The organism is Massilia sp. IC2-477 (assembly GCF_020707265.1).
Lineage (GTDB): Bacteria > Pseudomonadota > Gammaproteobacteria > Burkholderiales > Burkholderiaceae_D > Telluria.
In genome coordinates this window covers 341,145-398,815 of sequence record NZ_JAJFEQ010000004.1, presented here as the reverse complement: position 1 = coordinate 398,815, position 57,671 = coordinate 341,145, and the positions used below count along the sequence as shown (strand labels likewise).

Annotated in this window: 46 protein-coding genes (1 of these 46 only partly in view); 32 read left to right on the top strand and 14 right to left on the bottom strand. The window is 65.2% G+C overall.

The features are described 5' to 3' along the window. The first annotated feature begins 1 nt into the window (after position 1). Positions 2–883 (top strand): 4-hydroxy-tetrahydrodipicolinate synthase, encoded by an 882-nt coding sequence (dapA, locus tag LK542_RS10610; RefSeq protein WP_227811877.1) that lies wholly within the window; start codon positions 2–4, stop codon positions 881–883. A 40-nt stretch (positions 884–923) separates the two neighbouring features. Further along, entirely contained in the window at positions 924–2,072 is a 1,149-nt protein-coding gene (gene bamC, locus LK542_RS10605) for an outer membrane protein assembly factor BamC (protein ID WP_227799182.1), read from the top strand. 279 nt (positions 2,073–2,351) lie between these two features. Here bamC and LK542_RS10600 read toward each other — a convergent pair whose 3' ends face one another. The 3 genes from LK542_RS10600 to LK542_RS10590 form a co-directional block, all read right to left on the bottom strand. Continuing rightward, positions 2,352–2,630, bottom strand: coding sequence for a hypothetical protein (locus LK542_RS10600; RefSeq protein ID WP_227799181.1), 279 nt, complete (start codon positions 2,628–2,630; stop codon positions 2,352–2,354). Positions 2,631–2,899: 269 nt separating this feature from the next. Further along, positions 2,900–3,379 (bottom strand): hypothetical protein, encoded by a 480-nt coding sequence (locus LK542_RS10595; protein WP_227811876.1) that lies wholly within the window; start codon positions 3,377–3,379, stop codon positions 2,900–2,902. A 12-nt stretch (positions 3,380–3,391) separates the two neighbouring features. Next, positions 3,392–4,513 (bottom strand): cupin domain-containing protein, encoded by a 1,122-nt coding sequence (locus tag LK542_RS10590; RefSeq protein ID WP_227811875.1) that lies wholly within the window; start codon positions 4,511–4,513, stop codon positions 3,392–3,394. Between the two features lie 78 nt (positions 4,514–4,591). Between LK542_RS10590 and LK542_RS10585 the strand changes: the two genes are divergently transcribed. Next, positions 4,592–5,125 carry a peptidylprolyl isomerase gene (locus tag LK542_RS10585; protein ID WP_227799178.1) on the top strand — a complete coding sequence of 178 codons (534 nt, stop codon included), beginning with the start codon at positions 4,592–4,594 and terminating at the stop codon, positions 5,123–5,125. A gap of 194 nt (positions 5,126–5,319) precedes the next feature. On the opposite strand, the gene LK542_RS10580 is transcribed toward LK542_RS10585, so the two are convergent. From LK542_RS10580 to cphA (LK542_RS10550), 7 genes are all read right to left on the bottom strand, one after another. Next, a complete protein-coding gene (locus tag LK542_RS10580; protein ID WP_227811874.1) occupies positions 5,320–6,291 on the bottom strand; it encodes a hypothetical protein in 972 nt (323 codons plus the stop codon). Next, positions 6,291–8,957 (bottom strand): DNA mismatch repair protein MutS, encoded by a 2,667-nt coding sequence (gene mutS, locus LK542_RS10575; RefSeq protein ID WP_227811873.1) that lies wholly within the window; start codon positions 8,955–8,957, stop codon positions 6,291–6,293. Before mutS ends, LK542_RS10580 begins: the two co-directional genes overlap by 1 nt. A 151-nt stretch (positions 8,958–9,108) precedes the next feature. Beyond that, positions 9,109–9,348: a hypothetical protein gene (locus tag LK542_RS10570; RefSeq protein WP_227799175.1), complete on the bottom strand. Its 240-nt coding sequence runs from the start codon at positions 9,346–9,348 to the stop codon at positions 9,109–9,111. A 427-nt stretch (positions 9,349–9,775) separates the two neighbouring features. Beyond that, on the bottom strand, positions 9,776–10,861 hold the full coding sequence (locus tag LK542_RS10565) for an acyltransferase (protein ID WP_227811872.1): 1,086 nt from the start codon (positions 10,859–10,861) through the stop codon (positions 9,776–9,778). 130 nt (positions 10,862–10,991) lie between these two features. Continuing rightward, the gene (locus LK542_RS10560; protein WP_227811871.1) at positions 10,992–11,813 is read right to left on the bottom strand and encodes a MaoC/PaaZ C-terminal domain-containing protein; all 822 of its coding nucleotides are present in this window, start codon (positions 11,811–11,813) and stop codon (positions 10,992–10,994) included. 41 nt (positions 11,814–11,854) lie between these two features. Continuing rightward, positions 11,855–14,425 (bottom strand): cyanophycin synthetase, encoded by a 2,571-nt coding sequence (cphA, locus tag LK542_RS10555; protein ID WP_227811870.1) that lies wholly within the window; start codon positions 14,423–14,425, stop codon positions 11,855–11,857. 69 nt (positions 14,426–14,494) lie between these two features. Further along, on the bottom strand, positions 14,495–16,669 hold the full coding sequence (gene cphA, locus LK542_RS10550; protein ID WP_227811869.1) for a cyanophycin synthetase: 2,175 nt from the start codon (positions 16,667–16,669) through the stop codon (positions 14,495–14,497). 311 nt (positions 16,670–16,980) lie between these two features. Here cphA (LK542_RS10550) and LK542_RS10545 point away from each other — a divergent pair, with 311 nt between their 5' ends. The 6 genes from LK542_RS10545 to LK542_RS10520 all read left to right on the top strand — a co-directional run bounded on the left by LK542_RS10545 (position 16,981) and on the right by LK542_RS10520 (position 22,878). Further along, positions 16,981–19,260 (top strand): ABC transporter ATP-binding protein, encoded by a 2,280-nt coding sequence (locus tag LK542_RS10545; protein WP_227811868.1) that lies wholly within the window; start codon positions 16,981–16,983, stop codon positions 19,258–19,260. Then, positions 19,260–19,727, top strand: coding sequence for a DUF1854 domain-containing protein (locus LK542_RS10540; protein WP_227811867.1), 468 nt, complete (start codon positions 19,260–19,262; stop codon positions 19,725–19,727). Before LK542_RS10545 ends, LK542_RS10540 begins: the two co-directional genes overlap by 1 nt. 59 nt (positions 19,728–19,786) lie before the next feature. Beyond that, positions 19,787–20,854: an SDR family oxidoreductase gene (locus LK542_RS10535; protein ID WP_227811866.1), complete on the top strand. Its 1,068-nt coding sequence runs from the start codon at positions 19,787–19,789 to the stop codon at positions 20,852–20,854. A 70-nt stretch (positions 20,855–20,924) separates the two neighbouring features. Continuing rightward, complete coding sequence (locus LK542_RS10530; RefSeq protein WP_227811865.1) at positions 20,925–21,812, top strand: alpha/beta fold hydrolase; 888 nt, start codon at positions 20,925–20,927, stop codon at positions 21,810–21,812. After that, a complete protein-coding gene (locus LK542_RS10525; protein WP_227811864.1) occupies positions 21,799–22,245 on the top strand; it encodes a MarR family winged helix-turn-helix transcriptional regulator in 447 nt (148 codons plus the stop codon). Before LK542_RS10530 ends, LK542_RS10525 begins: the two co-directional genes overlap by 14 nt. A gap of 96 nt (positions 22,246–22,341) precedes the next feature. Beyond that, complete coding sequence (locus LK542_RS10520) at positions 22,342–22,878, top strand: pyridoxamine 5'-phosphate oxidase family protein (protein WP_227811863.1); 537 nt, start codon at positions 22,342–22,344, stop codon at positions 22,876–22,878. Here LK542_RS10520 and LK542_RS10515 read toward each other — a convergent pair whose 3' ends face one another. Further along, on the bottom strand, positions 22,879–24,567 hold the full coding sequence (locus tag LK542_RS10515) for a serine hydrolase (RefSeq protein WP_227811862.1): 1,689 nt from the start codon (positions 24,565–24,567) through the stop codon (positions 22,879–22,881). Between the two features lie 180 nt (positions 24,568–24,747). On the opposite strand from LK542_RS10515, the gene LK542_RS10510 reads away from it, so the two are divergent. The 16 genes from LK542_RS10510 (at position 24,748) to LK542_RS10435 (ending at position 47,805) form a co-directional block, all read left to right on the top strand. After that, positions 24,748–26,004 carry a glycosyltransferase gene (locus LK542_RS10510; protein WP_267877540.1) on the top strand — a complete coding sequence of 419 codons (1,257 nt, stop codon included), beginning with the start codon at positions 24,748–24,750 and terminating at the stop codon, positions 26,002–26,004. Between the two features lie 54 nt (positions 26,005–26,058). Then, positions 26,059–28,626 carry an excinuclease ABC subunit UvrA gene (uvrA, locus tag LK542_RS10505; RefSeq protein WP_227811861.1) on the top strand — a complete coding sequence of 856 codons (2,568 nt, stop codon included), beginning with the start codon at positions 26,059–26,061 and terminating at the stop codon, positions 28,624–28,626. Positions 28,627–28,747: 121 nt separating this feature from the next. After that, entirely contained in the window at positions 28,748–32,230 is a 3,483-nt protein-coding gene (locus LK542_RS10500; RefSeq protein ID WP_227811860.1) for a response regulator, read from the top strand. Positions 32,231–32,238: 8 nt separating this feature from the next. Next, positions 32,239–33,081, top strand: coding sequence for a protein-glutamate O-methyltransferase CheR (locus LK542_RS10495; protein WP_227811859.1), 843 nt, complete (start codon positions 32,239–32,241; stop codon positions 33,079–33,081). Continuing rightward, complete coding sequence (locus tag LK542_RS10490; RefSeq protein WP_227811858.1) at positions 33,078–33,695, top strand: chemotaxis protein CheB; 618 nt, start codon at positions 33,078–33,080, stop codon at positions 33,693–33,695. Before LK542_RS10495 ends, LK542_RS10490 begins: the two co-directional genes overlap by 4 nt. Continuing rightward, on the top strand, positions 33,692–34,906 hold the full coding sequence (locus LK542_RS10485) for a hybrid sensor histidine kinase/response regulator (protein WP_227811857.1): 1,215 nt from the start codon (positions 33,692–33,694) through the stop codon (positions 34,904–34,906). Before LK542_RS10490 ends, LK542_RS10485 begins: the two co-directional genes overlap by 4 nt. Positions 34,907–35,255: 349 nt before the next feature. Then, a complete protein-coding gene (gene ahpC / locus LK542_RS10480; RefSeq protein WP_227799157.1) occupies positions 35,256–35,819 on the top strand; it encodes an alkyl hydroperoxide reductase subunit C in 564 nt (187 codons plus the stop codon). Between the two features lie 121 nt (positions 35,820–35,940). Next, positions 35,941–37,521: an alkyl hydroperoxide reductase subunit F gene (gene ahpF / locus LK542_RS10475; RefSeq protein ID WP_227811856.1), complete on the top strand. Its 1,581-nt coding sequence runs from the start codon at positions 35,941–35,943 to the stop codon at positions 37,519–37,521. Positions 37,522–37,623: 102 nt separating this feature from the next. Continuing rightward, positions 37,624–38,202, top strand: coding sequence for an XRE family transcriptional regulator (locus LK542_RS10470; RefSeq protein ID WP_227811855.1), 579 nt, complete (start codon positions 37,624–37,626; stop codon positions 38,200–38,202). Beyond that, on the top strand, positions 38,199–38,726 hold the full coding sequence (locus LK542_RS10465) for a GNAT family N-acetyltransferase (protein WP_227811854.1): 528 nt from the start codon (positions 38,199–38,201) through the stop codon (positions 38,724–38,726). The genes LK542_RS10470 and LK542_RS10465 overlap by 4 nt, the downstream gene beginning before the upstream one ends. A 367-nt stretch (positions 38,727–39,093) precedes the next feature. After that, complete coding sequence (locus LK542_RS10460; RefSeq protein ID WP_227811853.1) at positions 39,094–40,806, top strand: ATP-dependent DNA helicase RecQ; 1,713 nt, start codon at positions 39,094–39,096, stop codon at positions 40,804–40,806. A 31-nt stretch (positions 40,807–40,837) separates the two neighbouring features. Next, a complete protein-coding gene (locus tag LK542_RS10455) occupies positions 40,838–41,902 on the top strand; it encodes a ligase-associated DNA damage response exonuclease (RefSeq protein ID WP_227811852.1) in 1,065 nt (354 codons plus the stop codon). Beyond that, positions 41,895–43,529 (top strand): ATP-dependent DNA ligase, encoded by a 1,635-nt coding sequence (locus tag LK542_RS10450; RefSeq protein WP_227811851.1) that lies wholly within the window; start codon positions 41,895–41,897, stop codon positions 43,527–43,529. Before LK542_RS10455 ends, LK542_RS10450 begins: the two co-directional genes overlap by 8 nt. Beyond that, positions 43,526–45,988, top strand: coding sequence for a ligase-associated DNA damage response DEXH box helicase (locus LK542_RS10445; RefSeq protein WP_227811850.1), 2,463 nt, complete (start codon positions 43,526–43,528; stop codon positions 45,986–45,988). Before LK542_RS10450 ends, LK542_RS10445 begins: the two co-directional genes overlap by 4 nt. Further along, positions 45,985–46,647, top strand: coding sequence for a ligase-associated DNA damage response endonuclease PdeM (gene pdeM / locus LK542_RS10440; protein ID WP_227811849.1), 663 nt, complete (start codon positions 45,985–45,987; stop codon positions 46,645–46,647). Before LK542_RS10445 ends, pdeM begins: the two co-directional genes overlap by 4 nt. Before the next feature lie 75 nt (positions 46,648–46,722). Further along, the gene (locus LK542_RS10435; protein WP_227799148.1) at positions 46,723–47,805 is read left to right on the top strand and encodes a glycine zipper 2TM domain-containing protein; all 1,083 of its coding nucleotides are present in this window, start codon (positions 46,723–46,725) and stop codon (positions 47,803–47,805) included. Positions 47,806–47,987: 182 nt separating this feature from the next. Here LK542_RS10435 and LK542_RS10430 read toward each other — a convergent pair whose 3' ends face one another. The 3 genes from LK542_RS10430 to LK542_RS10420 all read right to left on the bottom strand — a co-directional run bounded on the left by LK542_RS10430 (position 47,988) and on the right by LK542_RS10420 (position 50,414). Then, a complete protein-coding gene (locus tag LK542_RS10430; protein WP_027866725.1) occupies positions 47,988–48,782 on the bottom strand; it encodes a Crp/Fnr family transcriptional regulator in 795 nt (264 codons plus the stop codon). A 428-nt stretch (positions 48,783–49,210) separates the two neighbouring features. Then, a complete protein-coding gene (locus tag LK542_RS10425) occupies positions 49,211–49,855 on the bottom strand; it encodes a response regulator transcription factor (protein ID WP_227799147.1) in 645 nt (214 codons plus the stop codon). A 91-nt stretch (positions 49,856–49,946) separates the two neighbouring features. Continuing rightward, positions 49,947–50,414, bottom strand: a complete 468-nt coding sequence (locus LK542_RS10420) for a universal stress protein (protein WP_227811848.1) — start codon at positions 50,412–50,414, stop codon at positions 49,947–49,949. A gap of 390 nt (positions 50,415–50,804) precedes the next feature. Between LK542_RS10420 and LK542_RS10415 the strand changes: the two genes are divergently transcribed. From LK542_RS10415 to asd, 7 genes are all read left to right on the top strand, one after another. After that, positions 50,805–51,653 carry a protein phosphatase CheZ gene (locus tag LK542_RS10415; protein WP_227811847.1) on the top strand — a complete coding sequence of 283 codons (849 nt, stop codon included), beginning with the start codon at positions 50,805–50,807 and terminating at the stop codon, positions 51,651–51,653. Then, the gene (locus LK542_RS10410; protein ID WP_227811846.1) at positions 51,653–53,542 is read left to right on the top strand and encodes a chemotaxis protein CheA; all 1,890 of its coding nucleotides are present in this window, start codon (positions 51,653–51,655) and stop codon (positions 53,540–53,542) included. The genes LK542_RS10415 and LK542_RS10410 overlap by 1 nt, the downstream gene beginning before the upstream one ends. Positions 53,543–53,885: 343 nt before the next feature. Next, positions 53,886–55,286: a 3-isopropylmalate dehydratase large subunit gene (leuC, locus tag LK542_RS10405; RefSeq protein ID WP_227811845.1), complete on the top strand. Its 1,401-nt coding sequence runs from the start codon at positions 53,886–53,888 to the stop codon at positions 55,284–55,286. A gap of 42 nt (positions 55,287–55,328) precedes the next feature. Next, a complete protein-coding gene (locus tag LK542_RS10400; RefSeq protein ID WP_227799142.1) occupies positions 55,329–55,451 on the top strand; it encodes an entericidin A/B family lipoprotein in 123 nt (40 codons plus the stop codon). A 20-nt stretch (positions 55,452–55,471) separates the two neighbouring features. Next, complete coding sequence (leuD, locus tag LK542_RS10395) at positions 55,472–56,119, top strand: 3-isopropylmalate dehydratase small subunit (protein ID WP_227799141.1); 648 nt, start codon at positions 55,472–55,474, stop codon at positions 56,117–56,119. Between the two features lie 10 nt (positions 56,120–56,129). Beyond that, positions 56,130–57,200 (top strand): 3-isopropylmalate dehydrogenase, encoded by a 1,071-nt coding sequence (gene leuB, locus LK542_RS10390; protein ID WP_227811844.1) that lies wholly within the window; start codon positions 56,130–56,132, stop codon positions 57,198–57,200. A 45-nt stretch (positions 57,201–57,245) separates the two neighbouring features. Next, positions 57,246–57,671 carry the 5' end (the start) of an aspartate-semialdehyde dehydrogenase gene (gene asd / locus LK542_RS10385; protein ID WP_227811843.1) on the top strand. 705 nt of this gene lie beyond the right edge of the window, so 426 of the gene's 1,131 nt are visible here — the first part of the coding sequence; its start codon is at positions 57,246–57,248; the stop codon falls past the right edge of the window.

The following is a 57,671-nucleotide window of genomic DNA, read 5'->3' as shown; positions in this document are numbered from 1 at the left end:
TATGATTAAGGGCAGCATCGTAGCAATCGTCACCCCGATGTTCGAGGACGGCAGTCTTGACCGCGATTCCTTGCGCAAGCTGATCGACTGGCACATCGCGGAAGGCACCGACGGCATCGTGATCGTCGGCACCACCGGCGAATCGGCCACTGTCTCCCCCGAGGAGCACGCCGAACTGATCAAGATCGCGGTGGAACACGCTCGCGGCCGCATCCCGGTGATCGCCGGCGCCGGCGGCAACTCGACCCTTGAAGCCATCGCCCTGACCACCCACGCCAAGCAGGTCGGCGCCGACGCCACGCTGCAGGTGGTCCCGTACTACAACCGCCCGACTCAGGAAGGCATGTACCGCCACTTCAAGGCGATCGCGGAAGCGGTCGACCTGCCGGTCATCCTGTACAACGTCCCGGGCCGTACCGTTGCCGACATGAGCAACGAGACCGTCGCGCGCCTGGCGCCGATCGACAACATCGTCGGCATCAAGGACGCCACCGGCAACATCGGCCGCGGCATCGAGCTGCTGCGCATGGTGGATAAATCCTTCGCGGTGTACTCGGGCGACGATCCGACCGCGATGGCCCTGATGTTCTGCGGCGCCGCCGGTAACATCTCGGTGACCGCCAACGTGGCCCCGCGCGCGATGCACGAACTGTGCGTGGCCGCGATGGCCGGCGAGGTGGCGCGCGCGGTCGAGATCAACAACCGCGTGCTCGACCTGCACGCCAAGCTGTTCGTCGAACCGAACCCGGTTCCGGTCAAGTGGGCCCTGGGCGAAATGGGCAAGATCCCGTTCGGCCTGCGCCTGCCGCTGGCGCCGCTCTCTTCTTCGTACCACGATACCGTGCGTGGCGCACTGGCCCAGGCGGGCCTTCTCACTGCCTGAACCCGCGGGTTCCGGTTTCCAGTACCTGATATCGAAAGCCATGACTAACCGCACTAACACGACTCCTGCCGCCGCGCGCGTGCTGACGCTTACCGCCATCGCGCTGAGCCTCTCGGCCTGCACCACCATCTTCGAATCGGACAAAGTCGACTACCGGGGCGCCAAGCGGGCTGCCAACCTCGAAGTCCCGCCGGACCTGACCGCGCTGCAGCGCGACAACCGCTACGCCGTCCCGGACGGCAAGGGCGTGGCCACCGCGTCGGGCTTCCAGCAGCAGCGCGCCGGCCAGCCCGGCGTGGCGCCGGTGGCGGGTTCGACGGAAGCCATCGGCCCGGTCTCGACCGAGGCGGTGAGCGTGCAGCGCAACGGCGACCAGCGCTGGCTGGTGGTCAAGCAGACCCCGGAACAACTGTGGCCGCAGCTGCGCCAGTTCTGGGAAAACCAGGGCTTCGCCATCGAGACTGAGTCGGTCACGACCGGCACCATGGAAACCAACTGGGTCGAGAACCGCTCGAAGATCCCGCAGGACTTCATCCGCAACGCCCTGGGCAAGGTGTTCGACCGCGCCTACTCGACCGGCGAGCGCGACAAGTTCCGCACCCGCCTCGAGCGCCTGCCGGACGGCTCGACCGAGGTCTACATCAGCCACCGCGGCGCCGAAGAAGTGCTGCAGGGTGCACAGAAGGAAACCACGATCTGGACCGTGCGTCCGAACGACCCGGGCCTGGAGTCGCAGTTCCTGGGCCGCCTGGTGGCGCAGCTGACCGGCGTGAAGGAAACCAAACAGGCCGAGACCATGGTTGCGAATGCGCCGGTGGCGCCGCAACAGGCCACGCTGGTGGGCAATGCCGTGGAACTGAACGAAGGCTTCGACCGCGCCTGGCGCCGCGTCGGCCTGGCGCTGGACCGCGTCGGCTTCACCGTCGAAGACCGCGACCGCGTGCAGGGCGTGTACTTCGTCCGCTATGTCGATCCGGATGCGGCCAACAAGGAAGGCTTCCTCAAGAAGCTGTTCACCTTCGGCAGCGCCGAGGACAAGGCCAAGGAAGCCCAGCGCTACCGCGTGCTCGTCAAGGCGGAGCAGGGCGCGTCGACCAGCCAGGTGACCGTGCAGACCAATGACGGGAAGTCGGAGACCGGCGAGACCGGGGCGAAGATCCTGAAGCTGCTGTCGGATGAGTTGAAGTAATACGCGGGCGTTTCGGCGCTTGATGAGAAACCGGCCTGATGGCCGGTTTTTTTATGCGCTGCTGGTTTGGATGGGAATTGGGCGAAGTGATGCCAGTGGCATCACTTCGGCCTTCGCCGGAAGGACGGTTCGAGCAGTGGTGGTGCAAATACAAACCATATTCTTAGCACGTCATCCCGGCGAAGGCCGGGATCCAAGTTCGTATCGCCGCCAAGAACATAAAACTTAAGGACGAAAAAAAACCGGCCCGCAGGCCGGTTCTGAATCAGATCGCGCTGATTACTTGGTTGCAGCAGCGTCAGCAGCTTGCGAAGCAGCGGTCGAAGCAGCAGCAGCAGCGTCAGCAGCGGTCGAAGCAGCAGCCGAAGCGGCAGCAGCAGCGTCAGCCGGAGCAGCGACGGTTGCGTCGGTAGCGGCCGGGGTGGTGGTTGCAGCAGCGTCGGTGGTTGCAGCCGGTGCTTCGACAGCAGCCGGAGCAGCAGGAGCAGCTTCTTCTTTCTTGCTGCAAGCAGCCAGAGCAACAGCCATCAGGGAAACGATCAGCAGGGATTTTTTCATGATTTTCCTTAATATTTCAAAAGTAAATACTGCTTGTTTGAATAATAATTACCGGTAATTATTGCTCAGAGGAATTCTCGTGCTTTCAAAGAAAGCAATACTGCCAGATAGGCAACGGAACCTTCCTGACCTGATATTATAGCCAAATTTACTGAATCGCAATAGCAAACTCATGCTCTGGCGAAAGTAATTTGCGATCGTATAAGCTTCATATTGTTACAAGATGCAACCACTAGTACGGCTCGCAAGGCTCGGCCTGCTTATAACGTTCACAAGCCGGTTCTGGTTGACTGAAGAGCAGCTTTTGACTCTTCCCAAATTGCGTCGAAGCGGTGGCGCGGGAGGTCGACGGCGCCAGGCGAGCCAAATGCCGCTTCCCCGCGCATGTGCTCACTGTGGAAACGCCGCAGGACGTGGACCTCGTCGACGATGCAGAACGAATCCGTCAGCTGTTTCAGGGTCTTGGGCGTGGCGCGGCATTCAATCAGGTGGCTGTAGTCGCGCAGCAGGCGGATAAAGCGCGGGTAGTGGCGTTCGATGTAGGCGCTCGTATGCATCGCCAGGCGCAGCACGCCGCCGCGCTTCAGGAAATCGCGTAGCGCTGCATCGACCTCGATCGAGCCCAACGGGAAGACCGCGAAGTCGGGATCGAACAGGTCGAGGCGGGTGCGGGCGGCGGCCAGGCAGGCGCGGAACTGCGCTTCGAATTCCGCCCGGGTATCGAAACGCGTCGTGTTCTGTTCCTGCATGGTCTTTTCCCGTCAGCCCAGTTCGACCCAGCCGTCCTGGTACCAGGTGTACAGCGCTTCCAGCACATCGTCGGTGGCGCTCGCCAGGAGGGCGCCGTCCAGGCGTCGTTCGTTGGCCAGCACGTCCAGAACCGCCTTGTCGGCGCGGCCCACGGCGAAGGATTCGCCATTGATGAAGACATTCTTGCCGCGGTAGAGCATCAGGGTCTTGCTCGACAGCTTCAGGCCCTTTTTGCCGGCCGTCTCCATGAAGCGGCCCACGGTCAGCGGCTTGGCCGGGCCGGTGAAGAACACGTTGTGCTTCGGCTCGGACAGGTATTCGCCCAGGAAGATGCTGACGTCTTCTTCGTCCCAGCGCACCTTGTTGAGCTCTTCCGTGATGGTGCTGAGCATCTCGCGCGGGATCTCGGCCGGGTTCTTCGGCAGCTGCAGTTCGGGGTCGGCGTAGCGGCCGGGCAGGTCGATCGAATCGGCCATGAACTGCAAGAAGGCTTCGCCCAGCTCCTGGTAGGACGGCGAGCGGAAACCGATCGAATAGGTCATGCATTCGCCTTCGGCGACGCCGTCGTGGGCGTAGTGCGGCGGCAGGTAGAGCATGTCGCCCGGCTCAAGCACGAATTCTTCTTCCGGCTCGAAGTTGGCGAGGATCTTGAGCGGCAGGCCTTCGACCAGGCTCAGGTCCTGCTGGGCGCTGATCTTCCAGCGGCGCTTGCCCTGGGCCTGCAGCAGGAACACGTCGTACGAGTCGAAGTGGGGGCCGACACCGCCGCCGTCGCCGGCCACGCTTACCATCAGGTCGTCGAGGCGTGCGTCGGGCACAAAGCGGAACTGGCGCAGCAGCTCGTCGGCGCGCTCGTCGTACAGGTTGACGCCCTGGACCAGCATGGTCCATTCGCGCTCGCTGCGCGCCGGCAATTCGGTAAGCGGACCGTGCTGCATGTCCCACTGGCCGTCGCGCAGGGTGACCAGGCGCGATTCGACGTAGTTCTGCTTGGCGAGCTCGGCCAGCTTCGAGAATGTGAGCAGGGGCTTGAAGCCGGGAATGGCCTGGCGGATCAGCAGTGGTTTCTTATGCCAGTAATCGCGCAGGAATTGGGCGGGAGTAATGTTCCCGAGAAGCTGTAATTTTTTCATGCGCCATTATAACCAGCGAGACAAGTGTTATAGACGGGCGGGGGGTATAATCCGCAGCTTACTACGAAAGGATGTGCGATGAAGATTGCCAAGAATACGGTCGTGTCGGTCAACTATAAACTGTCGGACGCCCAGAACAACCTCATCGAAGAGGGCTCCCAGCCGATGGTCTACCTGCACGGCGGCTACGAAAACACCCTGCCGAAGATCGAAGAAGAACTCGACGGCAAGGAAGCCGGCTACTCGTCGACCATCCAGGTCGAGCCGGAAGATGCCTTCGGCGACTACGATCCGGAACTGGTCAAGGTCGAAGACCGCAAACGCCTGCCGGAGCCGCTCGAAGTCGGCATGCAGTTCGAAGGCGTGGCTGAAGGCGTGGACGACGAACCGACCATCTTCACCGTCACCGACATCGCGGACGACAAGGTCGTCCTGGACGGCAACCACCCGCTGGCCGGCATGGCGCTGCGTTTCGACCTGTCGGTGATCGACGTGCGCGAAGCCACCGCTGAAGAAATCGCCCACGGCCACGTGCATGGCGCGCATGGCCACCACCATGGCGAGATGGATGACAGCGAAGAGGGTGATCACTTCCGTAGTCAGCCGCTGTAATTTGTCGTTCGCGCCTGCGGCGCTCTGATGCGCTGCGGGCTGCGGACCAAACTTGGGTTCCGGCCTTCGCCGGAACGACGTGCTTGGGCTAACGCTAGAAGCGCGCTAGCGTATATTCGCCCGTTACCCTATAGACCGTCATCCCGGCGAAGGCCGGGATCAAATTTGCATGATCAGCCACTCACGTAACGCGCTCAGCGCATTACGTCCCCAAGGCTGAACACATTCTCCCCCTTGCCCGCCACCCGCAGCTCCACCGCGTGCGCCCCGACGGACAAGTGACCCAGATTCCCGCGCCACTCGATCCCCGGTCGCGTATCCTTCGGCAGCCCGGCGCTGTCCACCACCAGCACCCGCCCCCTGAACTTGGCCGCCTGCATCTGCACCTGGCGCCGCGTGTCGGCGAACCCGTCGTGCCCGGTCGGCGTACGCTGCAGCAGGGCGCGCAGGCCGTTGGCGGGCTGCAGCAGCGGCTGCATATTCCCTTCGGCGAACAGCACCACTGCGTCCACCTTGTCCTGCTTCGCGATCGCGAACAGGCGGTTCAGCCAGAAACGGTTGGCCACTGCCCGGTCTTCGTATTCGCTGTTGCGTCCCGCCGCCGGCAGGTAGTGGTTGTTCGCGGCCGGCAGGTTAATGGTGGCGTACATGACCTTGCCCACCTGCCAGTGCGCATTCTCGGCATAGCTGCGAAAACGCGGGCTGCTCGACAGGCGTGTGACGGGCAGCTTGTCCTTGCCGAGCGACTCCGGTTCGCCGTAGAACAGCTCACGCAACCGGTTCAGGCGTTCGATGGCATTGGTGCGGCCGGCCGAGTTGCGGCAGCCGGTCCAGTCGCTGCCGCTGAGGGACAGGATGACGGGGCGTGCCGCCTTGTCGAACAGGTCGCGCCGTTTCTGGTAGACGCGGTCGCCGCAGGCTTCCTGTTCGCCCTTGATGCCGGTGACGACGAGGAAGGCGAGGTCCTCGTCCTTCGCCTCAGCGAGCACTTCCTTCAGCGCCGCTTCGCCGCCCTCGAGCGCGCGGTGGCCCACGACGGCGAAATGGTGTGCGTCCGGATCCTTGACGACTTCCGCCGCCTTCTTCCTGTCGCGCGCGGCGCCCGGCGCCGCAAGCACGGCTGCCGCGAGCAGGCTGGCGACGAGGAAGGGGCGGCGCGCCGGCATCAGGCCGCGAGCCTCTTCAGCTCGTAGAGGCGTTCGAGCGCCTCGCGCGGCGTCAAGGCGTCGGGATCGATTGCCGCCAGGGCTTTCGACAGTTCATTGTCGCGACCATCGCCTGCCGCCGCATCGACGCCGGCCGGCGCTTCCTCAGGCTCGTCGCAGGGCGCGGCGAACAGGTCCAGTTGCGGCGTCGTGTCGAGCGCCTGCGATTCGAGGCGCGCCAGGTGCTTGCGCGCGGCGCGGATCACGGCGGGCGGCACGCCAGCCAGCTGCGCCACCTGCAGGCCGTAGCTCTGCGAGGCCGGGCCATCCTGCACCGCGTGCAGGAACACGATGCTGTCCTTGTGCTCGACCGCGGACAGGTGCACGTTGACCGCGCTCGCGTGGGTCTCGGGCAGCTGGGTCAGCTCGAAATAGTGGGTCGCGAACAGCGTGAAGCTGCGGCTGGTCTCGATCAGGTGGCGCGCGATGGCCCAGGCCAGCGCCAGGCCGTCGAAGGTCGAGGTGCCGCGGCCCACTTCGTCCATCAGCACCAGCGACTTCTCGGTGGCGCCGTTCAGGATCGCCGCCGACTCGGTCATCTCGACCATGAAAGTCGAGCGGCCGTTGGCCAGGTCGTCGCTGGCGCCGATACGGGTAAAGATGCGGTCGATCGGGCCAATGGTTGCACGCGTCGCTGGCACGTAGCTGCCGACGTAGGCGAGCAGGGTGATCAAGGCCACCTGGCGCATGAAGGTCGATTTACCGCCCATGTTCGGGCCGGTGATGAGCAGCATGCGGCGCTCGTCCGCCAGGGCGCAGTCGTTGGCGATGAAGCGCTCGATCTGGTTTTCCACCACCGGGTGGCGGCCTTCGACGATGTGCAGGCAGGGCTCGTCCACCAGTTGCGGCGCGCACCAGTTGTTGCGCACCGCGTGCGAGGTGAGCGCGACCAGGGTGTCGAGCTGCGCCAGGCCGCCGGCGACTTCCTGCAGCCTGACGATGAAGGGCGCAAGGTCGGCGAGCAGAACGTCGTACAGCATCTTCTCGCGCGCCAGCGCGCGGTCCTGGGCCGAAAGGGCCTTGTCTTCGAAAGCCTTCAGTTCCGGCGTGATGTAGCGCTCGCAGTTCTTGAGGGTCTGGCGGCGCTGGTAGTCGAGCGGCACCTTGTCGGCCTGGCCGTTGGTGACCTCGATGTAGAAACCGTGCACGCGGTTGTACTCGACGCGCAGGTTAGCAATGCCCGTGCGGGCGCGCTCGCGCGTTTCAAGGTCGACCAGGAACTGGCCGGCGTTCTCGGACAGCGCGCGCAGTTCATCGAGCTCGGCGTCGAAGCCACGCGCAAACACGCCGCCGTCGCGTACCATTACGCTCGGTTCTTCCGCGATCGCGCGCGACAGCAGGTCGAGGCAGTCATCGGGTGGCGCGAGCAGGTCGTGGATCTCGCGCAGCAGGCAGGTGTCGCCCGGGATGAAGCAGCGCGCCACCGCCTCGCGCAGGGCCGGCAAGGTCTTGAGGCCGTCGCGCAGGCAGGACAGGTCGCGCGGTCGTGCCGTCAGCAGGGCGATGCGGGTGGTGATGCGTTCGATGTCGGGCACGTTAGCCAGCGTGCTGGACAAGCCGTGGATCGCGTCGGCCTGCGCCAGCGCTTCGATCGCCTCGTGGCGCGAGCGGGCCACGCGCTGGTTGCGGCGCGCATGGTGCAGCCAGTGGCGCAGAAGGCGCGAACCCATCGCGGTGCGGCAGCCGTCGAGCAGCGAGAACAGCGTCGGTGATTCCTGGCCGCGGATGGTTTCGGTCAGCTCCAGGTTGCGGCGCGTGGCGGCGTCCAGGCCGATGTATTCGTTTTCCGTTTCGCAGGCCAGGCTTTTCACGTGTCCCAGGGACCGGCCCTGGGTCGACTGCGCATAGCGCAGCAATGCACCGGCCGCGCCAAAAGCCGCGCCCATGCCGTCCGCGCCGAAGCCGGTGAGGGTGGCCACGCCCAGCTGCTCGAGCAGGGCGCCGTGGCCCTTGAGCACGTCGAAGTGCCATTCCGGCACGCGGTTGGTGTGCGCCACCGGCTCGGATTCGAACAGGTCGGCGCAGTCTGCGCGCAGGATCTCGGCCGGCGCGATGCGTTCGAGTTCATGCGCCAGGCGCGATTCGACCGTGCGCTGCTCGCCTGCGAATTCCATCAGGCGCAGCACGCCGCTGGCGAGCGACAGCCAGGCCAGGCCGACGGTGACGGTCTTGCGCTGGGAGAGCATGCACATCGCCAGCAGCGGGCGCTCGGCCTTTTCCGGCAGCAGGTCGCTGTCAGTCAGGGTGCCGGGCGTGACCACGCGCACCACCTTGCGCTCGACCGGGCCCTTGCTCAACGCCGGGTCGCCGATCTGCTCGCAGATCGCACAGGATTCGCCGATCTTGACCAGCTTGGCCAGGTAGCCGTCGAGCGAGTGGAAGGGGACGCCGCACATCGGGATCGGCTGGCCGTTCGCCGTGCCGCGCGCGGTCAGCGTGATGCCCAGCAGGCGCGCCGCCTTCTGGGCGTCGTCGTGGAACAGCTCGTAGAAATCGCCCATGCGGTAGAACACCAGCATGGTGGGGTAATCGGCCTTGATGCGCAGGTACTGCTGCATCATGGGTGTGACTTTTTCCGTCGCGCCGGTCTTGATGGCGGCAGCGTTGATTTCGTTGGGAGCGTTCATGTCTAAGTGATTCGGTACGGCAAGGCGGGTGCTGAGCCAGGGCTCGTCATTTTACCGCGTTCGGGTGGGCGGACGCTGTAAAACGGACAATCTTGGCGGACCGGCGTTGCGTTGCTGCCGAAACACTACACGGATGCGAGGACGATTGCGATCAGAAGCCCAGGTCCAGGCCGAGATGCCTGGCAAGGAAGAAGGTAAGCAGTCCCAGGGCCAGGAGCGCCAGCATGAAGAGGGCGGTCAGCTTGCCGGTTGCGACCAGCACCGCGCGCTTGTCCATCTTCTTGTCCGTGTTCTTCTGCCCTTGATCGTAATGCCATTTGACGGCGAAGAACATGCCGATGGAGAGGGCGACAACCTTGAATGTGCCGAAGACGATGGGGAACCAATCCATGATGCTGAGTACTTCCAGGTGAGTTGCGAATGCGGGTGGGAGAGGGGAAAACGTCGGCAACTGCCATGCATGCATGCATGATGTTGCTGCACACTCCAAGCATTCTACTGAAAAGGACTCGCCTCCCGTTAGGACAAAATGTCCATGTTAAAAACACTGCACAAGAGTTGGAGCTAATTGTTGACCAAAGCTCTAGGGTGGCAACGCACACCATCTTGCGCTCGACTACCTTCGAACAGCGGAGGACATCGATCTTGACCAGATTGGCGAAATCCCCGTCGCGAGATCAAAAGACGCATCGATTATCGTCATTAGCTTCGGTTGAGGGTGCCATGGCCTCTAAAAGCATATTCGGCAGGGGCAGCGCGTACGCTGCATCAACATAAGGCGGTCCAAAAGCAAACAGATAACATTGCATGTGTGTCTGTCAAATGGCAGCTGATCGAGTCCTCACACCCGCTAACAGACGTAAGACTACGTTTTTTGCTGGGAGCTCAAAGTAAGAATGTAATATGATGCTAATTGCAATGCTCGCGACTACGTACGTAACAGCTGAAATCTCTGCATAGCTTGACGAGCCTTCGCCGAAAAGGCTACTGCGTACATACTCTCCAGTCAAAATCACCAGATAGTGAACCATATAAAGCGCAAAGCTAGCTTCGCCTAGGAGCAGAAATCGCTTGTTTTCAAGCCATTTCCAAGGGCTGCTAACTTGCAACGAAAACGCGACGACAATGAGGCACATTGGGATCACGTAATAGAGATCGTATCGCACAGCTTGAGAGAACATGTAGCTACTTATAATAGTGAGAACTAGAAAAATGACGCTTCCAGTCTGAAGTTCGCGTACCCGCGCTTTCAAATATGCTTGATAACATTGGCTCAACCTGTAGGCCACGATGCCTAGAACGAAATCTGCCAAGCGCAATGGAGGGAAAACGTATTGGATGAAGTGGGTCGAAGTTTGCGGCCAAATAAGTAGTCCAAACTTCAAAGCGGCAATCCCTATCCCAAAGATCAGCAAATACCGCGTTCGAAGCGTGATCAATAGTGGGAATAGAATATAGAAGAACATCTCAACAGAGATGCTCCATGATGGTGAGTTGACAGAAAAATACCACTGCAAATCCGGCACGAAGCTGTGGATCAAGGTAAGGTTTGCTGTTGAGACCGCAATAAAGTGCGAGATCCAAATGGAATCACTGACTTGCAGTATTATGCATATACCAACGACAAAAGTCAGTACGTGCAAGGGCACGATGCGGGCTATTCTTGCGCGTAGGAACTGCCATTTCGTAATTGCTTTAGCCTTGAACCGACAATCGTAGGAATGTGCCAGGATGAACCCCGACAGTACAAAGAAGAATGTGACACCAATGTATCCTTCCTTAAAAATATTGCTTTGAATCCAACTAACCGTGCCGTTGCCGCTTTTTTCAAGAAAAGTGAGATGACTTAGCACGACCATGATGGCAGCAACGAAGCGGAGAGACGTGAGTGCTGGAAGATGCATGCTGACTTACGAGGTTATTGTAGTTATAAAAGATTGACCAATTCTAACGCGAATGGAGCCGGTCGATATATTTTCTATTAAAACAACCTTCCTACTTTTGGGTAGCTACATCAATGTCACTATGACATGCTCAGTATGCTCTCGTGTACAGTAACAGACTACCTGTAATAACGAGATTTCCGCTCGCTCGTACCACGAATGTGTTCTCCCCGATCCGGATACACTGCACTGTGCTGCCTAATGTGATCGGCCTGCGAAAGCTGCAAGCAAGTCGGACCACACTGCGGTCTTCCGTTCTCTCAAATGAAGCGCAACAAGCGCCCAGTGTGTGCATGCCGTGAATGATTGGCGCGCGCATGCCCATCAGCCGCGCGCTCCATCCCGCAAGGTGGATCGGATTCCAGTCGCCCGACAGCCGCGCGTAACGGCGGCCGGCCGCGGTATCGAGCGTCCACTGGGCGATCAACGTGCCGGGAGAAGTGACTTCGGGCTCGGCGGGTTTCGTGCCGCCACGCGAACCGCGCCGGATCAGGTAAGTGCTGGCGCAGCTGAAGACCGGCACCCCGTCCGCAGTGCCCGTGGTCTCCAGCACGCAGCGCAGCGCGCCGCTGGAAGAGGGTGGGAGCACGCGCAGCACGGTGCGGATCAAGAGCGGCTGCCCCGGCACGGCTGTGCCAATCTCTTCCAGCGCATTGTCCATGTGGACCAGCCCGACAATCCGAAATGGAAACGCCGGTTCCAGCATGGTCGCCAGGTGCGCACGCTGGGCCAGCAGGTACCACCAGGTCAGCGGCACCTGCTCGCCGCTGAACCCGAAGGCGGAACGGTAGCGTGCAATGTCGTCCAGCGGCAGGCTGTCGAGGCGATATTCGGTGACGAGTTCCGGCAGCGCGGAGGGAAGAGGGCGCCGCGGACGCTTGAACAGCGCCCGCAACAAGGTGAAGACACCCATGGCCGGCAACTCCGGCACATGGGCAAGTGAGGACGTGGGCATCAGCCCTCGGCGACGCGTTGCTTGATGTGGGCCAGCGCTTCGTCGACCTGGTCGATCAGGATCAGGCACAGGTCGCCCGGCTGCAGGCGCGCCAGGGCACTGTCGATGGCGACGAACTCGCCGTTGATCTCGTCCACGAAGCTGGTGCGGGTGGCGCCAAGCAGGCCCTTACGCAGGAGCGCCACGACTTCGCCGTCGGCGCGGCCGCGCTGGCACTGGTCCTGGTACAGCAGCACGTCGTCGAAGGCCTTGCCGAGGATTTCGGTCTGCTGGGTGATGTCCTGGTCGCGGCGGTCGCCGGCGCCGCTGATCACCACCGAGCGGCGCTTGGCCGGCATGCCTTCCACGGCATTGACCAGCGCGGCGATCGCATCCGGGTTGTGGCCGTAGTCGGCGATCACGGTGGCGCCGCGGTAGTCGAACACGTTGAAGCGGCCCGGCGCGTTGTCGCTCTCGCCCACGAAGGTTTTCAGGCCCAGGCGGATCTTGTCCCAGTCGATGCCGACGGCCCAGGCCGCGGCCACCGAGGCCATCACGTTCTCGACCTGGAAGCCAACGGCGCCACCACGGGTGATCGGCACCTCCGCCAGCGGGACGCGGTGTTCCTGCTTGCCGTGGGCGGCAACCAGGTGGCCGTCCTCGACGAAGACGACACGGCGGCCCTGGGCGCGGTGCATCGTCATGATCGGGTTGCCGCCGTCGAGCGCGAAGAAGGTGACGTCGCCGCGGGTGACTTCGGCCATCGCGGCCACGGTTGGGTCGGCGGCGTTCAGCACGGCCATGCCGCCATCGGCCACGTTCTGGACGATCACGCGCTTCAGGACCGCGAGGTCTTCCAGCGTGGTGATGTAGTTCAGGCCGAGGTGGTCGCCGGCGCCGATGTTGGTCACCACCGCGACCTGGCAGCGATCAAAAGCCAGGCCTTCGCGCAGCAGGCCGCCGCGGGCGGTCTCGAACACGGCGGCGTCGACGTCCGGGTGCAGCAGCACGTTGCGCGCGCTACGCGGGCCCGAGCAGTCGCCGCTGTCGATGCGGCGGCCTTCGATATAGACGCCGTCGGTGTTGGTCATGCCGGTGCGCAGGCCCGATGCGGTGAGCAGGTGGGCGATCAGGCGCACGGTGGTGGTCTTGCCGTTGGTGCCGGTCACGGCCACCACCGGGATGCGGCCGTCGTCGCCCGGTGCGAACAGGGTGTCCATGATGGCTTCGCCGATCGGACGGCTCTTGCCGAACGAGGGCGACAGGTGCATGCGCAGGCCCGGCGCGGCGTTGACTTCGACGATGCCGCCGTGCTGGTCTTCGATGGGTTTCAGCACGCTGTCGCACACCAGGTCGACGCCGCAGATGTCCAGGCCGACCATGTGGGCGGCGGCGATGCAGCGCTCGGCGACGTCCGGATGGACGTCGTCGGTGACGTCGGTGGCGGTGCCGCCGGTGGAGAGATTCGCGTTATTGCGCAGTACCACGCGCTGGCCCTTGTCGGGCACCGAGTCGGCATTCATGCCGCGCGCGGCCAGGGTGGCCAGGGCGATGTCGTCGAAACGGATCTTGGTGAGCGAAGTCGAATGTCCTTCGCCGCGGCGCGGGTCCTTGTTGACTTCCTCGACCAGGGCGCGCACGGTGCGCACGCCGTCGCCGACCACGAAGGGCGGATCGCGGCGCGCGGCGGCCACCAGCCTGTCGCCGATGACGAGCATGCGGTAGTCGTGGCCCGGCAGGTAGCGCTCAACCAGGATGTCGTCGCGGAATTCGGAGGCGGTGTGAAAGCCCGCGACCAGCTGTTCCTTGGTGGTGACGTTGACCGTCACGCCCTTGCCCTGGTTGCCGTCCTTCGGCTTGATCACGACCGGCAGGCCGACTTCCATCGCGGCGGCCCAGGCGTCTTCCGGATCGCTCACGCTGCGGCCCATCGGCACCGGCACGCCGGCGGCGTCCAGCAGCTTCTTGGTCAGTTCCTTGTCTTGGGCGATGGTCTCGGCGATCGCGCCGGTGGCGTCGATCTCGGCGGCCTGGATGCGGCGCTGGCGGCTGCCCCAGCCGAACTGCACCAGGCTGCCCTCGGTCAGACGGCGGAAGGGGATGTTGCGGGCGACCGCCGCGTCGACGATGGCGCCGGTGGACGGGCCGAGGCGCACGTCTTCGTCGACGTCGCGCAGGCGCGCCAGGGCGCCTTCCAGGTCGAAGGGGGTGTCCTTGCGGGCCGCATCGACCAGCTGCTCGGCCAGTTCGAGGGCCAGGCGGCCGACGTCTTCCTCGCTGTATTCGACCACCACCTGGTAGATGCCGCGTTCGACCGTCGCGGTGGTGCGGCTGAAGGTCACCGGGCAGCCGGCTTCGGCCTGCAGGGCCAGGGCCACGCTCTCGAGCACCTGGGCCAGCGACACGGTGTCGTCATGGCCGTAGGGCTGCAATTCGCCGACCTGGGGGAAGCGGGCGCGCAGGCGGGTCTCGAAACCGGCCAGTTCGCGGATCGATTCTTCTTCAGGCGTGCAGGAGACAATCGCCTCCACCGAAGTGTGATGGCTCCACAGGTTGGGGCCACGCAGGGCCCGTACGCGAGATACTTCCATAAACCTTCAATCCTTTCGGGGCGCGGCAGGGGCTGCGCCAAGGCCCGGCGTTTGCCGGGCCGTTCTTTTTTAGTGATTCGTTTTCTTCGGGGTGGCGTCAAACGCGCGCAGGCCGCCGCAGATCAGGTCCGAAGGCACGCCCAGCGCCCAGGCCGCGGCCACCGCCGCCAGCACGCTCTCCGGGTACTTCACGGTCGCCGGCGGAATCTTTGCCAGGTCGAGCAGCGAGGTTTCTTCAAAACCTTCGGCCAGCATGATGCGCTTGTCGCGCACGAACACGATGCGTTCGCCGGCCGCGCGGTGCTGCGCCATCACCGGATGCTGTTCGTCGAGCGCATAGAAAATCACACGGCCGTCCGACAGTTCCGCCAGCGCCGCCACCTGTTCATTGGCCGCATTCAGCACCGCCGCACCTTCCGGCAGGATCACGTCGACCTGGCTGCGGATCACGTTGCGCAGCGCGTCCTGGTCGTGGATGTGGTACTCGGCCAGGCGATCGAGGCCTTCCATGTCGGTGACGATGCCGACCGTGCAGCGGTCGTAGGGCAGGCCCTCGGCCAGGATGGTGCGCGCGTTCGACTCGAACACGGCGGTCTGCACGGTGCGGTTGATCAGGAGGCGCTGGCCGGCTTCGAAGCCGGTGGAGTCGCGGTTGCTCACTTCGCGCGCGTCGAGGTACAGGCCTTCGCCGTTGGCCACGCCGACGTGCTTGCCGGTGATGTGGACCAGGCAGCCGACCAGGCGTGCGATCAGGCTGGTGCCGAGGGTGCCGGTGACGCCCACCACCGGGATGCGGCCGGTCTCGCCCTCGGCGAACAGGTGGTCGACGATGGCCTTGCCGACGTTGCGCGGCGTACCGCTGGCGGGCTTGATGTGGGCCAGCAGGCCCGGGCTCGAGTTGACTTCGATGATCGCGCCGCGCTGTTCTTCCAGCGGGCGGGTGATGTCTTCGCACACCAGGTCGATGCCGGCGATGTCGAGGCCGACGACGCGCGCGGCCAGGGCCGCCGCATGCGCGACTTCCGGGTGGATCAGGTCGGTGACGTCGTCCGCGACGTTGCCGTTCAGCTGGATCAGCACTTTCTGGCCCGCCTGCGGTACCGATTCCGGCGCCAGGCCCTGGCGTTTCAGGTCCAGCATGATCTCGCTGTCGAAGGGATTCACGCGGCCGAGCGGGTGCTCCTCGCTCTCGCCGCGGCGCGGATCGGTGTTGATCTGGCTGTCGCACAGGGCGATCACGGTCGACTTGCCGTCGCCCGTCACCCACAGCGACTCGCCGCGCGCGGCGGCCACCACCTGGCGGCCGACCACCAGCAGGCGGTGCTCGTTACCCGGGATGAAGCGCTCGACCAGCACGGCGCTGCTGTCGCCGGCTTCGGCGGCGATCGCGTAGGCGGCGATGACGTCGGCCTCGCTCATCAGGTTCAGGGTCACGCCGCGGCCATGGTTGGCGTCGACCGGCTTGACCACCACCGGCAGGCCGATGTCCTGCGCTTCTTCCCAGGCCGCTTCGGCGCTGCGTACCAGGGCGCCTTCCGGCACCGGCACGCCGCAGGACGCGAGCAGGGTCTTGGTCAGGTCCTTGTCGCTGGCGATGCCTTCGCCGATGGCGCTGGTGCGGTCGGTCTCGGCGGTCCAGATGCGGCGCTGGGCAGCACCGTGACCGAGTTGCACCAGATTGCCTTCGGTGAGGCGGATCGAGGGGATGCGGCGATCGGTGGCGGCATCGACGATGTGCGCGGTGGACGGGCCCAGGCACCAGCGGTCGACCAGGTCGGTCAGCTCTTGCACCGTGGCGGCCATGTCGAAGGGGGTGTCGTTAATGGCGGCCATCACCAGGCGGTGGCCGGCGTCCAGCGCGGCACGGCCGACGACCGGGTCGCGGGTGCGGAATGCCATCTTGTAAACGCCGCGCTGGCTGGTGGAGCGGGTCTTGCCGAAGCCGGTCTTCATGCCGGCCATGTTCTGCAGTTCGAGCACGACATGCTCGAGGATGTGGCCGGCCCAGGTGCCGTCGCGCAGGCGCTCCAGGAAGCCGCCTTCGTAGCCGACGCCGCAATGGTGGGCGGCCAGCCCCGGCAGCCAGGCGGTCAGGCGCTCGGTGAAACCGGGCAGGGTGTTCGAGGGGAAGTCTTCGAGCTCCCCGATGTCGAGCCAGGCCTCGATCACCGGGCGGTAGGTCCAGATGTTCGGGCCGCGCAGGTGGGTCACGCGGAGGAACTTGATGTCGTTCTTCTTGTTCATGAAAAAATGTCTTTGCCAGCCGCGGGCTTCCTGCGCGCCGCCGGCGTTACCTTTGGTTGCCTGCCTGTCGCTACGGTACCCAAAGCCGGTGTTCCGTAGCGCACATCATGTATACTTGCCGGCCCGAAGCTTACCGTGCCGAAACGTTTTCTGCCAATTAGGTTATTCCTGTCATCCAAAGGATACTCAGAAACGTTATGCCTGTTTGTGGAGCGTTTCACGCAAACGGGCATCCCGGCAGTCCCATGCGCCGCCGCGCTGTCTTGCCGCTTACTCCCACCAGAACCCATGCCTGATGTCGGGCGCAATACATGACAACTCAACAACTTGCAATTCCGCCGTCCCTGGCGGTGGCCGCCAGCGCTTTGCCGGAACACTGGCAAAATGACGTTGCGAAACAGCTTGCACCAGGGGAAAACGTTTTGACGAGCGTCGAGGTTGACCTCGACGCGAAATTACATTTCAAGCGGGGCCTGGTGGTGGTCACCAACCGCCGCCTGCTGGCGCGCGCCCCGGGCGAGGATGCCTGGCGCGACTGGTCCTACCGCAGCGGCCTGCAGCTGCGCCACCACGACCACGCCGGCGTCGGCCACCTCGAACTGGTCGATCCGGAACGCCTGCTGGCGGCCTGGCGCTTTACCCTTGGCCAGAACCTGGGCGCGATCCGGGTGGTCGATCATTTCAACGAACAGGCGAAAAGCCACGCCAGCGGCGTGCCCGTGGTGCCGCCCGACCAGCACACTTGTCCGACCTGCAAGGCGCCGCTCGAGGCCGACGATGCCGAGTGCGCGGTCTGCGCCAAGGTGCTGCACACCCCGCCCTCGACCTGGACCCTGTTCCGCCTGTGGCGCTTCGCCAAACCCTACAAGGGCCAGCTGCTGCTCGGCTTCCTCCTGATGCTCGGTTCGACCGGGGCGCACATGATTCCGCCCTACCTGACCAAGCCGCTGATGGACAACGTCCTGATCCCGTACCAGAACGGCCAGACCATCGACACCTCGCTCGTCTATTTATATATGGGCGGGCTGTTCGGGGCGGCAATGCTGGCCTGGGCCCTGGGCTGGGGCAAGACCTACGTGCTGGCGCTGGCCTCCGAGCGCATCAGCGCCGACCTGCGCTCGACCACTTATGAGCACCTGCTGCGCCTCTCGCTCGAATACTTCGGCGGCAAGCGTACCGGCGACCTGATGTCGCGTATCGGCAGCGGCTCGGACCGGATCAGTGTCTTCCTGTCGCTGCACCTGCTCGACTTCCTGTCGGACGTCCTCCTGATCATCATGACGGGTGTGATCCTGTTCAGCATGAACCCGTGGCTGGCGCTGGTCACGCTGGTTCCGCTGCCCTTCATCGCCTGGATGATCCACGTGGTGCGCGACAAACTGCGCACCGGCTTCGAGAAGATCGATCGGGTCTGGGGCGAGGTCACCAACGTGCTGGCCGATACCATCCCCGGCATCCGCGTGGTCAAGGCCTTTGCCCAGGAAAAGCGCGAAGCGCTGCGCTTCCGCGAGGCGAACAGGCACAACCTGGCCGTCAACGACAAATTGAACAAGGTCTGGTCGCTGTTCTCGCCGACCGTGTCGCTGCTGACCGAGATCGGCTTGCTGGTGATCTGGTGCTTCGGCATCTGGCAGGTCTCGCAAGGCGAGATCACGGTGGGTACCCTGTCGGCCTTCATCGCCTACAGCGGCCGCTTCTACGTCAAGCTCGACTCCATGAGCCGCATCGTCTCGGTCACGCAAAAGTCGGCCTCGGCCGCCAAGCGCATCTTCGACATCCTCGACCACGTGTCGAGCGTGCCGGACCCGGTGAACCCGGTCAAGGTGGACAAGGTGGCAGGCAATATCGAGCTGCGCGAAGTCGGTTTCCGTTACGGCAACCGCGCCGTCAACCGCGGCATCTCGCTCAAGATTCGCGCTGGCGAGATGGTCGGCCTGGTCGGCCATTCGGGCTCGGGCAAGAGCACACTGGTCAACCTGATCTGCCGCTTCTACGACGTGGCCGAAGGCGCGATCCTGCTGGACGGCACCGACATCCGCTCGTTCGCCGTCAGCGACTACCGCCGCCATATCGGCCTGGTGCTGCAGGAGCCTTTCCTGTTCTTCGGCACGATTGCCGAGAACATCGCCTACGGCAAGCCGCACGCGACCCGCGAAGAGATCATCGCGGCGGCGCGCGCGGCCCACGCCCACGAGTTCATCCTGCGCCTGCCGCAGGGCTACGATTCGATGGTGGGCGAGCGCGGCCAGGGCCTGTCCGGCGGCGAGCGCCAGCGCATCTCGATTGCACGCGCGCTCCTGATCGATCCGCCGATTCTGATCCTGGACGAAGCGACGTCCTCGGTGGACTCGGAAACCGAAAAAGAGATTCAGAAGGCGCTCGACAACCTGGTGCAGGGGCGTACCACGATCGCCATCGCACACCGCCTGTCCACGCTGCACCGGGCCGACCGCCTGGTGGTGCTGGACCGCGGCGTGGTGGTGGAAGAGGGCAGTCACGACGCGCTGATGGCGCGCGAAGGCGCCTACCACCGCCTCTACGAAGCGCAGGCGCGCAACGTGGACCAGGACCCCGACGACAAGGACGATTGATGAGTACCACCTTTCAACTGCGCCGCGACCCGTTCGGCAAGCTGGTATTGACCACCGCGGAAGGCGAAGAACACGTCGGCGTGATCCCGGTGCGCGCCTTCCCGATCCAGGCGCCGACGCGCGGCATCTCGCTGGTGCGCGAAGGCGGCAAGGAAGTGGCCTGGATCGACGACCTGGCCGAGCTGCCGGAAGCGGTCCGCACCCTGGTGCAGGAAGAGATCGAAGGGCGCGAGTTCATTCCCGAGATCCTGCACATCAAGGATGTGTCGAGCTTTGCCACGCCCTGCACCTGGTTCGTGACGACCGACCGCGGCGACACCGAGTTCGTGCTCAAGGTGGACGAGGACATCCGCCGCGTTGGCGAAGCCTCGCTGCTGATCGCGGACAACCACGGCATCAACTTCCTGGTGCGCGACATGTTCCACATCGATAAGCACAGCCGCAAGATCCTCGACCGCTTCCTGTAAGGCGCGTCGCATCTTCCATCCATGCTACCGTCTTCCTTCTGACATGAAGGGAGGCGGCGATGCAACGGACTGCACTGGTAGTGGGCGTCAGCGGAATCGGGGGCAGCTATACGGCCCGGGCACTGATCGCGGATGGCTGGCAGGTCTACGGGCTGGCGCGTCGTCCCAACACCGACATTCCCGGCGTGACGCCGGTCGCGGCCGACCTGCTCGACGAAGCGGGCCTGGCCACGGCGCTGGCGGACGTCTCGCCGACCCACGTCTTCATCACCACCTGGATGCGCCAGGCGACGGAAAGCGAGAACATCCGCGTCAACGCGGCCATGGTGCGCAATCTCCTCTCGAGCCTGTCCGGCCGCAAGACCCTGCGCCACGTCGCCCTGGTCACCGGCCTCAAACACTACCTCGGTCCCTTCGAAGCCTATGCCGCTTCCGGCACCTTGCCGGACACGCCGCTGCGCGAAAGCCAGCCGCGCCTGCCGGTCGAGAATTTCTACTACGCCCAGGAAGACGAGGTCTACGCGGCCGCGGAACGCGACCGCTTTACCTGGACCGTGCATCGTCCGCATTCGATCGTCGGCATGGCGGTCGGCAATGCCATGAACCTCGGCACCACGCTGGCCGTGTACGCGAGCATCTGCAAGGAGACCGGGCGTCCTTTCCAGTTCCCCGGCTCCGAAGCGCAGTGGAAGGGCTTGTCGGACGTGACCGATGCGCGCATGCTCGCCAAGCAGCTGGTGTGGGCGGCGAATAGCGACGCAGCGCGCAACGAAGCCTTCAATATCGTCAACGGCGACCTGTTCCGCTGGAGCTGGCTGTGGGGGCGGATTGCCAACTGGTTCGGCGTGCAGGCATCGGGCTTCAGCGGCACGGTCCAGCCCCTGGAAGCGGCGATGGCGAACGACCACGCCCTGTGGCGCGACATCGCGATGCGCCACGGCCTGGCGGAACCGGATCTCGACCGCCTGGCCTCGCCCTGGCATACCGACCTGGATCTCGGCCGCCCCATCGAGGTGATGACCGACATGGCGAGGAGCCGCAAGCTCGGCTTCACGGCCTACCAGGCCACCGACGAGTCCTTCTTCGACCTGTTCGCCCAGCTGCGCGCCGCCCGCCTGATTCCCTGAGCCTTTTGGCGGGTTGCCAGCCGCGCAGGCTGATGCTAAAGTCGTTAACACGTTAACGATCACGTCCGCCATGCATCCCGAACACCTTTCGATTCCCGCCGGCCGCATCCCCGTCGAAGCCAGCTGCTGGGCGGTGCCCGGCGCCGTCGCCACCGTGCTGCTGCACCCGGCGACCGCCGTCACACAAGACTATTACGCTGCCTTTGCCGCCTGGCTGGCGGGACAGGGCTTCAACGTCGTCACCTACGACTACCGCGGCACCGGCCGCTCCCGTCCACATACCCTGCGCGGCTTTAAGGCCACCATGTCGGCCTGGATCGACAAGGACGTCGCCGCCGTCACGCGCTGGGCCGAACGACGCTTCCCGGGACTGCCGCTGCTGGCGGTAGGGCACAGCGTGGGCGGCCATGCGATCGGCTTGTCGCCGGAAACGGCGCGCCTGCGCGCCGCCGTGCTGGTGGCTTCGCATGCGGGCGCTACCCATACCGTACGTGGCCTCAAGGAGCGCCTGCGGGTGCGCTTCGTGCTGCGCGTGCTGGCGCCGCTGCTGTGCGCGGTGTTCGGCTACATGCCGGGCAAGCGCATTGGCCTGGGCGAAGACCTGCCGCGCGGCGTCATGCTGCAGTGGGCACGCTGGACCGCGCTGCCGCGTTACTTCTTCGACGACCCGTCCATGGATGCGGCGCGCCGCATGGCGCGGGTCGAGCTCCCACTCTTGGTGCTGGGCTTCGACGACGATCCCTGGGCCAACCCGCGCGCGGTCGACATGCTGGTGTCGCACCTGGTGAACGCCCGCATCGAGCGGCGCAACATCGACCCGAAGGCTAGCGGCGTGCCGGCGGTGGGACACATGGGCTTCTTCCGCCGGCGCTGCGAGGCGGCCCTGTGGCCGCAGGTGGCCGACTGGCTGCATGCGCAGCTGGAACAAGTGGAGGCGCCGCGCCATGCCGCCCGCTAAGCCCAGGTTCGTCCAGCTTCTCAATCGCGCCCAGCGCGCGCTGCAGCGCTGGATCGAGCTGCGCCCCGAATCCTGGGAAGGCATCAGCGCGGCCCAGGTCGGCCTGCTGTTCGTGCTGCAGTCGCGCCACGAGCAATCGGCCGCGATCGGCGAAGTCGCCGCCGAGCTGGGCGTCGCGCCTGCGGCCGTGACCAACCTGTCCAAGCGCATGCAGGCGGCCGGCATGGTCGAGCGCCTGGCCGACGAGCATGACGCGCGCCTGACGCGCCTGCACATGACGGCGGCAGGGGCGGCCGCCAGCGCGCGCGCCGGCGAGGTGCTGGTCGAGCTGAATGCGCGGCTGAGCGCAGGATTTACGCCGGAAGAACTGCAGGTGGTCGCGCGCTGGCTGGAGCAGGCCGCCACACTGGAACCGGGGCTGTCCCGCCAGTGACCAAATGGGCGACGGCCTGCGTACGCGCGCCCACATACCGGGCAGCCTTGACCAGCTACAGTCCTCTCATCTGTCAACCTGCAACCGGGAGAGCCCATGGATTCGATCAACCGCAACCAGCCGGAACAGAACCGGCAAGACCTGGCCGGCCAGGACGCCGTCCTTCGACTGAAAGAAATGGCGGAAGACGCCGACAGCTGCTTCTTCGTGACCCAGGGCGGCCTGGGGCCGAACCGCGGCGTGCGCCCGATGAGCGTGCGCGAGGCCGATGATAGCGGCCACCTGTGGTTCCTGAGCGCCAGCGACAGCCACAAGAATGCCGAGATCGAAGCCAATCCGGCGGTGAAACTCTACTTCCAGAAGAATGCCCACGCGGGCTTCCTGGAAATCGAGGGACATGCCGAGGTGCTGACCGACCGCACCAAGATCCACGACCTGTGGAACTTCATGCTCAAGACCTGGTTCACCGAAGGCGAGGAGGACCCGCGCATCACCGCCATCCGCGTCACCCCGCGCAGCGGCTACTACTGGGACAACAAGCACGGCGACGCGGTGGCCGGCGCCAAGGTGGTGGTCGGCGCCGTGATCGGCAAGACGCTCGACGATTCGATCGAAGGCACGCTCAGCTTTTGATCAGCGTTCCTTCCTGAAGAGGATGTCGAGCACGCGCGGATTGTCGACGGTGAAACCGGTGATGCGCCGGTGGGCGTCGCGCGTGAACCGGATCAGTTCACTGTCCTCGGCGACAGTGAAGGCGTCCTCGAACGCAGCTTCCATTGGCTTGTCCGTCTCGCGTCCCGCTTGTTTGTACAGCCTGCCGTCTCGCGCCACGAAGGTCCACCGGGTATCGATCTCCGCGCTGGAATAAGTCCCGAGGTAGTCGTTCAGGGACTGCGGACCGGCCGGCAGGGGACGCACGCGTTCCAGTTCCGCCGGTTCGCCGCTGCCGCGCGCCACGGTCAACAGGCGGCGCCTGCCTTGCTTGAAGAATTCCAGGCTCCCCCCTCCCTTGCCTGGCAGGCTGAAGCGGCGGTCGCCGAGCGCTTGGAGCGCCAGCGATTTCTGTCGCGGGGCGCTGTACCAGAGTTTGCCGTCGCTGAACTCGACCGTGTGCAGGCCTTGGTCATAGCGGTCGACATAGGTGCCGGCGTAGTCCGGCCGGCCGGGGAGGGCGAGGCTGGCCGCGGCGATGGCGGGGGCGGCAGGCGCATTGGCGGCGGCGGCCCTGCGCTTCCGGATCGAATCGGCCAGGAATACATCGGCCACCTTGAAGCTCAGCAGCGGCGCATTCGCGTCGTCGGCATTGCAGAGGACGATGGCCGCAAAGCGCTCTTCCGGCAGACGGAAGAACTGCGCCCTGTAGCCGGCGGTGCTGCCCGCATGGTGCACGGCTCGCATGCCGCGATACTGGCGATCGAGGAACAGGCCGCGTCCGAGATCCAGTTTGACGCCGTCGCTACGGGTGCCGTTCTGCTGCAGGTGCTGGACCAGCCATTCACCGCCGACGCGCGGTTCGTCAAAATTGCGATCCCATTTCGCGCGATCGGCAACCGTGCTCAGCACGCTCGAGCTTCCCGTGAACTCCCAGTTGATGTCCTTCTGCGTGTACGCGCCGCCCGGAGCGGAGGCGTAGCTCGGTGCAAACTGCGGCACCACCAGGTCGTGGCGGTCTCTCACAAACGTTTGCCGCATGCCGAGCGGACGGAAAATACGTTCTTGCAGAAATTCGCCCAAGCCCTTGCCACTGACCCGCTCCACGATCTGTCCGAGCAGGAAGTAGTTCGTGTTGCTGTAAATGAATTTAGCACCCGGACTGTGGTTCAGGCGCTTCTGGCGCAGGATGACCGACCACGCATCCTCAGTCGACCGGTAATCGACTTCGCGCACGCCCGTACCCATAGTCATCAGCACGGTAAAGTCCCGCAATCCGCTGGTGTGGTACAGCAGGTGGTCGATCGCAATAAGCTCCCGGTAATCGGGCAGTTCGGGTAGGTGGCGGCGAATGTCGTCACTCAGCGCCAGCTTTCCATCCTGGACCAGCAGCAGGATGGCGGCCGCCGTGAATTGCTTGGATGCGGAACCGATGTCGAATACTGTCGATTGGGGAGCGATCGGCACGCCGAACGCGAGATTGGCCTTGCCATATCCCTTTTCGTACACGGTGGCACCGTCGTGGATTACGTTCAGCGCACAGCCCGGCGTGCTGTCGCCGGCATAAGCGGAAAACAAAGCATCGACACGGCGTCCGGGATCGGATTCCGGAGCCTGGGCCCAGGCGGCGGCAACGCCGCCAACATACAGGAGAAGAAACGACAGTCGCATTCCAGCAGCCTCATCGTCAGGATTCGAGCGTTTCAGTGTACAGAATTCATTGCCGAGCTAACACATCTACTTATGACGGGTAGGCCGGTGCCATGAGTGGCCAGGGTTCGTGCGGCCGGGATTGTAGAGAGCAGCTAGAGTCTCTCGTCGGCCATCGTGGCCTTTGGGAGAACCCGCACCATGCCGTCGCTGCACTTCGTCGTCGTCACCATCGGTTCGGCCGGCGACCTGTTCCCCTTCATGCGCGTGGCCCTTGCGCTACGCGAAGCAGGGCACCGGGTCAGCATGCTCGGGCCGTCGCAACATGCGCCCTTCGTCGAACCGACGGGGCTGGAATTCCACGGCCTGCCGGCTGACGAGGCGGTGCTCGACCATCCCGACCTGTGGGATCCGACGCGTGGCTTGGCCGTGGTGTGGAACGCGACCCGGCCGGCGATGGCGCGGGTGCCGGCCTGGGTCGCCGCACTGCTGCCCGACGAGCGGGTCGTGTTGCTGGTCCATCCGCTGGCGCTGCCGGAGGCCGACCTGTGCCAGGCCCAGCGGCCCGGCCTGAAGGTGGCCGCCGCCTATCTCGCCCCCTCGAACCTGCCGACCGTGCATGACCCGCTGCTGCTGGGACCGTGGCCGATGCCGCGCTGGGTGCCGCACGGCGTGCGCCGCTGGTTGTGGCGCAAGCTGGGTGATGCACTGATCAACCCGGTGGCGCTGCCGGACGTGAACGCGGCGCGGGCGGCACGGGGCCTGGCGCCGGTCCATGATCTGGTCGATTACCTGATGAAGGTGCCCGACCTGTCGGTGACTCTTTTTCCCGAATGGTTCGCGCCGACCCAGCCCGACTGGCCGCAGCCGCTGCTGCGCACTGGCTTTCCGCTCTACGACCCATCGCCCCAGGCCGAGCTGGCGCCGGAAGTGGCGCGCTTCCTGGAGGCGGGCGCGCCGCCCGTGGTGTTCACGCCCGGCACCGGCAACCGCCAGGCAGCCCATTATTTTCGCTGCGCGCTCGATGCCTGCGCGCGGCGCGGCCTGCGCGCCATCCTGCTCACCCCGCACCGCGAGCAGCTGCCGGCCCAGCTGCCGACGCCCGTGCTGTGGCAGGACTATGTACCGCTGCGCGTGCTGCTGCCGCATGTGGCCGCCCTGGTGCACCACGGCGGCATCGGCAGCACCGCTGAAGCCTTGCGCGCCGGGACGCCGCAGCTGGTGGTGCCGCTGGCGCACGACCAGTTCGACAATGCGGCGCGGGTGCGCGCCTTGGGCGTGGGAGCCAGCCTGCGTGCGGCGCATCTGAGCCCGGCCCGACTGGCGCGGCGCCTGGGGCAGATTGTTGAACAGCAAGATGTGCTGGATGCATGCCGCCGGGTGGCTGTTGCCTGCCAACCGGCCGAGCTCGATCCCTTGTGCGCCCAGCTGGCCGAACTGTTGGAAAGCGCACGGTAAATTTCTCTCAGGTAGGCTGAAATGCGGTATCGAGCTCACGATGCCGGGGAAGCCATGCGCCACAAGCCAACGCAGCACGAACACAGCACCTCGCACGCCGGCGAAAGCCGCACCGGCTACGTACGGGTGCGCGGCGCCCGCGAGCACAACCTGAAGGACGTCGATGTCGACATCCCGAGGGGCAGCCTGGTGGTATTCACCGGCGTGTCCGGCTCGGGCAAGTCTTCGCTCGCCTTTGGCACCCTGTACGCGGAAGCCCAGCGGCGCTACCTGGAATCGGTGTCGCCCTATGCGCGCCGCCTGTTCCACCAGATGCCGGTGCCCGAGGTCGACGAGATCGACGGCCTGCCGCCCGCGGTGGCCCTGCAGCAGCAGCGCGGTTCGCCCACGGCGCGTTCCTCGGTCGGCAGCGTGTCGACCCTGTCGAATTCCCTGCGCATGCTGTATTCGCGCGCCGGCGACTATCCGCCCGGCCAGGAGCTGCTGTACGCCGAATCCTTTTCGCCGAATACCCCGGAAGGCGCCTGCCCGCAGTGCTCGGGCCTGGGCCGAGTCTACGAGGTGACCGAGCAGTCGCTGGTGCCGGACGATACGCTCACGATCCGCGAGCGCGCGGTCGCGGCCTGGCCGCCGGCCTGGCACGGCCAGAACCTGCGCGACATCCTGGTCACCATGGGCTATGACGTCGACACGCCCTGGCGCGAGCTGCCGAAGAAGGACCGCGACTGGATCCTGTTCACCGACGAGACGCCCACCGTTCCCGTCTACGCCGGACTGACCCCGAAGGAAACGAAGGCGGCCTTGAGGCGCAAGGAAACGCCCAGTTACCAGGGCACCTTCACCGGCGCGCGCCGCTACGTGCTGCAGACCTTCGCGAATACCGAAAGCGCCTCGATGAAAAAGCGCGTGGCGCGCTACATGGTCAGTACCGAATGCCCGCTATGCCGCGGCAAGCGCCTGCGCCAGGAAGCGCTGTCGGTGACCTTTGCCGGCATCGACATCATGGAGCTGTCGCGCATGCCGCTGGCGCGCCTCGCCGACCTGTTGAAACCCTATGCGTCGGGCAAGGCGGCCAAGGACAAGACGCGCGCCAAGGAACACCCGGAACAGATGATCGTCACCCAGCGCATCGCCCAGGACCTGTGCGCGCGCCTGGGCGTGCTGCTCGACCTGGGCCTGGGCTACCTGGCGCTGGAGCGCAGCACGCCGACCCTGTCGCCGGGCGAGCTGCAGCGCCTGCGCCTGGCGACCCAGGTGCGCTCCAACCTGTTCGGCGTGGTCTACGTGCTGGACGAGCCCTCGGCCGGCCTGCACCCGGCCGACACCGAGGCCCTGCTCGATGCGCTGGACCAGCTGAAAAGCGCCGGCAATTCGCTGTTCGTGGTCGAGCACGCGCTCGACGTGATCCGCAAGGCCGACTGGATCGTCGATGTCGGTCCACAGGCGGGCGAGCGGGGCGGAAAGGTGCTGTACAGCGGCGCGCCGGAGGGCCTGAAGCAGGTCGAACAATCGCAGACCCGGCGTTACCTGTTCGACGAGGCGCCCTTGGCAAAACGGAGGCCGCGCGAGCCGATCGGCTGGCTCAGGCTGGAAGACGTACGCCGCAACAACCTGGACGGTATCGAAGCCGCCTTCCCGCTGGGCGTCATGACGGCGGTGACCGGCGTGTCCGGCTCCGGAAAATCGAGCCTGGTCAGCCAGGTGCTGGTCGAGCTGGTCGGCGCGGCGCTCGGGCAGGGGACGCTTGATGCGGAAGCGCCCGAGCTTGAAGAGCCCGGGCTGGAACAGGAAGCGCCCTTGCTGCTCGAAGGCCGCATCGTGGCAGGCATGGACCAGATCCGGCGCATGGTGCGGGTGGACCAGAAGCCGATCGGGCGCACCCCGCGTTCGAACCTGGCCACCTATACCGGCCTGTTCGACCAGGTGCGCAAGCTGTTCGCGGCCACGCCGGACGCGAAGAAGCGCCGCTTCGATGCCGGGCGCTTCTCCTTCAATGTGGCCAAGGGCCGCTGCGAACACTGCGCCGGCGAGGGCTCGGTCATGGTCGAGCTGCTGTTCCTGCCGAGCGTGTATGCGCCATGCCCGACCTGCGAGGGCGCGCGCTACAACGCCAAGACCCTCGAGGTGCGCTACCGCGGCAAGAACATTGCCGAGGTGCTGGGCATGACGGTAGGCGAGGCGGCCGACTTCTTCAACGGTGAGGCACTGGTCGAGCGCGCACTGGAGGTGCTGGTCGAGGTGGGACTGGACTACCTGCGCCTGGGCCAGCCGGCCACTGAGCTGTCCGGCGGCGAAGCCCAGCGCATCAAGCTGGCCACCGAGCTGCAGCGCGCCGGCCGCGGCAACACGCTCTACGTGCTGGACGAGCCGACCACCGGCCTGCACCCGCGTGACGCTGACCGCCTGATGCTCCAGCTGAACCGCCTGGTCGACGCCGGCAATACGGTGATCCTGGTCGAGCACACCATGCGGGTGGTGGCCGGCTGCGACTGGGTGATCGACGTCGGCCCGGGCGCAGGCGACGAAGGCGGCAAGCTGATCTGCGCCGGGCCGCCGGAAGAGGTGGCGCGGTGCAAGACAAGCCGCACCGCGCCCTACCTGGCCCGACACATTGCAAGTTGAATTTGTAGAAATGTATTTCTGATAAGACAATGGAGATGCATTTCATTCATTCAATTGTGTGCGAGAAAAGACAAGCTTTGCGTTACACTTAGGATATTTTTTTCCTAACTTTTCGTCGCGCATGCCCGGCTCATCCATCGATAATTCGCAGTTTCGCCGCATTCTTTCCCGCAATGTGGCCTTGCCCCTGGCGCTGAGCGTCGTCACGGCGATCGTCTTCGTCGCCATCATCGCTTACCTGATCAATGTCCTGACCTGGGTCGAGCACTCGGAGCGGGTGATCGGCCAGTCGCAGGAAGTCAGCAAGCTCTCCGCCGAGATGGAAACCGGCATGCGCGGCTACCTGATCGCCGGCGACGAGACTTTCCTGTCACCCTATTACCTGGCCCGCCAGCGCATGCAGGACGGCTTGCGCAGCCTGGGGCGGATGGTCGAGGACAACCAGGTGCAGACCGACCGCGTGCGCCGGATCCAGTCGGCCCAGGCCCAGTGGGAAGCGTTTGCCAACGAGATGATCGCCTTGCGCCGCGCCGACGGCGACGTCGTGGGCGCCGTGCGCACCGGGCGCGGCAAGAACCTGACCGACGAGATCCGCCGCACCTTCGAACTCATGCTCGACGCCGAGCGCCGCCTGCTGCAGGAGCGCAACGATTCCGCGCGCCGCGTCACCACCTGGTCGGTGGCGAGCTTCCTGCTCCTGAGTCTGCTGGTCGGCATCGGCCTGGCGCTGTTCGGCCGCCGCCAGCTGGTGGGCCTGTCGCAGTCCTACCAGGAAGTGCTCCACCACGAGGCCGAGCACAATGCCCAGCTGCGCCACCAGGACTGGCTGCGCACCGGCCAGGCCGAACTGGCGACCCGCAGCGCCGGCATCCATGCGCTCGAGCCGCTGGCCGAGGCAGTGCTGGTGCAGGTGACGCGCTACCTGGAGGGCGTGGTGTCGGCCATGTACGTGCGCAGCGAAGAGGGCGTGCTGCGCCGCATCGGCGCCTATGGCTTCGCGCACGATGCCGCCGACCATGCCCAGCTGATCCAGCCGACCGAGTCGCTGGCCAGCCAGGCCGCCAACGAGAACCGCATCCTGCACCTGCGTGAACTGCCCGACAATTACATCAAGGTGGGTTCGGCGCTGGGCGAAGCCTCGCCGCGCGAGATCCTGATCGCGCCGGTCTACAACTACGGCAAGGTCAAGGGCGTGATCGAGATCGGCTTCCTGCATCCGGTCTCAGCGCGCGACCGCGAGTTCATGGAGCTGATCGCCCCGGCCGTGGGCGCGTCGATGGCGGCGGTGCTGTACCGCCAGCGCCTGCAGCATGCGCTGGAAGAGACCCAGACCCTGAACGAAGAACTGCAGGTGCAGCAGGAAGAGCTGCGCACCGCCAACGAGGAGCTGGAAGAGCAGTCGCGCGCGCTGGAAGAATCGCAGACCGCGCTGGAGAACCAGCAGTCCGAGCTGCGCGCCACCAACGACCAGCTGGCCGAGCAGGCCCTGGCGCTGGACATGAAGAACGCTTCCCTGACCGCGGCCCAGGAACAGCTGCGCCAGCGCGCGCTCGAGCTGGAGCGCGCCAGCCGCTACAAGTCCGAGTTCCTGGCCAATATGTCGCACGAGCTGCGCACGCCGCTCAACAGCTCGCTGATCCTGGCCAAGCTGCTGGCCGATAACGCGGCCGGCAACCTGAACGACGAGCAGGTGCGCTTCGCCCAGACCATCTACTCGGCCGGCAACGACCTGCTACACCTGATCAACGACATCCTCGACATCTCGAAGGTCGAAGCGGGCAAGCTGGAACTGGTGCCGGAAGAGGTGCCGCTGCGCCGCATGGTCGAGGGCCTGGCGCGCACCTTCGAACCGCTGGCGCGCCAGAAGGCGCTCGACTTCAGCGTCAGCATCGAGCCGAACGTGCCTGCATCGATCACCACCGACCGCCAGCGCGTCGAGCAGATCCTCAAGAACCTGCTGTCGAACGCCGTCAAGTTCACCGACAGCGGCCGGGTTGCCATGAGCGTGGGCGTGACGCCGGAAGGCTGGGTCCAGTTCGGCGTGCGCGATTCGGGCATCGGCATCGCGCCGGACCAGCAGGAAAAGATCTTCGACGCCTTCCACCAGGCCGACGGCACCACCAGCCGCCGCTTCGGCGGCACCGGCCTGGGCCTGTCGATCTCGCGCGACCTGACCAACCTGCTGGGCGGTAAGCTGAGCCTGTCCAGCAATCCGGGCGAGGGCAGCCTGTTTACCCTGAGCCTGCCGAAGAGCGGCGCAGTGGCGGCGACCCCGCCGGCGGCGCCGACGCTGGCGCCGGCCCAGGTGCAGTTCCAGCCGGCGGCCGCACCCACGCCGGCCCCGGCCGCGGCGGCCACTCCAGCCCAGACCGAGCCCCTGGCCAGCTTCCCGGACGACCGCGACGAGTCGGCGGCCGGCACGCGCACGGTGCTGGTGATCGAAGACGAACCCGAATTCGCGCGCATCCTGTTCGACCTGGCGCACGAACTCGATTACCGCTGCCTGGTGGCGCTGACCGCCGGTGAAGGCCTGGCATTGGCTGCGACCCAGAAGCCGGACGCCGTGCTGCTCGACATCCGCCTGCCGGACAGTTCCGGCCTGTCGGTGCTGCAGCAACTGAAGGACAACCCGGCCACCCGCCACATCCCGGTCCACATCGTCTCGAGCATCGAGAACGGCGGCGAAGCCCTGCACCTGGGCGCGATCGGCTACGCCCTGAAACCCACCTCGCGCGAGCAGCTGGAAGAGGTGTTCCGCAAGCTGCAGGAAAAATCGAGCCAGAAGATCAAGCGCGTGCTGCTGGTCGAGGACGACGAGCGCCAGCGCGAGAGCGTGGTGCAGCTGATCGCCGACGCCGACGTGCAGATCGCGGCGGTGGGCACGGGCGGCGAAGCCCTGGCCTTGCTGAAAGAGCAGACCTTCGACTGCATGATCATCGACCTCAAGCTGCCCGACATGCAGGGCAGGGAGCTGCTCGAGCGCATGTCGCATGAGGAGCTGTGCTCCTTCCCGCCGGTGATCGTGTACACCGGCCGCAACCTGACGCGCGACGAGGAGGCCGAACTGCTCAAGTATTCGCGCTCGATCATCATCAAGGGCGCCCGTTCGCCCGAGCGCCTGCTGGATGAAGTCACGCTGTTCCTGCACAAGGTCGAGAGCGAACTGTCGTCCGAGCGCCAGACCATGCTGAAGGCCGTGCGCGGACGCGACCGCGTGTTCGAAGGGCGTACCATCCTGCTGGTGGACGACGACGTGCGCAACGTGTTCGCGCTGACCAGCGCGCTCGAGTCGCGCGGCGCGAAAGTCGAGGTGGGACGCAACGGCTTCGAAGCCTTGGCCAAGCTCGACGAGGTGCCGGGCATCGACCTGGTGCTGATGGACGTGATGATGCCGGGCATGGATGGCCTGGAAGCGACGCGCCGCATCCGTGCCGACGGCCGCTTCGACCGCCTGCCGGTCATCGCCATCACGGCCAAGGCGATGAAGGACGACCAGGAGCAGTGCCTGGCCGCCGGCGCCAACGATTACCTGGCCAAACCGATCGACCTCTCGCGCCTGTACTCGCTGCTGCGCGTGTGGATGCCGGCACTGGAACGCATCTAAGGATTACAATGCTTCCCCTCGATCCCAATCCGCCGGACGACTTCGACATCGAGCTGAAAATGCTCGTGGAGGCGGTGTACCTGAAGTACAACTACGATTTCCGCGACTACACCGGAGCCTCGCAGAAGCGCCGCATCCTGGTGGCCATGCGTGAGATGGAATGCGACACCGTATCCAGCCTGCAGGCCAAGGTCATGCACGAGCCGGACGGTTTCGCCCAGCTGCTGCAGTACCTGACGATTCCCGTCACCGAGATGTTCCGCGACCCGGAATACTGGATCGCGCTGCGCGAGCACGTCCTTCCTTTCCTGCGGACCTATCCGTCGCTGAAGCTCTGGGTGGCCGGCTGCAGCACCGGCGAGGAAGTGTATTCCCTGGCCATCCTGCTGCAGGAAGAGGGGCTGCTCGAACGCTCGCTGATCTACGCCACCGACATCAATCCGGCATCGCTGGAAGCGGCGCGGCGCGGGGTGTTCAAGGTGGAGGCCATGCGCCAGTACACCGAGAACTACCAGAAGGCGGGCGGCAAGCGCGCTTTTTCCGACTACTACACGGCAGCCTACGACGGCGCCCTGTTCGACCGCTCGCTGGTGGAGAACGTCACCTTCGCCGACCACAGCCTGGCGACCGACAGCGTGTTCTCGGAGACCCATTTCGTCAGCTGCCGCAACGTCCTGATCTATTTCAACCGCAAGCTGCAGGACCGTGTGCTCGGCCTGTTCCACGAATCGCTGTGCTACCGCGGCTTCATGGGGCTGGGCAGCAAGGAGAGCATCGAGTTCTCCAGCTACGGCGACCGCTTCGACGTGCTGGCGCGGCGCGAGCGCATCTACCGCAAGGGCGCCGCATGAGCATTCCCCTGAGCGCCATTGGCCAGGTCGGCGAAGCCCTGCGCGGGCGCCGCACCGAGCTGGTCGTGATCGGCGGCTCGGCCGGCGGGGTCGATGCTCTGATCGGCCTGCTGCCCGAGATCCCGGTGGACTACCGCTCCACGGTGGTCTGCATCCTGCACGTGCCCGCCGACCGCGACAGCCGCCTGGCCGAGCTGTTCGATCTGCGCGCCGCCTTGCCGGTGCGCGAGGCGCGCGACAAGGAGCAACTGCAGCCCGGCGTGATCTATTTCGCCGGTTCGGGCTATCATCTGTCGATCGAGCGCGACCGCTGCTTCTCGCTGAGCTGCGAGCCGCCGGTCCAGTTCGCGCGTCCGGCGATCGACGTCCTGATGGAGTCCGCCGCCGACGCCTACGGCCCGGCCATGGCCGGCATCCTCCTGACCGGCGCCAACCACGACGGCGCCGACGGCATGTGCCGGATCCGCGAGCGCGGCGGCCTGACCGTGGTGCAGGACCCGAACGAAGCCCAGGCCAGCGCGATGCCCGAGGAAGCCATCCGCCGCTGCGCCCCCGATCTCGTGCTGCCGCTGTCCGCCATCCGGACACTGCTTCCCATGCTGAGGAACCCATGAGCGCCCAAGACCCAAGCAAACTCCTGATCGTCGACGACCTGCCGGAAAACCTGCGCGCGCTCGACGCCCTGATCCGCGGCGAAGGACGCCTCGTGTTCCAGGCCTCCTCGGGCATGGATGCGCTGGCGCTGATGCTCGAGCACGAGTTCGCGCTCGCCATCCTCGACGTCCAGATGCCCGGCATGGACGGCTTCGAGCTGGCCGAACTGATGCGCGGTACCGAGCGCACCCGCAACATCCCGATCGTGTTCGTGTCGGCCGCCGGGCGCGAACTGAACTACGCCTTCAAGGGCTACGAGACGGGCGCGGTCGACTTCCTCTACAAGCCGCTCGACTCGGACGCCGTGCGCAGCAAGGTCAACGTGTTCGTCACGCTCGACCAGCAGCGGCGCCAGATGCAGCGCCAGATGGCCGCGCTCGAGCGCAGCCGCCAGGAGCAGGAAACCCTGCTGCGCGAGCTGCACCAGACCCAGGAAGAGCTGCAGCGCTCCCTGCGCATGCGCGACGAGTTCATGTCGCTGGTGGCGCACGAGCTGCGCACGCCGCTCAACACCCTGTTCCTGGAAACGCAGATGCGCAGCCTGCAGCTCAAGCGCGGCACGCTGGCCTCGATCAGTCCGGACCAGTTCGAAGCCATGATCCGGCGCGACGAGCGCCAGATCAAGTCGATGATCCGCCTGATCGACGACATGCTGGACGTCTCGCGCATGCGCAGCGGCCAGCTGTCGATCCGCCCGGCGGCGGTGGAGCTGATGGACCTGCTGGAACGCGTGGTGAGCGACCTGTCGCTGCAGGCCGCGGCCACCGGCTGCAAGCTGTCGCTGTTGCCGCATCCGCCCGTGCAGGGCTGCTGGGACGAGTTCCGCATCGAGCAGGTGGTGGTCAACCTGCTCACCAATGCGCTGCGCTACGGCGGCGGCCAGCCGGTCGAGGTGAGCGTCCAGTATGCCAAGGATACGGTCAGCATCCACGTGCGCGACGAAGGCAAGGGTATCGCACAGAGCGACCTGGAACGCATCTTCGAGCCCTACGAGCGGGGCGCCCGCAACGGCGAGCCGAAAGGGCTCGGACTGGGCCTGTACATCTCGCGCCAGCTGGCGATCTCGCACGGGGGCGAACTGCGCGTGACCAGCAGGCCGGGCGAGGGCTCGACCTTCACCCTGGTGCTGCCGACCTGCGAGCAGACGGCTGCAGTGCCGACGATCGCGTAGGGATGATCTGGTCCAGTGGACCAGATCACGCTCTGCCGACCGCGCGTTCTACTCCGGTTCGCGTGACCACTGCGCCTGTACCGGTCGAACGCGCGGTCGGCGAAGCCGACCACCCTACAGATAGCGGCACGCCCTCCAATCGAAGCGCAGCTTGCGCGCCGCTGTCGTTTCGTCCACACTTCACGGATCGCGCCGATTGCCGGCCGGTTATTGCCCCGTAAGGGGGAGACATACTTGTTCGATAGTAAAAATCAATCGACAGTATCGTTTCAATCAATTTCACAAAAGATGTCCAGCTCGGTACACTGGCGTCTATCAAATCCTTAACCACCCGAAAACAGGAGAATACATGTCCCTCATCAACACCCAGATCAAGCCGTTCAAGGCAACCGCTTACCACAACGGCAAGTTTGTCGATCTGACGGAAGAGAACTTCAAGGGCACCTGGTCGGTTCTGATGTTCTACCCGGCTGACTTCACCTTCGTCTGCCCGACCGAACTGGAAGACCTGGCTGCATTCCAGCCGGAATTCGCAAAGATGGGCGTGAACGTCTATGGCGTGTCGACCGACAGCCACTTCGCCCACAAGGCATGGCACGACACCTCGGACGCCATCAAGAAAGTCAACTACCCGCTGATCGGCGACCCGACCGGCACCCTGTCGCGCAACTTCGAAGTCATGATCGAAGAAGAAGGCATGGCTCTGCGCGGCACCTTCGTGATCAATCCGGAAGGCCAGATCAAGATCATGGAAGTGCACGACAACGGCATCGGCCGCGACGCATCGGAACTGATGCGCAAAGTGAAGGCTGCCCAGTACGTCGCATCGCACCCGGGCGAAGTGTGCCCGGCCAAGTGGACCGAAGGCGCTGAAACCCTGACCCCGTCGCTGGACCTGGTCGGCAAGATCTAATCAGTAGTTCAGTAGTACCTGTCCCGGGCCGCCGTGGCGGCCCGGTGCATTTCAGGGACCCGTTTTGGTCCCAGGCACTGTCATACCCTTTAAGAACAACGTCATAGTCAAGGAAAACATCATGCTGGACGCAACCCTCAAGAAGCAGTTGCAAGCCTATCTGGAAAAAGTGGTGCAGCCGATTGAGCTCGTTGCATCGTTGGATGATTCGCCGAAAGCGCGCGAAATGGATGAACTGCTCCGCGAAATCGCCGCGTTGAGCGACAAGATCACCGTGCGCAACGACGGCAACAATGCCCGCAAGCCTTCGTTCTCGATCAGGCGCGTGGGCACCGATATCGGCGTCGATTTCGCCGGTATCCCGCTGGGCCACGAATTCAGCTCGCTGGTGCTGGCCCTGCTGCAGGTGGGTGGCCACCCGATCAAGCTGGACCAGGCCGTGATTGACCAGATCAAGAACCTGGACGGCGACTATGTCTTCGAAACCTTCATCTCGCTGTCCTGCCATAACTGCCCGGAAGTGGTGCAGGCGCTGAACGCGATGTCGGTGATTAACCCACGCATCAAGGTCGTCGCCATCGACGGCGGCGTGTTCAAGAGCGAAGTCGAAGCGCGCCAGATCATGGCGGTACCGATGATGTTCCTGAATGGCCAGCACTTCGGCCAGGGCCGTACCAGCGTGGAAGAGATCCTGTCGAAGATCGACACCAATGCCGGCGCCCGCAAGGCGCAAGAACTGAACAAGAAAGACCCGTTCGACGTGCTGATCGTCGGCGGCGGTCCTGCCGGCGCGGCCGCGGCCATCTACGCCGCCCGTAAAGGCATCCGTACCGGCGTGCTGGCCGACCGTTTCGGCGGCCAGGTGCTGGACACGCTCGCCATCGAGAACTTCGTCTCGATGAAGGAAACCGACGGTCCGAAGTTCGCCGTTGCCCTCGAAGAGCACGTCAAGCACTATGAAGTCGACATCATGAACACCCAGCGCGCCAACAAGCTGGTCGAAGGCAAGCTGATCGAAGTGCACACCGAAACCGGCGCCGTGCTGAAATCGAAGTCGGTGATCATCGCCACCGGCGCCCGCTGGCGCGAGATCAACGTGCCGGGCGAGCGCGAATACCGCAACCACGGCGTGGCGTACTGCCCGCACTGCGACGGCCCGCTGTTCAAGGGCAAGCGCGTGTCCGTGATCGGCGGCGGCAACTCGGGCGTCGAAGCGGCGATCGACCTGGCGGGTATCGTCAAGGAAGTGACCCTGATCGAGTTCGGCGCCGAGCTGCGTGCGGATGCGGTCCTGCAGCGCAAGCTGTACTCGCTGAAGAACGTCACCGTGATCAAGTCGGCCCAGACCACCGAGATCCATGGCGACGGCAAGATCGTCAACGGCCTGTCCTACAAGGACCGCAATAGCGGCGAGGTCAAGCGGATCGACCTGGAAGGCGTGTTCGTGCAGATCGGCCTGGTGCCGAACGCCGAATGGCTGAAGGGCACGATGGACCTGTCGGCACACGGCGAAATCGAAGTCGACGCCAAGGGCCAGACCTCGATCCCGGGCGTGTTCGCGGCCGGCGACGTCACCACGGTGCCGTTCAAGCAGATCGTGATCGCCGTGGGCGAGGGCGCCAAGGCATCGCTGGCGGCATTCGACTACCTGATGCGTCAGCCGGTGGAAGAGGAAAGCCCCGTCGAAGCCAAGGCTGCCTGAGTCTGATTAGCGGCACAAGAAACGCCATCCCTTTGCGGGATGGCGTTTTATTTTGTCGGTGCCTGACAGTTTACAGGATAAAAGATCCACTATAATGGATGAATGGACATCAACGAATTGATTGCGCGCCGGGTCAAGGCCTTGCGCGAGGAGGCAGACCTGTCGCTGGCTGCACTGGCCGAGCTGAGCGGGGTCAGCCGGTCGAACATTTCCCTGATCGAGCGGGGCGAGAGCAGCCCGACCGCCACGGTGCTCGACAAGCTGGCCAGTGCGCTGGGCGTCACGTTGGCCTCGCTGTTCGAGCAGGGTAATGGCACGGAAGCGTCGCCGCTGTCGCGTGCCGCCGACCAGCCGGTATGGACCGATCCCGTCACCGGCTACACCCGCCGCAACCTGTCGCCGCCGCTGCGCTCGCCGATCCAGCTGGTCGAAGTCGTTTTCCCGGCAGGCCAGCGGATTGCCTTCGATACCTCGACCCAGGGCGTCGAGCAGCAGGTCTGGATGATCGAGGGGACGATGGAAATCACGGCCGGCGACGAAGGCTGGCAACTGGCCGCGGGCGATTGCCTGGCCATGCGCCTGGACCGTCCGGTCTCCTTCCAGAATACGGGCGCCAGACCGGCACGCTACCTGGTGGTGTTGGCAACCCAGACGTATCCATCCAATAGAGGGCATCAATGAGCGAATTCGTGACCGTGCGGCGCCTGGACGGCGCCGAGGCAGCTGCTGCTGTCGAGGAACTGGCCGAGGTGCTGGCCGATTGCGTCGAGGGCGGCGCCTCCGTCAGCTTCATGCTCCCCCTGGCGCGCGAACGGGCGCTAGGCTTCTGGCGTGGCGTGGCCGACGCGGTCGCACGGGGCGAGCGCGCCCTGCTGGTCGCCGCCGATGGCGAGGGGAAGATCGTCGGCACCGTGCAGCTGGTCATGGCGATGCCGGACAACCAGCCGCACCGGGCCGACGTGGCCAAGATGCTGGTGCATCGGCGGGCACGCCGGGGCGGTATCGCGGCGCGCCTGCTGGCGGCCCTCGACGAGGTGGCGCGGGAAGAGGGGAAAACGGTGCTGGTACTGGACACGGTCACCGGCGGCGACGCCGAGCGGCTGTACCAGCGCGCCGGATGGGAGCGCGTCGGCGTCGTACCGAAATTCGCGCTGATGCCGGACGGGTCCTTCTGTGCGACGACCTTCTTCTACAAGCACCTATAATAGGCAGGACAGGTCAGGGCAGCGTGCTTCAGTGGAAGGCGACCAGCAGCGCGCCTGTCAGCGCTTCGGTCTCGAGCAACAGCCACGTCGCCGCACTGGCAAGTGCCAGGTGGACTGCGGTCCAGGTCATTGGGTGGTGGCGTGCCATGATGAGACTCCTGATCGATTGAATTCGTAGTGATGATGGTGTCATCTTAGACATCCGCCATGTTCGTAACCATCGGCAAAAACTCCGCGAAGTTGTAGGAATAAACCTTGTGACATTGTCACGACGATCCGTAGTCACTTTTCCAGTTGAGCTCCTACGGGTCAGGTAGGCTGCGTCCTATAGGTGGGCCGATGCGGCGGGCATAGAGTGATGCCTATCATGACCCGACACGAACCCAAACTCCTGCACCGCGGCCTCCTGGCCGTGCGCCGCAATACCATCCGTCGCCTGCTGCGCTCCGTCTTCGGCATCGAGCAGCTGCGCGAGGGCCAGCAAAAGGTGATCGACAGCGTCCTGGACGGCAAGGACACGCTGGCGATCATGCCTACCGGCGGCGGCAAGTCGCTGTGCTACCAGATCCCCGCCAAGATGCTCGAGGGGATCACCATCGTCGTTTCGCCCCTGATCTCCCTGATGAAGGACCAGCTCGAGAAGCTGGAGGAAATGGGGATCCGCTCGGTCCAGGTCAACAGCAGCCTGAACGCGGAAGAGGAAGCGGCCGCCATCGCGGCGATTACCAATGAAGCCTGCGAGATCGTGTTCTGTACGCCCGAGCGCCTGGTTTCGCCCGAATTCATCGCCGTGCTCAAGGAAGTCACGCTCGACATCGTCGTGATCGACGAAGCCCACTGCATCTCGCAATGGGGCCACGATTTCCGTCCGGCCTACATTGGCATCGCCGCCGCCATCGACGCCCTCGGCAAGCCGCCGGTGCTGGCGCTGACCGCCACCGCGACCGATGGCGTGATCGAGGACATCCGCAAGCAGCTGAATCGCACGAAGATGAATGTGATCAACACGGGCATCTACCGGCCGAACCTGCACTATGGCGTGGTACAGGTCACCAACCAGCAGGAAAAGCTGGCCCAGGCCCTGCGCCTGGTGCAGGAAAGCGAGGGTGTCGGCATCGTCTATGCCGCCACCGTCAAGGTGGCCGAGGAAATGCTGGCCGTACTGGAAGAGGCCGGCGAATCGGTCACCATCTACCACGGCAAGCTGAGCGCCGCCGAGCGCAAGCATAACCAGGACATGTTCATGAGCGGCGAGCGCCGCGTCATGGTCGCGACCAATGCTTTCGGCATGGGCATCGACAAGAGCGACACCCGCTTCGTGATCCACCTGCAGATCCCGGCCAACCTGGAGTCCTATTACCAGGAATCGGGCCGCGCCGGGCGCGATGGGCTGGACGCGAGCTGCACGCTGCTGTTCCTGCAGGACGACAAGCGCATCCAGCAATTCTTCCTGATGAAGCACTATCCGGCCGCCGCCGAGCTGCAGACGGTGTACACCGTGGCGCGCGAACTGGCCGAGGAAGGGCCGCTCACGACCGAGCGTTTCGAGACGGCGCTGGAGGAAGCGGGCGAGGCCAAGCTCAAGGTCTGCCTCAAGCTCCTGAAGGACGGCAAGCTGCTGCGCCAGAACCGCAAGCTCGAATACGTGCTCACCAGCAAGGAGCCTGACCCGCAAGTGTTCGGGCAATTGGCCGAGGTGTATGTCCAGAAGGCGGAACGGGACCGTGTGGCCCTCGAGCAGATGGTAGGCTATGCCGTAAGCGGTTTTTGCCGCTGGATGCTGTTGCTGGATTATTTCGGCGACGAAGTCGATGGCTTCGAGAAGTGCTGCAAATGCGACAACTGCCTGAATCCGCCGGCGCTGGCTCTGACGGAAGGCATCGAAATCCGCGACGACGAATTCGACCGCGAACCGGCGCCCGAGCCATCCGGGCCGCAATTCGAAGTCGGTGGGCGGGCAAAGGCGCCGAAACATGGCGAGGGTGTGGTCGTCGCCGTGGCAGGCGACCAGGTCACACTGGAATTCCCGGACCAGGAAGAGCCACGTACCTTCCTGGCTGATTTTCTCGAGCCGGCCTGAGAAGGCCGCGCTTCAACCGCGAAGGGGCTGCATGGGAGACATGGTCGTCGTCAGGAAAGAGGGGCTGTATTGCGTGCCCGGCGGGTTCTATATCGACCCCTGGCGCCCGGTCGACCGGGCCATCATCACCCATGCCCACGGCGACCATGCGCGCTACGGCCACGGCCATTACCTGTCCGCGGCGCCCGGCGTCAACGTGCTCAAGTCGCGCCTCGGCGACATCAACGTGCAGGGGCTGGAGTACGGCGAAACCATCGTTCATAACGGCGTGACCATCTCGCTGCACCCGGCCGGGCACGTACTCGGCTCGGCGCAGATCCGGATGGAGTGCGGCGGCAGGGTGTGGGTCGCTTCGGGCGACTACAAGGTCGAGCCGGACAAGACCTGCGCGCCCTTCGAACCGGTGCGCTGCGACACCTTCATCACCGAATCGACCTTCGGCCTGCCGATTTACCGCTGGGACCCGGAGCAGCAGGTGATCGACGAGATGAATGCCTGGTGGCGCCGCAATGCCGAGGCAGGGCGCTGCAGCGTGGTGTTCGCCTATGCATTCGGCAAGGCCCAGCGCATTCTGTCACGCCTGGACGCCTCGATCGGTCCCATCGTCTGCCACGGCGCGGTGGAGCCGCTCAACCGCGTGTACCGCGCGGGCGGCGTCGAGCTGCCCGAGACCGTGATGGTCAGCGAGATCGAGAAAGCTGCGCTGCGGCGCGCGATCGTCATCGCACCGCCCTCGGCCAGCGGCTCGCCCTGGATGAAGCGCTTCGGCGACTACAGCGATTCCTTTGCCAGCGGCTGGATGCTGCTGCGCGGCGCGCGCCGCCGGCGCGGCGTGGACCGTGGCTTCGTGCTGTCCGACCACGCCGACTGGCCGGGCCTGATGAGCGCCATCAAGGCGACCGAGGCCGAGCAGGTGATCGTCACCCACGGCTCGATTCCGACCATGGTGCGCTGGCTGTGCCAGAACGGGCTGGATGCGAAGGGTTTCGATACCGAATACGGCGACGAAGAGGAGGACGAAGCGCTGCCGCCGGCGGGCGCAGCGGCGTCCAGGGAGGCGGCGAAGGAGGAGCCTGCGGGAGAGCCCGATGCGTGAATTCGCCCGCCTGTACGCCGAACTCGACGAAACCACCTCCACCACGCGCAAGCTCGAGGCCCTGCAAGCCTATTTCTCGCACGCGGCGCCGGAAAATGCCGCCTGGGCGGTGTACTTCCTGGCCGGCGGCAAGCCGCGCCAGGCGGTGCCGACCAAACTGTTGCGCCAGTATGCGATCGAATACGCGGGCCTGGACGACTGGCTGTTCGACGAGTCCTATCACGCGGTCGGCGACATGGCCGAGACCATCGCCCACATCCTGCCACCGCCGAGCCGCCGCAGCGAAGTCGGCCTGGCCGAATGGATGGAGGGGCGTATCGGCCCCTTGCGCGGCGCCGACCCCGGCACCATCCGCGAGGCCCTGTTCGCGGCCTGGGATGAACTCGACTGGCGCGAGCGCTTCCTGTTCGTGAAGCTGATCGGCGGCGGTTTCCGGGTTGGGGTGTCGCGCCTGCTGGTGACGCGGGCCCTGGCCGCCATCGCCGCGGTCGACAGCAAGCTGATCGCGCAACGCCTGATGGGCTGGACCGACAACTCGGTGCGGCCCACGGCGACCAGCTTCCTGCAGCTGATCGCGGCCCAGTCGGACGAAGAACACAAGCTGCGCGGCGGCCAGCCTTATCCCTTCTTCCTGGCGCACCAGCTGCAGGGGGAACCCGCCGAGCTGGGCGAAGTCGACGACTGGCAGGTGGAGTGGAAGTACGACGGCATCCGTGCCCAGCTGGTGCGGCGTGGCGGCCAGAACTTCCTGTGGTCGCGCGGCGAAGACCTGATCACCGAGCGCTTTCCCGAGCTGGCCAACTTGCGCATCCCGGAGGGCACGGTGCTCGATGGCGAAGTGCTGATCTGGCAGCCCGGCTGCGCGGCGCCTGCACCCTTTGCCGACCTGCAGAAGCGCATCGGCCGCAAGACCCTGAGCGCCAAGCTGCTGGCCGAGCTGCCGGCCGTGCTGTGCTGCTACGACCTGCTCGAATTCGGCGGCGTCGACCTGCGCGCGCTGCCCCAGCACGAGCGGCGCGCGCTGATGGAAACCGAGGTCACAGCCATCGACCTGCCCCAGCTGCGCCTGTCGCCGCTGGTGACGGCGGACAGCTGGGATGCGCTGGCAAGCCTGCGCGCCGAATCGCGCGAGCGCGGCGTCGAAGGCATGATGCTCAAGGCGCGCAGCGCCCAGTACGGCGTGGGCCGCACCAAGGATGTCGGTACCTGGTGGAAGTGGAAAATCGATCCCTATACGGTGGACGCGGTGCTGATCTACGCCCAGGCCGGCAGCGGACGGCGCGCCTCGCTCTACACCGACTACACCTTCGCGGTCTGGGACGGGGAGGGCGAGGAGCGCAAGCTGGTCCCCTTCGCCAAGGCCTATTCGGGCCTGACCGATGCCGAGATCCAGCAGGTGGACAATGCGGTGCGCAAGACCACGATTGAAAAATTCGGGCCGGTGCGATCGGTCAAGCCCACCATGGTGTTCGAGATCGGCTTCGAGGGCATCGCGCTGTCGACCCGCCACAAGGCGGGCATCGCGGTGCGCTTCCCGCGCATCCTGCGACGCCGCTTCGACAAGCCGGTCGAGGAAGCGGACACCCTCGACACCCTGAAAGGCCTGCTGGCCGCAGCTGGCCCATGAGCAAGAACCCAGTCACCGAACGCATCGACGCCTGGTTGGCGTCGAAGGGCTGGACCGCGTTTCCGTTCCAGCGCAATGTGTGGAAGGCGGCCCTGAAGGGGCAGTCCGGCCTGCTGCACGCGAACACGGGCGCCGGCAAGACCTTCGCAGTCTGGTTCGCGGCCCTGCAGCGCGCCGGCCTGAAGACCGGCCGCCACAGCTCCGGCCTGCGCGTGCTGTGGATCACGCCGATGCGGGCGCTGGCCGCCGACACCACGCGTGCGCTGCAGGAGTCGAGCGCCCAGCTGCTGCCCGAGTGGGAAGTCGGCGCCCGCACCGGCGACACCGGTTCCGCAGAACGCGCACGCCAGAGCCGCAAGATGCCGGCGGCGCTGGTCACCACGCCCGAAAGCCTGTCGCTGATGCTGAGCCACGCTGCCGCATCCGAGCAATTCAAGCACCTCGACATGATCGTCATCGACGAGTGGCACGAACTGATGGGCAGCAAGCGCGGCGTGCAGGTGCAGCTGGCGCTGGCCCGCCTGCGCCACTGGCGCCCTGAACTCCTGGTCTGGGGCGTATCGGCGACCATGGGCAACCTGGACCTGGCGCGCCAGGTGCTGCTGGGCGGTGACGACGGCGTGCTGGTGGAAGGCGACTTGCGCAAGAAAATCGAGGTGGACTGCCTGATCCCCGAGAACGTGGCGCGCTTCCCCTGGGGCGGCCACATGGGCCTGCAGATGCTGGGCCCTGTGATCCGCGAGATCGAGCACTACGACGCCACCCTGGTGTTCACCAATACCCGCGCCCAGTCCGAGATCTGGTACCAGAACATCCTCGATGAACGTCCGGACTGGGCCGGCCTGATCGCGCTGCACCACGGCTCGCTCGACCGCGAGGTGCGCGAGTGGGTCGAGATGGGCCTCAAGAAGGGCGAGCTGAAGGCGGTGATCTGCACCGCGAGCCTCGACCTGGGCGTGGACTTCCTGCCGGTCGAGCGCGTGCTGCAGGTTGGCAGCGCCAAGGGCATCGCGCGCCTGCTGCAGCGGGCCGGGCGCAGCGGCCACGCGCCGGGGCGGGTCTCGCGCGTGACCCTGGTGCCGACCAATAGCCTGGAACTGCTGGAAGCGGCCGGCGCCAAGAAAGCGGTGGCGGCGCGCCGCATCGAGGGCCGCTACGTGCCGAACAAGCCCTTCGACGTGCTGGTGCAGCACCTGGTGACGGTGGCGCTGGGCGGGGGCTTCCGCTCCGAGGAGCTGTTTGAGGAAGTCAAGCGCGCCTGGTCCTACCGCAACCTGAATGAAGAGGAATGGCAGTGGACACTGGATTTCGTCGCGCGCGGCGGCCAGAGCCTGCTGGCCTATCCGGAATACCGGCGCGTGCTGCCGGACGAGGAGGGCGTGTACCGCGTGCCGGATACGGCCATCGGCCGGCGCCACCGCATGGGCATCGGCACCATCGTATCCGACTCGACCATCTCGGTGAAGTACATGAGCGGCGGGAGGATAGGCAGCGTCGAGGAATCCTTCATCTCGCGCATGAAGCCGGGCGACCACTTCCTGTTCGGCGGGCGCATCCTGGAATTCGTGCGGGTGCACGAGATGACGGCCTTCGTGAAACGCGCCACCAGCAACCGCGGCGCGATCGCGCGCTGGGGCGGCGCCAAGATGCCGATGTCCTCGGAGCTGGCGCACGCCGCGCTGGAAGAGCTGCGCCTGGCCTCGCAAGGCATCTACGACAGTCCGGAGATGCAGGCGATCCGCCCGCTGATCGAGATCCAGTGCCGCTGGTCGGCGCTGCCCACCAGCGAGACCCTGGTCCTGGAGAGCATGAAGAGCCGCGAAGGCTATCACCTGTTCGTGTTCGCATTTGCGGGACGCTCGGTGCACACGGGCCTGGCTTCCCTGTTCGCCTACCGGATCGGGCGCATGCAGCCTTCGACCTTCTCGATCGCCGTCAACGACTACGGCTTCGAGCTGCTGACGCCGGAGCCGGTCGACTGGGCCAGCATGTTCGATGCCGAAACCGGTGCGGATGTGGATCTGTTTAGCACCGACTGCCTGCTCGAGGACGTGCTGGGCAGCCTGAACGCCACCCAGCTGTCGCAGCAGCGCTTCCGCGAAGTGGCGCGGATCGCCGGCCTGGTGTTCCAGGGCTATCCGGGCCAGCCGAAATCGAACCGCCAGCTGCAGGCCTCGTCTTCGCTGTTCTTCGAAGTCTTCCGCAAGCACGACAGCGACAACCTGCTGCTCACGCAAGCCCAGCGCGAAGTGCTGGAGCAGGAACTGGAGCTGACGCGCCTGCGCGAGACCCTGGTCGAGCTGCACGGCCGGCGCGTCGCCTTCCGTGAAGTCAAACGCGCCACGCCCTTCGGCTTCGCCCTGATGGTCGAGCGCTTCCGCGAAAAGGTCAGCACCGAAAAGCTGTCCGACCGGGTGGCGCGCATGGTGCGCGAACTGGAAAAGGCGGCCGCCGCATGAGTGTCCAAACCGATGCGGCGGCGGTGCGGGTGGCCGGCGAGACCGTGCTGCTGCTGCCCGAGAAAGCCCTGTACTGGCCGGCCGAGAAGATGCTGATCGTGGCCGATATCCACTTCGGCAAGGCGGCCGCCTTCCGCGCCCTGGGCGTGCCGGTGCCGCGCGGGACCACCACCGAGAACCTGCTGGGCCTGGACGCCCTGATCGATGCGCACGGCGCGCGCCACATCGTCTTTCTCGGCGACTTCCTGCATGCGCGCGCCGCCCACGCCAGCGCCACCCAGCTGGCGATGCTGGCCTGGCGCGAGCGCCGCAGCGAGCTGCAGCTGACCCTGGTGCGCGGCAACCACGACCGCCACGCGGGCGACCCGGCAGCAAGCCTGCGCATCGACCTGGTGGACGAACCGCACGCGCTCGGTCCCTTTGCCTTCTGCCATCACCCGGATCTTCCGACTGAGGGCTACGCCCTGGCCGGCCACATCCATCCCGTCTACGTGCTAGCCACCCGCTTCGATGCGCTGCGCCTGCCGTGCTTCGTGGTGGGCCGCGAGCGCATGATCCTGCCATCCTTCGGCGCCTTCACCGGCGGCCACGCGATCCGCCCGGAAGCGGGCGACAGCATCTGGGTCACCTCGGGCGAGGCCGTGCACTGCGTACGATAGCGAACCGATTCCTGTCGTGCTGGAGAGTACATTCCCTGTAGACCTTGAAACGCCATCGACCAGGGAGGAAAAGCCATGTATTTCAGTAAGTTGCTGCAAGCCGCGTTCCTTGCGGTAGTGACGCTCGGCCCGGTGCTCACCGGCTCAGCCGTCGCCCAGGCCTACCAGAACAACCGCGCCTACGGGCCTGCCATCAACGGATTCAACGTCGAGGAAGTACGCCGCCTGACGCCGGGCGTCGAGCTGCATTTCGACCTGTACGGCAGCCCGGGCGGTGTCGCGACGCTGCGCATCGATGGCGCCACGCGCAACCTGAACCTGACCGAAGTCGAGCCGGGCCAGTACACCGGTACCTATACCATCGGCACCCACGACCGCATCCGCCCGGAAAGCGGCGTCAGCGCCAACCTGCGCCTGGGCAACCAGGTAGCGACCAGCCTGCTGAGTGAATCCCTGTTGCAGGACAATGCGCCGCGCGCCCAGCGCCGTGGCCAGCTGGCGGCAGCGCCCGCGATCGAACGCTTCAACGTGCAGGGCAGCCCGGACCTGAGCCCGGGTAACGAGCTGCGCTTTACCGTGTTCGGCACCCCGGGCGGCCGGGTCGAGGTGGCGATGGCCGGCGCCCGCGGCGTGTTCTTCCTGCCGGAAGTGCGTCCCGGCGAATACGACGCCGTGTATACGATCCGCAACTCCGACCGCATCGCGCCGGACAGCCGCGTCACCGCGACCATCCGCGCCAACGGCCGCTACACCACCTCGGTGCTGGGCCGCCCGCTGCTGGCCGGCGGACGCGTCAGCGAACCGCGCCAGGCCCGGTACTGCACCAATTGCGCGACCGTGGAAGCCGTGAACGTGATCGAAGTGTCGGGGAATGGCAACTACCTGGGTACGGCCGGCGGCGCCGTGGTCGGCGGCCTGCTGGGCAGCCAGGTCGGCAGCGGCAGCGGCCGTACCGCGGCGACGGTGGCCGGCGCGGTGGCCGGCGGCCTGGCTGGCCGCAACATCCAGCGCAACATGAACCGCGAGCAGCGCTATGAAGTGGTGGTGCGTTATTCCAACAGTGGTGCGACCCAGACGCTGCAGTTCGATAACGATCCGGGCTTCCGCCAGGGTGACCGGGTGCGTGTGAACAACGGCGTGCTGTCGCGCGACCAGTAAGGCCAGAGTTCTTCTGTCCGTAGGGTGGGCGGGTTCCCCGCCCACGCGGTGATAGCAAGAAATTGACTCGACGCGGCTGCGCTAATTTCCGCTGACCGCGTGGGCGGAAATCCGCCCACCCTACATATAGAAAAGGCCGGTTCCCGCAAAGGAACCGGCCTTGTTGTTTTTCAGGTACGTCCTCAGGCCGTTGCCAGCACCTGATCGTCACCCGGCTGTTCGCTCTCGGCCTTCTGCTTGGCCCCGCCCTTGGTGCGCGAGCGCGAAGGGGGCAAGCGGCGCAGGGTTTTGAGCGCTTCGGCGTCCTTGATGCCGATGGTGCGCTGGTCGACGGTGATCAGGCCGATCTCGTTGAAGGCCGACAGGGTGCGGCTGACGGTTTCCAGGGTCAGGCCGAGGTAGCTGCCGATCTCGTGGCGGGTCATGCGCAGGTTGAACAGCTTGCTGGAGTAGCCCATGGCGGCGAAGCGGTCGGCCAGCGAGACCAGGAACCTGGCCACGCGCGCCTCGGCGGAGAGGGCGCCGAGCATGCCGATCATGGTCTGCTCGCGCACCAGCTCACGGCTCATGACGCCGTACATCATGTTCTCGAGTTCGGCGTGGACGCGGCCGAGGGCGGTCAGCTTCTTGAAGGGCAGCAGGATCAGGTCGCAGTCGGACAGGGCCACCGCTTCCGAGGCGTAGTGGCGGGTGTGGATGCCGTCCACGCCCAGCATGTCGCCTTTCATCGGGAAGCTCAGCACCTGCTCGTTGCCAAACTCGTCGATGAGCACGGTCTTGAGGAAGCCGGAGTTGACGATATAGAGGGTGTCGAAAGCCTGGCCGATGGTGTGCACGCGTTGCCCGGTCTTGAACTGGACATGCTGGAACAGCAGTTCTTCGGAGGTCACCGACACGCTGGCCGGGATGCGGAGCAGGTCGCAGACTTCCTTCAGGTTGGACCAGAGGCGACCCTGGCGCTGGCGACCGGCTTCCATGGGAGTATGCAGGGTCGGCTGGGTGATGTTGCGTTGTTCTGACGTTGGCTGGGACTGCATGCTCATCTCCAGGTGAAAGACTCAGGGTTTCAGGCGGCGACCACAGAGCGGAGCTCGTTTTTAGCCTTCGCGGGCTGCGGCGGCGAACCCCGCTGCAGGCTGGCTCACGCTGGGACTTGGATCGCAAGCAAGTCGAAACGCTGAATTCAGTATGCCAACACGAGTCCGGCACGGATATCAGCGACTGCTGAATATGTAGGTAGGACGGTTCATCGGCTTGTAGGAATATTCCGACGGCGGATTTCAGGCCCAGAGGGAGAGTCCAGCAGGGGCGGCGCCAGAGGGAGCGCCGGGTGGCAGGCAGGGCTGCCGGGGGAAGAGTGACGCCGGCACAAAACCGGCGCCGGCCTGTCTAAGTGGTCTTTGTCCTACGCTTTCATCGGGGACAGCAGGCGGTGCGCCACCGCGTACTGGACCATTTCGGACAGGGAGGTCATGCCCATTTTCTGCATGATCCGGGTCTTGTGGGTGCTGACCGTCTTGACCGACAGGTGCAGGCCATTTGCGATCTCGGTGATCGATTTTCCACTGACGAGTAGCGAAAATACCTCAAACTCGCGATCCGACAATTGCTTGTGAAGCAGTTGCTCATTGGGCGCCATGATGTTCAGCGCCAGCTGCTCGGCCACTTCGGTACTGATATAGGGGCGTCCCGAGGCCACCTTGCGGATTGCGCCCACCAGCTGGGTGCCCGCACTTTCCTTGGTGAGGTAGCCCTGGGCTCCAGCGCGGATGGCGCGCACCGCGTATTGCTCTTCTTCGTGCATGGTGAGGATCAGGATCGCCAGCTTGGGCGCTTCGCTGCGCACCTGGCGGATCAGGTCGACCCCGCTGCGGCCCGGCATCGACAGGTCGAGCAGCAGCAGGTCGAAGCCGCCCTGGCGCACCTGGGTCAGCACTTCGAAGCCGTTGGTCGCTTCACCGGCGATCTCGATATCCGGCGCACCGTCGAGGATGCGCTTGAGGCCTTCGCGCATGATCGTGTGGTCGTCGGCAATTACGATGCGAATCATAGGACCATCCTTTCCGGTGAAAGCGACAGCGGCCGATGCAGGCTAGCACAGGGCCGGGGCTGAATCTGTCTTCCTTTCGTTACAGCTTTGCTCAGGCAGGCGCCGGTTCGCTGATCAGGCGGTGCACCAGCACCGGCTTGGTCGTGTGCGACAGCACCTTGTTGGTCACGCTCCCCAGCAGCAGCTGGCCCCAGCCGCTGCGGCCGTGCGAGCCCATGAAGATCAGGTCGCAGCCTTCTTGTTCGGCGACATCGACGATCTTGAGGGCCGCGGTGTCGGAAAAGGCGGTCATGCAGGCATGCTGCAGGCCGGCGCCGGCGCAGGAGCGCATGATTTTCCCCATGTATTCCTCGCCCATGCGGCGCATTTGCGCGATATATTCCTCTTCGCTGGGGTAGGAGGGAGGAATGATTTCCACGTATACCGGATACTGGTATTCCGGCGCGACGAACAGGGCCAGCACTTCGGCGCCCATCTGTTGCGCGAATTTGACGCCGGCGCAGGCCGTATGCTGCGACACGGCCGAGCCGTCGGTGGTGATCAGGATTTTGCGGTACATGGTGATGTCTCCTCCAATGGCCACGCCATTCTGCGGTGTCCGCGGCGTGGCAGTGCTTGCAAGAACGCAAACTGTTGAGCTCGATCAAACGTCGGACCGTTATTTCTGTGCATCAACAACAGGGGCACCGAGACCCCTACGTTACGAAAAACAACACCTCACTTGTGTAAACATTCAGGAACCAGACGTTTTAATTGTCGCGGAATTAAGTTTCGCTGTCCATTTTGTTGCGTCTCTGTCTCTGAGATTTACCTACGGCAACCACACTGCTACACTTCCATGCAGACTTGGACCATCCTGCAGGCCGCCGCGCGGCCGGGTGGTTGCATTACTTACCTACACTGACGCAGAGTACATTGCGAACTTATACACCATGGAGAAGCAGGGATTATGACCGACGCCGCTGACGATTTCGACGCATTATTCGAGGAAGTGGCGGCGCAGCGCGCCAGCGCTCCCGCTGACGCCCCGGCGCCGGCGCCCGAGGCGGCCCCGGCCGCAGCCGAGGACGACCTCGAGTCCCTGTTCGACCAGGTGTCGGCCTCGAGCGCACCTGCCGTTGCGGTCGCTGCTGCGCCGGCAATGGCCGCCGCCGCTCCGGCCGCGGGCGCTGCCGCCACCGAAACCGAGCCCGGCATGTTCGAACGCCTCGGCGGCATCGTGCGCCTGTTGCACGACTCGCTGCGTGAGCTGGGCTACGACAAGGCACTGACCGAAGCCTCGTCGGCCATCGTCGACGCCCAGGACCGCCTGGAATACGTCGCCACGCTGACCGAGCAGGCCGCCAACAAGGTGCTGAACACCCTGGACGACGGCATGCCGGCCCAGGACCTGCTATCGAAGCAGGCCAAGGACATGGAAAACCGCTGGGCCGACCTGTTCTCGGGCAAGCTGAGCCTGGACGAATTCAAGGCCCTGGCCGGCGATTCGCGCCAGTTCGCCGCCAGCGTCAACGAAGCGACCGAAGCCGAGAAGGCACGCCTGCTCGAGATCATGATGGCGCAGGACTTCCAGGACATCACCGGCCAGCTGATCAAGAAAGTGGTGAAGATCACCCAGACGGTCGAATCCGAGCTGGCACAGCTGCTGCGCGATCACGCTCCGGCCGACCTGAAGGAAAAGCTGGCCAAGAAAGAAGCGCCGCCTGCGCCGGCGCCGCTGATGTCGGGCCCCTCGGTGCCGGATACGGCGCTGAACCAGGACAACGTTGACGACCTTCTTGCCGATCTGGGATTCTAATGGACGATATGCTCAAGGACTTCGTCGTCGAGGCGATGGACCTTGCGGTGAATGTTGAAGAACATTTGCTGCGCCTCGAACGCGATCCGGACAACAAGGAAACGCTCAATGCGGTGTTCCGCTCCTTCCACACCATCAAGGGCGGCGCCGGCTTCATGGGCCTGCCCGCGCTGGTCGCGGCCTGCCACCTGACCGAGAACCTGTTCGACGCCCTGCGTACGGGACAGGCTCCGGTGACGCCGCTGGCGATCGAAGCCGCGCTGGAAGCGTCGGGTTTCGTGGCCGACCAGCTGAATGACCTGAACAACGGCACCCCGCCGGAAGGCCTGGCGCAAATGCCGGCCGCGCTCGAGCGCATCCTGACCGATGCGATCGAAGGCAAGGGCGCGCCGAGCGCCCCGGCGCCGGCCGCTCCCGCGCCGGCTGCCGCCGCACCGGCCGCTGCCGCACCGGCTGCCGCCGAAGCCGTGGCTGTCCCGGCCGCGGGCGAGGATGGCCTCGACTGGGTCGGCATGTACAACGCCGTGGTGCCCGCCGGCTCCGCGCTCGCCGCCGTGCCCGCAGCGCCGGCGCCGGTTGCCGCCGCAGCCGCCGCAGCAGCGGCGCCCGTTGAAGCCGCGCCTGCCGCCAAGCAGGGTGGCTGGGACGGTGTCGACCGCCGCCAGAACGACAAGGTGGCCGACGCGCGCGCCGCCGCCGCGCCGGCCAAGGACGAAAGCATCCGTATCGATGCGGTCAAGCTGGACGCGCTGCTGGAAGTGGCCGGCGAATCGGTGCAGGCCGCCAACCAGGCTGCCGTGCTGCTCGAGCGCCTGCAGCAGTACAAGTTCGAAGGTCCGGCCGCCGCCCTGATGGCGACGCTGACCGAGACCCTGGAGCGCGCCTCGCGCTACTCGGCCGAACTGCAGCGCGCCACGCTGGCGACCCGCATGCAGCCGGTCGGCCGCCTGTTCCAGAAGTTCCCGCGCCTGGTGCGCGAGCTGGCCAAGGACCTGGGCAAGGACGTCGAACTGACCATCGAAGGCGCCGAGACCGAAGTCGACCGCGTGGTGGTGGACAGCCTGTACGACCCGCTGGTGCACATGCTGCGCAACGCGCTCGACCACGGTGTCGAGTCGCCGGAAGAGCGCGTCGCCAACGGCAAGCCGGCCAAGGCCTTCATCCTGCTGAAAGCCTGGCAGGAAGCGAACAGCGTCATGATCGTGCTGCAGGACGACGGCAAGGGCATGGACCCGGTCAAGCTGCGCAAGAAGGCGATCGACAAGGGCCTGATCGGCGAGAACGGCGCCCCGAACGACGACGACGCCTACCAGCTGGTGTTCCTGCCGGGCTTCTCGACCAAGGAAGTCGCTTCCTCGGTGTCGGGCCGCGGCGTCGGCATGGACGTGGTCAAGACGGCGGTGGAGAAGAACCGCGGCGCGATCCGCATCGAATCGCAGCTGGGCGCGGGCACCCGCTTCGCGATCCGCCTGCCGATCGAACTGTCGATCGTGCCGACCATGCTGGTGTCGACCTCCAGCGCTTCGCTGGCGCTGCCGATGGCCGTCGTCGAGCGCGTGGTCGAGCTGCCGGAAGAGTTCCAGTGCGTGGGCGGCGCCCCGGTGCTGAAAGACCAGGGCCGCCCGCTGCCGGTGCGTTCGCTGGCCCTGGCGCTGGGCTACGAAGCCTGTTCCGAACGCGTCGGCATCGTCATCAACGCACCGCAGCCCTACATCCTGGCGGTGGAAGCGGTGGACGGCACGGCCGACCTGGTGATCAAGCCGATGACGGCGCTGTCCGTCGAAGGCATCACCGGTACCGCGCGTTCGGCCGAGGGCGAACTGGTGCTGGTGGTCGGCCTGTCCTTCCTGATGGACGGCTGCCGCAGCAACGTGCGACTCGCCGCGTAATCCCTACGTAGGGTGGGCGGCTTTGCCGCCCACGCGTGACAGCTGCGTGGGCGTTCGTGTTACAGGCCACTGGCCTGTAACACCCCGCCCACCCTACGGTGCTACCGCAGTGCGCCAATGCACTCGCTGCGTCACTCTGTGACAAAAGCGCAGACAAAAGCCTGAGCTACCCAGCTCAGGCTTTTTTTATTTGCATGGTAAGTTGTCTATGCAAATATTATTTGCATGGATAAGGTGTTGTTGGCAGAAAAATGCGCTGCCCCGGCTTGGTGCGGCACTGCACAATTATGGCATAATCAAAAACCGTCCCTGCATAAGCGGGGAGGCGTTCACTGGATAGACCATGCAAAAAACGCTCTACGACAAACTCTGGGATTCCCATGTCGTGCGTGCCGACGCCGATGGCACCACCGTCCTCTACATCGACCGCCACCTGGTGCACGAAGTCACCAGCCCGCAAGCCTTCGAGGGCCTGCGCGAGGCAAGGCGCGGGCTATGGCGTACCGAGGCGAATCTGGCCGTGGCCGACCACAACGTGCCGACCACCGACCGCGCCCACGGCATGGCCGACCCCACGTCGCGCCTGCAGGTCGAGACCCTGGACAGCAACGCGAAGAGCTTCGGTCTTACCTACTTCGACATGAACGACAAGCGCCAGGGCATCGTGCACGTGATCGGCCCGGAGCAGGGCGCCACGCTGCCCGGCATGACCGTGGTCTGCGGCGACTCGCACACCAGCACCCACGGCGCCTTCGGCTGCCTGGCGCACGGCATCGGCACCTCGGAAGTCGAACACGTGCTGGCTACCCAGACCCTGCTGGCCAAGAAGTCGAAATCGATGCTGGTGCAGGTCGACGGCGAACTGCCGCCGGGCGTGACCGCCAAGGACATCGTGCTGGCCGTGATCGGCGAGATCGGCACCGCCGGCGGCACCGGCTACGCCATCGAATTCGGCGGCTCGACCATCCGCGCGCTGTCGATGGAAGGCCGCATGACGGTCTGTAACATGGCGATCGAAGCGGGCGCGCGCGCCGGCATGGTCGCGGTGGACGGCACCACCATCGACTACGTCAAGGGCCGCCCGTTCTCGCCCAAGGGCGAGCAGTGGGAGCAGGCCGTGGCTTACTGGCGCACCCTGCACTCGGACGAGGGCGCTGCCTTCGACACGGTCGTCAGGCTCGACGCTGCGCAGATCCGCCCGCAGGTCACCTGGGGCACCTCGCCCGAGATGGTGACCTCGGTCGACGGCCGCGTACCGGATCCGCAGCAGGAGAGCGACGCGGTGCGTCGCAGCGCGTTTGAGAAGGCACTGGCCTACATGGACCTGCAGCCCAACACCCCGATTGAACAGATCCGGATCGACAAGGTCTTCATCGGCTCCTGCACCAATTCGCGCATCGAAGACCTGCGCGCCGCCGCCGAGGTGGTGCGCGGCCGCCGCCGCGCCGACAGCGTCAAGCTGGCGATGGTGGTGCCGGGTTCGGGCCTGGTCAAGGAACAGGCCGAGCGCGAGGGCCTCGACCGCATCTTCAGGGAGGCCGGCTTCGAATGGCGCGAGCCGGGCTGCTCGATGTGCCTGGCCATGAACGCCGACCGCCTCGAACCGGGCGAGCGCTGCGCCTCGACCTCGAACCGCAACTTCGAGGGACGCCAGGGGCAGGGCGGCCGCACCCACCTGGTCTCGCCCGCGATGGCGGCGGCTGCCGGGATTGCCGGCCACTTTGTCGACGTCCGCGCACTTTGAAACGTTAATAAGGCTTTTAACCAGGAATACCGAAGGAACATCATGAAGAAAGCAATCGCACTCGCCCTCGTCGCCATCGTCCTCGCCGGATGCAACACCATCTCCGGCGTCGGCCGCGACGTGCAGAAGGCCGGCCAGGTCATCACCGGCGCCGGCGGCAGGTAATCGGCAAAGGCGGAACGATCATGGACAAATTCACCGTACACGCAGGCCTGGTGGCGCCGCTCGACCGCGCCAATGTCGACACCGATGCCATCATCCCGAAGCAGTTCCTGAAATCGATCCGCCGCACCGGCTTCGGCCCCAATCTATTCGACGAGTGGCGCTACCTGGACCACGGCGAGCCGGGCCAGGACTGCAGCACCCGTCCGCTGAACCCGGACTTCGTGCTCAACCAGCCGCGCTATGCCGGCGCCTCGATCCTGCTGGCGCGCAAGAACTTCGGCTGCGGCTCCTCGCGCGAGCACGCGCCCTGGGCCCTGCAGCAGTACGGTTTTCGCGCCATCGTGGCGCCGAGCTTTGCCGACATCTTCTTCAACAACTGCTACAAGAGCGGCCTGCTGCCGATCGTGCTGAGCGAGGAAGAGGTCGATGGCCTGTTCAAGGCGGTGGAAAACCAGCCGGGCTTCAGGCTGGTGGTCGACCTGGAACAGCAGCGCATCGGCGCCGCCGACGGCTCGGTGTCGTACGGCTTTGCCATCGATGAGTTCCGCAAGTACTGCCTGCTCAACGGCCTGGACGACATCGGCCTGACCCTGCGCCACGCCGACGAGATCCGCGCCTTCGAACAACGCCACCTGGCCGCCCAGCCCTGGCTCGCCAACTCGATCTGAAAGAGAGCTCATGAAAATCGCAGTCCTGCCGGGTGACGGCATCGGTCCGGAAATCATCCACGAAGCGATCAAGGTCCTGAGCGCGCTCGGCGAATCCTTCGAGATGGAGATCGCCCAGGTCGGCGGCGCCGGCTATGCGGCCCACGGCCATCCGCTGCCCGAAGGCACCCTGAAGCTGGCGAAGGAAGCGGACGCCGTGCTGTTCGGCGCGGTCGGCGACTACCAGTACGACAAGCTCGAGCGCGCCCTGCGTCCCGAGCAGGCCATCCTCGGCCTGCGCAAGGAGCTCGGCCTGTTCGCCAACCTGCGTCCCGCGATCCTGTATCCGGAACTGGCGGGCGCGTCCACGCTCAAGCCGGAAGTGGTCTCGGGACTGGATATCCTGATCATCCGCGAACTCACCGGCGACATTTATTTCGGCAAGCCGCGCGGCGTGCGCGAATGCCCGGACGGACCCTTCGCCGGCCAGCGCGAAGGCTTCGACACCATGCGCTACGCCGAAGGCGAGATCCGCCGCATCGCCCACGTGGCCTTCCAGGCCGCCCGCAAGCGCGACCGACGCGTGACCAGCGTCGACAAGGCCAACGTGCTGGAAACCTTCCAGTTCTGGCGCGACATCGTCACCGAGGTGCACCGCGAGTACGCCGACGTCGAGCTCGAGCACATGTATGTCGATAACGCGGCCATGCAGCTGGTGCGGGCCCCCAAGAAGTTCGATGTCATCGTCACTGGTAATATGTTCGGCGACATCCTGTCGGATGCCGCGGCGATGCTGACCGGCTCGATCGGCATGCTGCCGTCGGCCTCGCTCGACGCCAACAGCAAGGGCCTGTACGAGCCCTCGCACGGCTCGGCGCCCGACATCGCCGGCAAGGGCGTGGCCAATCCGCTGGCGACCATCCTGTCCGCCGCGATGATGCTGCGCTTCAGCTTCGGCCGCATGGACGCGGCCGACCGGATCGAGAACGCGGTCAAGCGTGTGCTGGCCCAGGGCCTGCGCACCCCGGATATCCACGAGCCGGGCACGACCAGGGTCGGCACGAAAGAAATGGGCGACGCTGTCGTCGCGGCGCTGGCCTGATGCGTTAATGGATTTCATAATCATTTTTATACCTGAGGGAAGACAATGAAATTAGTAGGCCTGGTTGGCTGGCGCGGCATGGTGGGCTCGGTCCTGATGCAGCGCATGCAGGAAGAGGGCGATTTCGACCATATCGAGCCGGTGTTCTTTACCACCTCGAATCCGGGCGGCGCCGCACCGAAAATGGCGAAGAACGAAACCACGCTGAAAAGCGCCAGCGACATCGCCGAACTGTCGAAATGCGAGATCATCATCTCGTGCCAGGGCGGCGACTACACGACCGAGGTGTACCCGCAGCTGCGCGCAGCCGGCTGGAACGGCTACTGGATCGACGCCGCCTCGACCCTGCGCATGAAGGACGACGCCGTCATCGTGCTCGATCCCGTCAACAAGGACGTGATCAAGAACGCCATGTCGCGCGGCGTGAAGAACTACATCGGCGGTAACTGCACCGTGTCGTGCATGCTGATG

Excerpts from the sequence above, each read along its gene's own strand:
- dapA (WP_227811877.1), top strand. The coding sequence starts at position 2 with ATGATTAAGGGCAGCATCGTAGCAATCGTCACCCCGATGTTCGAGGAC.
- bamC (WP_227799182.1), top strand. The coding sequence starts at position 924 with ATGACTAACCGCACTAACACGACTCCTGCCGCCGCGCGCGTGCTGACG.
- LK542_RS10600 (WP_227799181.1), bottom strand. The coding sequence starts at position 2,630 with ATGAAAAAATCCCTGCTGATCGTTTCCCTGATGGCTGTTGCTCTGGCT.
- LK542_RS10595 (WP_227811876.1), bottom strand. The coding sequence starts at position 3,379 with ATGCAGGAACAGAACACGACGCGTTTCGATACCCGGGCGGAATTCGAA.
- LK542_RS10590 (WP_227811875.1), bottom strand. The coding sequence starts at position 4,513 with ATGAAAAAATTACAGCTTCTCGGGAACATTACTCCCGCCCAATTCCTG.
- LK542_RS10585 (WP_227799178.1), top strand. The coding sequence starts at position 4,592 with ATGAAGATTGCCAAGAATACGGTCGTGTCGGTCAACTATAAACTGTCG.
- LK542_RS10580 (WP_227811874.1), bottom strand. The coding sequence starts at position 6,291 with ATGCCGGCGCGCCGCCCCTTCCTCGTCGCCAGCCTGCTCGCGGCAGCC.
- mutS (WP_227811873.1), bottom strand. The coding sequence starts at position 8,957 with ATGAACGCTCCCAACGAAATCAACGCTGCCGCCATCAAGACCGGCGCG.
- LK542_RS10570 (WP_227799175.1), bottom strand. The coding sequence starts at position 9,348 with ATGGATTGGTTCCCCATCGTCTTCGGCACATTCAAGGTTGTCGCCCTC.
- LK542_RS10565 (WP_227811872.1), bottom strand. The coding sequence starts at position 10,861 with ATGCATCTTCCAGCACTCACGTCTCTCCGCTTCGTTGCTGCCATCATG.
- LK542_RS10560 (WP_227811871.1), bottom strand. The coding sequence starts at position 11,813 with ATGGGTGTCTTCACCTTGTTGCGGGCGCTGTTCAAGCGTCCGCGGCGC.
- cphA (WP_227811870.1), bottom strand. The coding sequence starts at position 14,425 with ATGGAAGTATCTCGCGTACGGGCCCTGCGTGGCCCCAACCTGTGGAGC.
- cphA (WP_227811869.1), bottom strand. The coding sequence starts at position 16,669 with ATGAACAAGAAGAACGACATCAAGTTCCTCCGCGTGACCCACCTGCGC.
- LK542_RS10545 (WP_227811868.1), top strand. The coding sequence starts at position 16,981 with ATGACAACTCAACAACTTGCAATTCCGCCGTCCCTGGCGGTGGCCGCC.
- LK542_RS10540 (WP_227811867.1), top strand. The coding sequence starts at position 19,260 with ATGAGTACCACCTTTCAACTGCGCCGCGACCCGTTCGGCAAGCTGGTA.
- LK542_RS10535 (WP_227811866.1), top strand. The coding sequence starts at position 19,787 with ATGCAACGGACTGCACTGGTAGTGGGCGTCAGCGGAATCGGGGGCAGC.
- LK542_RS10530 (WP_227811865.1), top strand. The coding sequence starts at position 20,925 with ATGCATCCCGAACACCTTTCGATTCCCGCCGGCCGCATCCCCGTCGAA.
- LK542_RS10525 (WP_227811864.1), top strand. The coding sequence starts at position 21,799 with ATGCCGCCCGCTAAGCCCAGGTTCGTCCAGCTTCTCAATCGCGCCCAG.
- LK542_RS10520 (WP_227811863.1), top strand. The coding sequence starts at position 22,342 with ATGGATTCGATCAACCGCAACCAGCCGGAACAGAACCGGCAAGACCTG.
- LK542_RS10515 (WP_227811862.1), bottom strand. The coding sequence starts at position 24,567 with ATGCGACTGTCGTTTCTTCTCCTGTATGTTGGCGGCGTTGCCGCCGCC.
- LK542_RS10510 (WP_267877540.1), top strand. The coding sequence starts at position 24,748 with ATGCCGTCGCTGCACTTCGTCGTCGTCACCATCGGTTCGGCCGGCGAC.
- uvrA (WP_227811861.1), top strand. The coding sequence starts at position 26,059 with ATGCGCCACAAGCCAACGCAGCACGAACACAGCACCTCGCACGCCGGC.
- LK542_RS10500 (WP_227811860.1), top strand. The coding sequence starts at position 28,748 with ATGCCCGGCTCATCCATCGATAATTCGCAGTTTCGCCGCATTCTTTCC.
- LK542_RS10495 (WP_227811859.1), top strand. The coding sequence starts at position 32,239 with ATGCTTCCCCTCGATCCCAATCCGCCGGACGACTTCGACATCGAGCTG.
- LK542_RS10490 (WP_227811858.1), top strand. The coding sequence starts at position 33,078 with ATGAGCATTCCCCTGAGCGCCATTGGCCAGGTCGGCGAAGCCCTGCGC.
- LK542_RS10485 (WP_227811857.1), top strand. The coding sequence starts at position 33,692 with ATGAGCGCCCAAGACCCAAGCAAACTCCTGATCGTCGACGACCTGCCG.
- ahpC (WP_227799157.1), top strand. The coding sequence starts at position 35,256 with ATGTCCCTCATCAACACCCAGATCAAGCCGTTCAAGGCAACCGCTTAC.
- ahpF (WP_227811856.1), top strand. The coding sequence starts at position 35,941 with ATGCTGGACGCAACCCTCAAGAAGCAGTTGCAAGCCTATCTGGAAAAA.
- LK542_RS10470 (WP_227811855.1), top strand. The coding sequence starts at position 37,624 with ATGGACATCAACGAATTGATTGCGCGCCGGGTCAAGGCCTTGCGCGAG.
- LK542_RS10465 (WP_227811854.1), top strand. The coding sequence starts at position 38,199 with ATGAGCGAATTCGTGACCGTGCGGCGCCTGGACGGCGCCGAGGCAGCT.
- LK542_RS10460 (WP_227811853.1), top strand. The coding sequence starts at position 39,094 with ATGACCCGACACGAACCCAAACTCCTGCACCGCGGCCTCCTGGCCGTG.
- LK542_RS10455 (WP_227811852.1), top strand. The coding sequence starts at position 40,838 with ATGGGAGACATGGTCGTCGTCAGGAAAGAGGGGCTGTATTGCGTGCCC.
- LK542_RS10450 (WP_227811851.1), top strand. The coding sequence starts at position 41,895 with ATGCGTGAATTCGCCCGCCTGTACGCCGAACTCGACGAAACCACCTCC.
- LK542_RS10445 (WP_227811850.1), top strand. The coding sequence starts at position 43,526 with ATGAGCAAGAACCCAGTCACCGAACGCATCGACGCCTGGTTGGCGTCG.
- pdeM (WP_227811849.1), top strand. The coding sequence starts at position 45,985 with ATGAGTGTCCAAACCGATGCGGCGGCGGTGCGGGTGGCCGGCGAGACC.
- LK542_RS10435 (WP_227799148.1), top strand. The coding sequence starts at position 46,723 with ATGTATTTCAGTAAGTTGCTGCAAGCCGCGTTCCTTGCGGTAGTGACG.
- LK542_RS10430 (WP_027866725.1), bottom strand. The coding sequence starts at position 48,782 with ATGGAAGCCGGTCGCCAGCGCCAGGGTCGCCTCTGGTCCAACCTGAAG.
- LK542_RS10425 (WP_227799147.1), bottom strand. The coding sequence starts at position 49,855 with ATGATTCGCATCGTAATTGCCGACGACCACACGATCATGCGCGAAGGC.
- LK542_RS10420 (WP_227811848.1), bottom strand. The coding sequence starts at position 50,414 with ATGTACCGCAAAATCCTGATCACCACCGACGGCTCGGCCGTGTCGCAG.
- LK542_RS10415 (WP_227811847.1), top strand. The coding sequence starts at position 50,805 with ATGACCGACGCCGCTGACGATTTCGACGCATTATTCGAGGAAGTGGCG.
- LK542_RS10410 (WP_227811846.1), top strand. The coding sequence starts at position 51,653 with ATGGACGATATGCTCAAGGACTTCGTCGTCGAGGCGATGGACCTTGCG.
- leuC (WP_227811845.1), top strand. The coding sequence starts at position 53,886 with ATGCAAAAAACGCTCTACGACAAACTCTGGGATTCCCATGTCGTGCGT.
- LK542_RS10400 (WP_227799142.1), top strand. The coding sequence starts at position 55,329 with ATGAAGAAAGCAATCGCACTCGCCCTCGTCGCCATCGTCCTCGCCGGA.
- leuD (WP_227799141.1), top strand. The coding sequence starts at position 55,472 with ATGGACAAATTCACCGTACACGCAGGCCTGGTGGCGCCGCTCGACCGC.
- leuB (WP_227811844.1), top strand. The coding sequence starts at position 56,130 with ATGAAAATCGCAGTCCTGCCGGGTGACGGCATCGGTCCGGAAATCATC.